The following is a 56878-nucleotide window of genomic DNA, read 5'->3' as shown; positions in this document are numbered from 1 at the left end:
TTGCGCTGTCTGGAGTGGCGGTGACGCCGGGGAAAGTGTTCAGTTCGTGCAGGCTCATAGGCCCTCCGTAACAATGGGGCGAGTGAATGGGCGCAATGATACGCATGCGGGGCGGCATCGCCAAACCGAATGCGCGGCTTGCTCTGTGGGCGGCCGGGCCTCAGACTTTGCTGCTCAATCTGCGAGTGCCTCTGGTAATGATCCGACCGTTCAAAGCGCTGTTCGTTTGCCTTTTCTCATCGCTGCTTGCCGTTCCGGCGCTGGCGGATCAGCCCAGTATCACCTGGCCTGCAGGCTGGGAAGTAGAGGCGCTGCCTGATCAAACCCCTCAGGTTTCGCGCCAGCGCGCGGTGAAAAACGATGCTGACGGCAATCAGGTGATGGTGATGGAGTTGACCATGAGCCAGGTTGAGGCAGGCCATCAGGTCAATGTGCAGGGTGTCCTGCTGGAAATGCGCAAATCTATTCAGAAAGACTTCTTCCAGGGTGGCTATCAAAGCGTTTGCAACAAGATACATCCGGCAAAACTCGCCGCTCTGGATGCACTGGAGACCACCTGCACGATCACCGAAAACGGCCGTCATGTGTTGTCGCAAACATTGGTTGCTGCGGTCGCGACGGATAAGGCTTATGTACTTTCTTACGCGGGTCAGGCTGAGGTTTATAAGGCGAGCGCCGAGGAAATAGTCGCAGTGAGAAACAGCTTGAAACTTTAAGCGTCTGTTTGCACCGCTACGGGTTTAGATACCCGAAGGAATTAAGCACAAAGTTTAGCGGTCGTTGCGGTTGCAACATCCCGGCGCAAAATGTTTAGCCTCACGGCTTGTGGGTGTTAAAGCAGATTGATAATTAGCGTGGCGGAAATCGTTGCTTTTGTTAGATATTGTCGAAAAAAAAGCCCTGCATAGAGCAGGGCTTGTTTGTTGACGCAAGATTAACCGCGCAACCAGGAATCGACGGTGGCAGCACCGTACTGTTCTTTCCAGGCTTTCAGGCCGCGGTGATTGCCGCCCTTGGTTTCGATCAGTTCACCGGTGTGCGGGTTCTGATAGACCTTGACCACGCGAGCGCGGCGGGTTTTCGGTGCGGCAGACACTTGCAGGCCGGACTTGGACGGGTTCGGATCGAGGATGGCGATGATGTCTTTCAGGCCTTTGCCGTAGGTTTTCATCAGCCCCTGGAGCTTTTCTTCGAATTCGATTTCTTTCTTGAGCCCGGCATCGTTCTTCAGCGATTCCAACTGCTTGAGCTGTTCCTGAAGGGCCTTTTCAGCTGCACGAAATTCAGCGAGTCTGGACAATATCTTTACTCCAATAGTGTGTTTGGCTGATACCAACCGCAAACAAAGCTATAAGCCAAGAGCCTTGAAGCGACTCGGTGATAATGGCTCACCTGCCAATCTTGCACAGGCTGAAAAAATTGTAGTAGTTAATGCGCCAAGAGTAAATCCTGATCTTGTCGTCATGTAACAACAGTGGTGTTTTGTATCAATTTGGTGCGCCCGGTCGCAGCGCCGGGCTTAATTTATTTTTAGTTAATGGTGACTTAATGCATCGATGAAGTCGGCGCCAGGCATGGGTTTTCCGAACAGATAGCCCTGCAGGAAGTTGACGTGGTGTGCGGTCAGATAGTCAGCCTGAGCCTGAGTTTCTACACCTTCGGCAACAATACCCAAATCGAGCTTGGCCGACAGTTCGATAATCGTGTCCAGAATATGCCGCGACAGCGCATCAATGCCGATCATCGCGACGAAACTCTGGTCGATCTTGAGAAAATCGACATTGAATGTTCGCAGGTAGCCCAGACTTGAATGGCCGGTACCGAAATCGTCGATGGCGATCATCACCCCCAGCGCGTGCAACTGCTCGAACAATAGGTGCGTGACATCGGTTGGCTCAATCAGCTCGCGCTCGGTCAGCTCCAGCACCAGGTTGATACTGCCGGGGGCAAAAGCAGCGAGAAACCCGCGACAGTCTTCGACCAGTTGCAGATCCTGGCAATGGCTGGCGGTGATGTTGATGCCGATGTGGAACGGTTTGTCGAACTCCGCCGACAACGGGCCGAGCAGGGCGGCTGTCTGCTGCATCAGCGAACGAGTCATGGGCACGATCAGGCCTGAATGTTCGGCAAACGGAATGAACAGATCCGGACGCACCAGACCCTCCTTGGGGTGATTCCAGCGCATCAGCACTTCAGCGCCGGACCATTTCCGGCTGTCGCCATGCACCACCGGCTGGAAGTAGGGAATGAATTCGCCAGCCTCCAGCGCGCGCAGCATCTCATGGCTGGGCGAAGTGGCGCGCCGTTGCAGGACATGGGCGATAGCGCCCGCGATCACCCCGAAAAATATCAGCAGACTGAACAGCGGCGGGTATTCGCCGGCCATGTAGCGCCACGTTTGCCCCTGCGGGAAGCCTGCACTGACACTGAAGGCATAGCGCGAAGACGCGAGCATACTCTGCGCCACCGGTAACGGCGGCAGGGCGCCTTGATGCACCTTGCCATCGACGGACAGCCAGTTATCGCCGACCTGCAACAACAGCAGCGTCTGCCGGCCGATCAGGCGCAGGATGTTGCTCAGGTGATAACCATCGAGGGTGGTCAGCGCGCCACCGCGACCTTCGCTGAGGCGATACACCAGCAGCGCGGTGTCGGGCGTGACGGGGTTGCCATTCATCAACCACAGTTTGCCCTGCGTATAGTCGCCCGGATTCACGGCCTCCTTGAACTCCCCGAACAGCGAGCTGCAATAGAGGTTGTTGTCCCACACCAGATTGGTCGAGCGTACAAAAGGTCGACGGGTCACCTGCTCACGCAAGGCCAGTTTGACGCTGTCGCAGGGCTGGCCGGCCAGGGGCAGCAGTTCGCTGGCGGCCTGGGCGGTGTTGTCGAGCATCAGTTCAAACTGGCGCAACGCCTCCTCGGCGGTATTTTGCGTGCTCTGTTGCAAGGTGCGTTCGGCTTGCAGATACAGAATCCCTGTGCCCAAAAGCACCGGCAGCAGGCCGCAAAGCAGGGTCACAATCATCCGCACGCTACGTTTGCGGCGGGGTTTGACAGTCAAGGGCATGGACGCATCCTGTTGCGATGGAGTGAAACTCTCGAATGCAGGCTGGCAACGGCGCGCCTGTGAAAAACAGCGGAGTCAAAACGCATGATAGATGGCCGTTGCCGCTTGTGCCGCTTACAGGCGATTGATCTGCGGGGCGAGTGCGATACAGGCTCAGCTTGTTTACGTGTGCAACAAACCCCTTGCACCGATGCGAAAAAGGCGGATTTTATAGAGAGGGCAGACAACCCTATTTACGCTGTGTAGAATCGGGTTACGCATACAATAATAAACCTCTTCTGGCAGCAGAAGCCTCGCCCGCAAGAGCCTTGGGTCGACAATGAAGATATTCGGGTTTCAACTGATCTACGGTGACTTCCTCGCCCGCAGTGTGCGAGGCATCTCCTGCGCACCTCCCGCCGGTCTCAGCATTACTGACAAATAACTCTGGTTAATTGATAAGAATGATGAGGCGCCACCATGGCAGATTTATACGAAAACCCAATGGGCCTGATGGGCTTTGAGTTCATCGAGTTCGCATCGCCGACTCCTGGCACCCTGGAGCCGATCTTCGAGATCATGGGCTTCACCAAAGTCGCGACCCACCGCTCCAAGAACGTGCACCTGTACCGTCAGGGCGCGATCAACCTGATCCTCAACAACGAACCCAATAGCGTCGCTTCGTACTTCGCGGCCGAGCATGGACCGTCGGTGTGCGGCATGGCGTTCCGCGTGAAGGATTCGCAAAAGGCCTACAGCCGCGCATTGGAACTCGGTGCTCAGCCGATCCACATCGAAACCGGCCCGATGGAGCTGAACCTGCCAGCGATAAAGGGCATCGGCGGCGCGCCGCTGTACCTGATCGACCGTTTCGGCGAAGGCAGTTCGATCTATGACATCGACTTCGTGTTCATCGAGGGCGTTGATCGCAACCCGGTCGGTGCCGGTCTGAAGATCATCGACCACCTGACCCACAACGTGTACCGCGGCCGCATGGCCTACTGGGCCAACTTCTACGAGAAGCTGTTCAACTTCCGCGAGATCCGCTATTTCGACATCAAGGGCGAATACACCGGCCTGACCTCGAAAGCGATGACCGCACCGGACGGCATGATCCGCATCCCGCTGAACGAAGAGTCGTCCAAGGGCGCCGGGCAGATCGAAGAGTTCCTGATGCAGTTCAATGGCGAGGGCATTCAGCACGTGGCGTTCCTCACCGACGACCTGGTCAAGACCTGGGATCAGTTGAAGAAGATCGGCATGCGCTTCATGACCGCACCGCCGGACACCTACTACGAAATGCTCGAAGGCCGCCTGCCGAACCACGGCGAGCCGGTGGATCAACTGCAATCGCGCGGCATCCTGCTCGACGGCTCGTCGAACCCGGACGACAAGCGCCTGCTGCTGCAGATCTTCTCGGAAACCCTGATGGGCCCGGTGTTCTTCGAATTCATCCAGCGTAAGGGCGATGATGGTTTCGGCGAGGGCAACTTCAAGGCCCTGTTCGAATCGATCGAGCGTGATCAGGTGCGTCGTGGTGTGCTCGCAACCGAGTAATCCGCCACCAGAATGAAAAAATCCCGGCTTGCAGTCATGCACAGCCGGGATTTTTTTTGCATCAGCAAAACTGTGGGAGCGGGCTTGCTCGCGAATTCGGTCTTTCGTTCAAGGTCTTTGTTGACTGAACTGACGCTTTCGCGAGCAAGCCCGCTCCCACAGTTGTTTGGCTGTTTTTAAGACCTGCGTTGTCGCATCAGGTGTTTGAAGCCTTCGAAGATCAGCACCACAACGGCGAGCCAGATCGGAATGTAGGTCAGCCACTCACCCGCCTTGATGCTTTCCCCCAGCAACAGCGCCACGCCGAGCAGTAACACCGGCTCGACGTAACTGAGCAAACCAAACAGGCTGAACGGCAGCAAGCGGCTGGCAATGATGTACACCACCAGCGCCGAAGCACTGATCAGACCGAGCAGCGGAATCAGCCAGAGCAAGCCCGGATACTGATCGAACACGGCGAAACCTTGCTCACCACCGCGCACGAACCAGTACGCCACCGGCAGCATCAAGGTCATGTCGACCCACAGACCGCCCAGGTTGTCGGTCTTCAGGCGTTTGCGCAGGACGAAATACAGCGGGTAACCGACCACGACCACCAGGGTCGCCCAGGAAAATCCGCCGACCCGATACAGCTCGTTCGCCACGCCGAGAACGGCAAAGAACACCGCGATTTTTTGCAGGTACGACAGGCTGTCGCCGTACACAATGCGCCCGGTCAGTACCATCGCCAGCGGCAACAGGAAATAACCCAGCGACACATCGAGGCTGTAGCCGTTGAGCGGCGCCCACATGAACAGCCACAACTGCACGCCGAGCAAACCCGACGAAACAATCAGACCGCCAATCAGCTTTGGATAGCCCGCCACCTTGCGCAGCAACTCCAGCACCCGCCGCCATTCACCCGACACCAGCATGAACACGGTCATGCACGGCACAGTCAGCAGCATCCGCCAGCCAAAGATTTCCACGCCGCTCAACGGAGTGAGCAGCGAGGTGTAGTAATACATGACGGCAAACAGCACCGAAGCTGAAACCGATAGAGCGATACCTTTAGACAAACTGTCCTCGCGGATGGGTGATCAAACAGGGCGCGCAGGATACGTGGTTTTTGTGCTGAATATTGGCCGGGGCGGTCAATATTTTCTACATGAACCCAAAAGCCCCTCACCCTAACCCTCTCCCACAGGGAGAGGGGACTGACCGTAGGGTCTCGCGACATTCAGCGATGTGAAAGTCCGAGTCGATTATGCATTCAACACAACAGCTTCAGGCAAAAGCGTAGCTTCAATATTCCCCGATCGGTTCCCTCTCCCCCGGGAGAGGGCTAGGGTGAGGGCGGGGGGCTCACGTCGAACGCGGTTTACGGCCCGACACAAAATGGCTCACATCGTTAAACTCCGGCGTCGAAGCATGCCCCGGCGTCACCAGCGAGTCGATAAACGCTTCATCCTCCGCCGTGATCTGCACCGCCTGCGCCTTGGTGTAAGCGTCCCACTGCTGTTCGGTACGCGGCCCGACAATCGCCGAGGTCACCGCGCTGTTGTTCAGCACCCAGGCAATCGCGAATTCGACAATCCCGACGCCACGGCTCTGGGTGTACTGCTGAATCTGCTGGGCGATGCGCAGCGATTCCACCCGCCATTCGGTTTCCAGAATGCGTTTGTCCTGACGCCCGGCGCGGCTGTTGGCGTCGGGAGTGGCATCGGGTGCGTACTTGCCGCTGAGCACGCCGCGAGCCAGCGGACTGTAAGGCACCACGCCGAGGCCATAGGTTTGCGCGGCGCTGATCTGCTCGGTCTCGGCCTGACGGTTGACGATGTTGTACAGCGGCTGACTGATCACCGGGCGGTCGATACCGAGCTTGTCAGCGATGCGAATCACCTCGGCGATGCGCCAGCCGCGATAGTTCGACAGGCCCCAGTAACGGATCTTGCCCTGACGAATCAGATCGCCGATCGCCGACACCGTGACTTCCAGCGGCGTGTTGTGGTCTTCGCGGTGCAGGTAATAGATGTCGAGATAGTCGGTGCCAAGACGGGTCAGGCTGGCCTCCAGACCATTGAAGATGTGCTTGCGGCTCAAGCCGCTGCGGTTCGGCACGCCGTCCATCGGGCCGAAACCGACCTTGGTCGCCAGCACCCATTCATGCCGATGGCGGGCAATCGCTTCACCGACGATCTCTTCCGAGCGGCCGCTGGTGTAGACGTCGGCGGTGTCGATGAAATTGATGCCCTGATCCCAGGCCTTGTCGATGATGCGCAGCGAGTCCTCGGCGCTGGTCTGCTCGCCAAACATCATCGTGCCGAGGGTGAGGGTGGACACCTGCAATCCCGAGTGCCCCAGTGTGCGATAGCTCATGCCGAAATCCTTTTATCGGTGGGAAAACTCCAATCAAATACCAGAAGCTTCCGATGGGGCAAAGTGAATTATCGGCTGAGCGCTGCGCAACGCGCCTGCAAAAACGCCTGCAACACCCGAACGCGTTCGGACACCTGCACCCGATGCGGGCACAGCAGATTGAACGGCACGCTCTCGCCATGCCAGTCATCGAACAGCGTCAGCAGGCGTCCGCCGCGCACATCCTCGGCGACGTCCAGCCAGGCTTTGTAGGCAATGCCATGCCCGGCCAGGGCCCAGCGTCGCGCGACTTCGCCGTCATCGCTGAAGTAATCGCCGTGGACTTCCACTTCCAGCGTTTCGTCCTCGCGACTGAAGCGCCAGGTGTTGTAGGGCCGACCATTGCGCAGGTAGAGCAGGGCGCTGTGTTCGCGCAGTTCGCCGGGATGTTGCGGTGTGCCATGGCGGGCGAGATAGTCCGGACTGGCGCAGGCAACACGGCGATGCGCCGGCAGAATTGGCAACGCGACCAGGGTCGAATCACTGGGCACACCAAAGCGCAGCGCGACATCCACGGTTTCGCGAAACAGATCGGCGTGCCGATCGTTGAGCAGCAGTTGCAGCTGAATATTCGGGTGTTCGCGTTTGAAATCGTCCAGCCACGGCAACAACACGTTGCGCCCGAAGTCCGAGGGCGCCGCCAGTTGCAGCACACCGCTGAGGCCTTCGCCGTGTTGCTTCAGTGCCTGCTCACCTTCGGCCAGGGCGGACAGGGCGATGCGCACGCTGTCGAGATAACGCCGACCTTCTTCGGTCAGGCGCATGCTGCGGGTGGAGCGCGCGAGCAGGCGGATACCGAGGCGGGTTTCCAGGCGCTTCAAGGCGATGCTTGCGGCGGCCGGCGTCAGTTCCAGCGCACGGGCAGCGGCGGAGATGCTGCCGGAGTCGGCCACGCGGACGAAGATCTCCAGATCGAGAATCGAGCTCATTGGTAAAAATCCTTTAAAGATCTGTGCGTTTTTGCGGGATTTTTCCGTGATTGGCAAGTCGGGGGCGTTGTAATCATTAAGCAAAAAAGACCGCAGCCTGCGGCAGCTCCTACAGGGAAACGCGTATTTCCATGTAGGCGCTGCCGCAGGCTGCGATCTTTTGATCTTGATGCGTGATGATTAAGCCCGCAGCGTCCGCGTCATGCGCAACGCCAGCAAGCTGCCGCCGACAATCACACCCGCCAGCAGATACAACGCCGCATCGGTCGAACCGGTGCTGTCCTTGACCCAACCCACCAGATACGGGCTGAGGAAACCGGCCATTTGCCCCATCGAGTTGATCAACGCCAGGCCACCGGCCGCCGCGCCCGCGCTCAACAGGGCAGTCGGCACTGGCCAGAACATCGGCAGGCCGGTTAGCGCGCCCATGGTCGCAATGGTCAGGCCGAGAATGGCGATGGCCGGGTTGGCGGCGAAGTTCACCGCGATCAGCAGACCGAGCGCGCCCATCAGCATCGGTACGACCAAGTGCCAGCGACGCTCTTTGCGCAAGTCCGCCGAACGCCCGACCAGCAGCATGAACACCGCCGCCAGCAGATAGGGGATCGCACTCAGCCAGCCGATCACCAGGTTGTCGCTGAAACCGAGGTTCTTGATGATCGACGGCAGCCAGAAGTTGATCGCGTACACGCCGCTCTGGATGCAGAAATAGATCAGGCCGAAGGCCCAGATTGCCGGGTTCTTGAACACCGCGAGCAGTGAGTCGGAAGTGGTTTTCGGTTTGTTCGCCAGGTCTTCGGCCTGATCGGCTTCAAGCACCGCGCGCTCGTGCGGGCTCAGCCACTTGGCATTGGCGAAGCTGTCGCTGAGCAGGAAATAGGCGAGGGCGCCGAGGATCACGGTCGGAATACCTTGCAGCAGGAACATCCACTGCCAGCCGGCCAGTCCACCTTGCCCGGCGGCGAAGTGATTGAGGATCCAGCCGGAGAACGGGCTGCCAAGCAGGCCCGAGACCGGAATTGCCGACATGAACAGCGCCATGATCCGTCCACGGCGGAACGTCGGGAACCACTGCGAGAGGTACAGCACCACACCCGGGAAGAACCCGGCTTCGGCCGCACCGGTGAACAGGCGCAGGGTGTAGAACTGGGTCGGGGTGGTGACGAACAACAGGCAGGTCGACAGCGTGCCCCAAGTGATCATCATCAGCGCGATCCAGCGTCGCGGGCCGAATCGGGTCAGCGCCAGGTTGCTCGGCACGCCGCACAGCACGTAGCCGATGAAGAAGATCCCGGCACCGAGGCCGTAAACGGTTTCACTGAACTTCAACGCGTCGAGCATCTGCAGTTTGGCGAAGCCGACGTTGACCCGGTCGAGGTAATTGAACAGGTAGCAGATGAAGATGAAGGGGATCAAACGCAGGGTGATGCGTTTGTAGACGGCGTTTTTACCGTCGTCGATGGTCTGGGTAGCTGCGGCGCTCTGCGACATAGCGGCTCTCTCTTTATTATGATTTTTTGCGATGCACAGGTTAACGTTGATCGCCCCGAGAGTCTCGGCCACCTGTGGCCGGATTGTCTTTGTGCCTGAGCACAGGGTTTGCCGCCAGACCCTGTGCGGGTGAACAACCGTCCGCCGCCGCTGCTTAAGGATTTTGCCGATCATGTTCGAACTCGATCACGACCTCGCTCAGGATATCGTCGACCGGGCCATGGCCATTTTGCCCTACAACGTCAACGTCATGGACAGCCAGGGCCTGATCCTTGGCAGCGGCGAGCTGGAGCGCATCAACACCCGTCACGAGGGTGCGCAACTGGTGCTGGCCAATGGGCGAGTAGTGGAGATCGACGCGCAAACCGCGGTGCACTTGAAGGGTGTGCAGCCGGGCATCAACCTGCCGCTGATGCTCGATCAACGCCTGATCGGCGTGCTCGGTATTACCGGCGAACCGGAGCAACTGCGCACCTACGCCGAACTGGTGCGCATGACCGCCGAAATGCTCGTCGGCCAGCGCAACCAGCAGGCCGAGCAGCAATGGCGGCGCCAGCGTTGCGATGACCTGTTGGCGTTGCTGTTGAGCGAAGCCGGCGACTCGCCGCGACTGATCGATGAGGCGCAGCAACTTGGGCTCAAGCCGCAGTTGACCCGGGTGCCGTATCTGTTCGAACTGGGTCTGGAGCATGGGCCGGGGCAGACCGTCGAGGCGCTGAGCGCGTGGTTGACCTCGCGCTATCCGGACAGCTGGTGCGTGAGTTCGGCCAAGTCGTCGCTGCTGTGGTGCCGACCCGCAAGTCAAACGGTTGAGCATGATCGCCTGCTGGAAAAACTCGATGGCCTCGGCTGGAACATTCTGCGCATCGCTGTGGGTGGGCAGGCGGATGGGCTGGCCGGGTTACGCCGCTGTTATCGGCGGGTTGGCGATCTGCTGGCTTATGGCCGGGAAGTGCTGCCGCAATTGCGACTGCTGACGCTCAATCGCTATCGCTTGCCGGTGATGCTCTGGCGCCATCGCAACGATGATGCGCTGGATGAATTGCTCAAACCGTTGCGCAAAGTCATCGCCAAGGACGGCAATGGCCAGTTGCTCGCGACCCTGCGCAGTTGGTGTGAACACGACGGGCAGAGTCAGGCCTGCGCCGATGCGCTGGGCATTCATCGCAACAGCTTGCGTTATCGGATGGAGCGGATTGCTGAGTTGAGCGGGGTTGATCCGCTGAAACTCGACGGGATGCTGGCGCTATATCTCGGGGTGCAATTGCTGCCGCACATTGATCCGGGCTGATCGGATGTTTTCACCGACGCCTTCGCGAGCAGGCTCACTCCTACAGGGGAACGCATTTCAAATGTAGGAGTGAGCCTGCTCGCGATAGGGCCACTACATTCATCCCCAAGGCTTTTGTAGAAATGAACAATAAACGCCCACCGCACTTGTGCAGCGGACCGGCGTCAATGCGCAGGCCGACTGGCAGCATGAACGGCATTGGAACTGGAGAATTCGCATGAAGATCGTCATCGCCCCCGATTCGTTCAAGGACAGCCTGAGTGCCCAAGGCGTTGCCGAAGCCATTGCTCTGGGGTTGGCGCAAGTCTGGCCGCAAGCAACACTGGTCAAATGCCCGATGGCCGACGGCGGCGAGGGCACGGTGGAATCGATTCTCGCCGCTTGCGAGGGTGAACTGCGCCGCACCCGAGTACGCGGGCCGCTGGGTGCGCCGGTCGACGCCGCGTGGGGCTGGTTGCCACACAATCACACCGCGATCATCGAAATGGCCGAGGCCAGTGGTTTGCAATTAGTGCCTACGGGGCAACGCGATGCATGCATCACCAGCACCTTCGGCACCGGCGAACTGATTCGCGCCGCGCTGGATGCCGGCGCGCAACGGGTGATTCTGGCGATTGGCGGCAGCGCCACTAACGATGGCGGTGCCGGTGCGATGCAGGCGCTCGGGGTGAAATTGCTCGATGCGCAGGGTCAGCCATTGGTGCCGGGCGGCTTGGCGCTGGCACAACTGGCGCGACTGGACTTGAGCGAGCTTGATCCGCGTCTGGCCCACGTGCGCTTCGACATCGCCGCCGACGTCAACAATCCGCTGTGCGGCCCACACGGCGCCTCGGCGATTTTCGGCCCGCAAAAAGGCGCATCACCGGCACAGGTGCAACAACTGGATCAGGCGCTGGGGCATTTCGCCGAGCTCTGCGCGCAAGCGTTGGGCAAGGACGTTCGCGATGAGCCGGGCAGTGGTGCGGCGGGGGGATTGGGTTTTGCGGCCAAGGCGTTTCTTGGCGCGCAATTTCAGGCCGGCGTGGAAGTGGTGGCCGAGTTGGTTGGGCTGGCCGAAGCGGTCAACGGCGCCGATCTGGTGATCACGGGAGAAGGGCGCTTCGACGCGCAAACCCTGCGCGGCAAGACCCCGTTCGGCGTGGCGCGGATTGCCAAGCAGCACGGCGTGCCGGTGATCGTCATCGCCGGCACCTTGGGTGAGGGTTATCAGGAACTCTACGAGCACGGCATCGACGCCGCATTCGCCGTCACCAGCGGCCCGATGACCTTGGAGCAAGCCTGCGCCGAAGCCCCACGCTTGTTGCGCGAACGGGCGACGGACATCGCCCGCGTCTGGCAGATGGCCAAACTCAATAACTGACTTCCTGAAGATGTTGTGGAGAGGGGATAAATCCCCTCTCCACAGGGGGTTAGTGTCAAGGTGTTTCAGCGCTGAAACACCTTGAAAAATATTTTCGCTTTACACGAAATCTTCCTAAAGCCCCGCCGATACAGAGATCAGGCGCACACAGATTCCCTCGAACAGTGACGCCTGACTGGTTCCGCCCCCAAGGGCCAGTGATGACGGCAAGGACGCTCGCAGTTACCTCTATCCGAGAGTCCAACCATGTCCTTGCGTAACCTGAATATCGCGCCCCGTGCCTTCCTCGGTTTTGCCTTTATCGCCTTGCTGGTGATTGTCCTTGGTGTGTTCGCCGTCAACCGCATGTCGACCATCCGCCAGGCTTCCATCGACATGGAGACCAATCAACTGCCCAGCGTCACCTACCTTGGCGTGGTCACGGAAAACGTTCTGCGCCTGCGGATTCTGTCGTTCCGGATTCTGGTCAACCGCGACCCGGCAGGCCTGCAAGAAGCGCAAACGCGAATCGGCGTGCTGGTGGAAAAGGTGCGCAGCGCTCAGGCCAGTTATGCCGCGTTGCCGGCAGAGAGTGAAGAGCGTGCGTTGTATCAGACGTTCGCGACCACGCTCGACAACTACCTGCAAGCGCAAAACCAGATGATGGAGCTGTCGCGTCAGGACAAGGTCGACGAGATGCGCACCTTGATCAACACGCGAATCAAGGACGGCACCGACCAGATGGGCGAGCAACTCAACAAGCTGATCGCGATCAATGCGGCGGGAGCGAAAGTCGCCTCCAATCAGGCCGGTGAACATTACGACAGCGCCATTACCGGCATCATCGTTGTTGCCGTGGTCGCCGCGCTCGCCACGGTACTGCTGGCCCTGTTGCTGACTCGCAGCATCGTCACCCCATTGAATCGTGCCGTACAGGCTGCGCAAACCATCGCCGGCGGCAACTTGACCCAGTCGATTGAAGTCGACGGCAAGGACGAAGCCACCCAACTGCTGCAAGCCCTGTCCACGATGCAGATCAACCTGCGCAAAACCATCGAACAGATCGCCGGTTCCGCGACTCAGTTGGGCGCGGCTGCCGAAGAGCTGAGCGCGGTCACCGAAGAGGCTTCCCGTGGCCTGCAACAGCAGAACAACGAGATCGAACAAGCCGCCACCGCCGTCAACGAAATGACCGCCGCTGTGGAAGAGGTGGCACGCAACGCGGTGTCGACGTCCGAAGCGTCGAACCAGTCGACCCAGGCCGCCCGCGAAGGTCGTGACCAAGTGGTGAAAACCGTCGACGCGATCCAGACCATGACCCATGACGTGCAGAGCACCGCGCAAATGATCGAAGGCCTCGCCGCGCAGGGTCGCGACATCGGCAAGGTGCTGGATGTGATCCGCGCCATCGCCGAACAGACCAACCTGCTGGCCCTCAACGCGGCGATCGAAGCAGCGCGTGCCGGTGAGGCCGGACGCGGTTTTGCGGTGGTAGCGGACGAAGTTCGCGCATTGGCGCATCGCACTGCGCAATCGACTCAGGAAATCGAAAAAATGGTCGCTGGCATCCAGAACGGTACCGGCGAAGCGGTGTCGTCGATGCAGCAAAGCAACCAGCGCACCCAGACCACTCTGGAAATGGCCCGCGCTGCGGGTGTGGCGCTGGAGCAAATCACCCAGTCGATCCACCAGATCAACGAACGCAACCTGGTGATCGCCAGTGCCTCGGAAGAACAGGCCCAGGTCTCGCGTGAGGTCGACCGCAACCTGGTCAACATCCGTGATCTGGCCACGCAGTCCGCCGCCGGCGCGAATCAAACCAGCGCCGCGACCCATGAGCTGTCGCGTCTGGCGGTGGATTTGAATGCCATGGTGGCGCGGTTTGTGATTTGAGAAATACGCAGTTGCCTGATGTGGGCCGAACCAGATGAGTGTTCGGCCCACCTCGAAGAGTCAGCGCTTCAAGACAGGTCCACTTTGACTTGCTTAAACGAAGACTGTTGCCCAAGGTTTCCTGCACGATCGCGCAGCCTGTAAAACGCGAACATCGTGCCGGAACCTATCTCACGGATAATCGCGCCACTCAGTTTGATAACGGTACGTGAAGTTGCGTCATGCACCGTTTCAATGATGACTGGCTCCGCCGCAAGTGAGCCAAAGTGAAATTCGATGCTGTCGCAGGCTCGCTGCTGCATATAGATGGCAATGGTTACCAGAACTTCATCATTGTGGGCGGCGAGATACTGCGGTGTGATCCCCTCACTGTCGATTTCTGGTGGAAATTGCGGAGGCTCTCCCGGATTGCCGAAGTTGGGAGCCGTTAGATCGACCGTAATCGGCGTGCTCGCGGCCATGTCTTCATTCCCGCCAATATCGAGGATGTATGAAACCTCATATACGCCTTCTTGTACCAGGTGTGCCTCAGGAATATGGGCCTCAAATGGGAAAAGCGCCGGGTCGATGGGTGTCGTAAAAGGATAGTCCGCCACCCTATTCCCGTTTAACAACAGCCTTAACAGTACGGGCACGCCTGGATCAGAAGGTGAACTATACCATTCTGGAATTAACACCTTTAGTGGAGATCCTAATGCACTCAATGGCAACAGGTTAACCTGACTGCCAGGGAAATTGGGCCGCGCATCCGGGATTTCCGGTGCGTCCAATAAGAGGATTTTTTCATTCAGATTCGTCATCGTTTCAACACTCCGTCGTTTCGATTAGAGGGGGCCGCAGTTGTTTCCTCATGTTGATTAAGCGAGCGTTTGTGAAGTGGGTCTACTGTCAACTCTGACAGGTAGTCAGTCGACCGCTAATCGACCACAGTACGAAGTTCTTCTTTAAATTCATCCAAAGGACAAAGCGGCTGGCGCGGTTTGTGATTTGACCTAGGGTGAAGGCTGGAGACCGCGCAATCAGGAGACGTGCATGCGCTATTCAGCCTTGACCCAACGCATCGCCGGGGAGGGAGCCGCTGCCTGGCAGATTCATGACCGAGCGCTGGAGCTGCGCGCCGAGGGCGTCGATATCCTGCTGCTGAGCGTGGGGGATCCGGATTTCGATACGCCGCTGCCGATCATTCATGGCGCCATCGACAGTCTGCTGGCCGGCGATACGCATTATTCCGAAGTGCGTGGTCGCTTGGCGCTGCGCAAATTGATCGCCGCCCGCCACCAGCGGCGCAGCGGTCAGGTGGTGGATGCCGAGCACGTGATCGTGCTGCCCGGCGCGCAATGCGCGGTGTATTCCGTCGCGCAATGCCTGCTGGATCCGGGTGACGAAGTGATCGTCGCCGAGCCGATGTACGTGACGTATGAGGGTGTGTTCGGCGCGTGCGGCGCGACAGTGGTGCCGGTGCCGGTCAGGCCGGAGAATGGCTTTCGCGTTGACCCCGCCGATGTCGCCGCGCGGATCACGCCGAAGACCCGCGCGATGTTGCTCAACAGTCCGAATAATCCTTCCGGCGCGAGCCTGTCGCTGCTGATCTGGCAAGAGCTGGCGGCGCTGTGCGTGCGCCACGATTTGTGGCTGATCAGCGACGAGGTCTACAGCGATCTGCTCTACGAGGGCGAACACATCAGCCCGGCGAGCCTGCCGGGCATGGCCGAACGCACGGCAACCATCAACAGCCTGTCGAAATCCCATGCCATGACCGGCTGGCGCATTGGCTGGTCGATCGGGCCGAAGGTGCTGGCCGAGCATCTGGTGAACCTGTCGTTGAGCATGCTTTTCGGCCTGCCGGATTTTGTGCAGAAAGCAGCGGAGGTCGCGTTGGCAAGCGATCTGCCGGAGGTGACGCAGATGCGCGACGAATACCGTTTGCGCCGCGATCTGGTGTGCGAGCGCTTGCGCGGTTGTCCGGGGTTGCAGCCGATTCGCCCGGATGGCGGGATGTTCGTGATGGTCGATGTGCGCCAGACCGGGTTTGGCGCGCAGGGGTTTGCCGAGCGCTTGCTGGAAGGTTATGGGGTCTCTGTGCTGGCTGGCGAAGCGTTCGGGCCGAGTGCGGCGGGGCATATTCGCATCGGGCTGGTGCTGGATCGGGTGCAGCTGGCGGATGCCTGTGCGCGGATTGCGTTGTGTGCGGTGCAGCTGTTGCAGGCGCGTAGTGCCTGACAGTGTTGTGTTGCCTGAACTGGCCTCTTCGCGAGCAAGCCCGCTCCCACAGTGGATGGGTGTGTACATAATGTTATCTGTACACACCGAACCCTGTGGGAGCGGGCTTGCTCGCGAATGCAATCCGCCATTCAGCGCATTTTTCAGCCCTGCCAAGCCGCCGGATTCACTAGATTCACCGGCTTCTCCCCAGCCAAAGCCGCCAGCAGATTGTCCACCGCACACCTGGCCATCGCCTCCCGCGTCTCATGCGTCGCCGAACCCATGTGCGGCGTTGCCACCACATTATTCAGCTGCAACAACGGCGAATCATGATTCAGCGGTTCACGCTCGAACACATCCAGCCCCGCTGCGCGAATCCGCTGATGGCGCAACGCGTCGATCAGCGCCGCTTCATCCACCACTTTGCCGCGCGAGATATTGATGAAGATGCTCTCGGGGCGCATCAACGCAAACTGCTCGGCGCCAATCAGGCCTTCGGTCTGCGCAGTCAGCGGCAGGGTTAGGCAGATGAAATCGGCCTCTTGCAGCAGCGCTTCCAGGCTGCGGTACTGCGCCGCAAAACGCGTCTCGACTGCCGGTTTGCGCGACTGGCTGTGATAGAGCACCGGCATGCCAAAACCGAAATGCCCGCGCTGCGCGAGCGCTTCGCCGATACGGCCCATGCCGATGATGCCCAGGGTCTTGCCATGCACATCGGTGCCGAAATGCGCCGGGCCGATGTTGCGATGCCATTGGCCGCTGCGCACCATGTTCGCCAGCTCGACCACGCGTCGGGCCGTGGCGAGGATCAGGGCAAAACCGGTGTCGGCGGTGGTTTCGGTGAGCACGTCCGGGGTGTTGCTAAGGAGGATCTTGCGCCGGGTCAGGTAGTCGATGTCGTAGTTGTCGACACCCACTGAGACACTGGCGATGGCCTCAAGCTGCGGCGCCAGATCGAGCAGCGCGGCGTCGAGTTTCAGGCTGGCGCCGAGTAAACCGTGGGCGCCGGGCAGGGCGTCGCGCAGTTTCATCAAGCCGTCGGCGTCGAGGCTTTCGATCAGCGTCACTTCGCAGTTTTGTTGCAGGCGCGTCATCAGCGCCGGCGAGAGTTTCTTGTACAGCACGACTTGCTTTTTCATGGGCAAAAATCTCTTCAGGAATGCGCCGGCACGGGACGCGTGACTACGGCTTTGGCCACGACACGATCACTGGCGCCAGGCTTGAGAAAAATCGTCAGCACCACCGACAGCAGCAACGCGCCGCTCATCAGCAGGTACGAAGCACCGGGCGAACCGGTGGAGCTGTTCAGGTAGCCGACCAGGTACGAGCCGCCGAACGAACCGAGCGCGCCCATGCTGTTGATCAGCGCCATGGCACCGCCGGCGACGTTGGCCGGGAGGATCTCCGGAACGATGGCGAAGAACGGCCCGTACGGCGCGTACATGCAGGCGCCGGCGACCACCAGCAGCGTGTACGACCACCAGAAATGTTCCGCGCCCAAGGCGTAGGAACCGTAGAACGCAATGGAGGCGATCAGCAGTGGCGGCCATACGAAGCGTTTGCGCTTCTGCAGTTTGTCCGAGCCCCACGACACCGCGAGCATGCCGATCACTGCAGCCAGGTACGGCAGCGCCGACAGCCAGCCGGCCTCGATCATGTCCATTTGCGCGCCGGCCTTGAGGATCGACGGCAGCCACAGCACGAAGCCGTAGACGCCGATGCTCCAGCAGAAAAACTGCAGCGCCAGAATGATCACCTTCGGCGAGCGGAACGCTTCGGCGTAGTTCTTCACCGCTTTGATCCCGACCTGTTCGGCGGCGAGAGCGCTTTCCAGGTCGTGCTTTTCCTGTTCGCTCAGCCACTTGGCCTGAGCAGGACGATCATCGGCCAGCTTCCACCAGATAAACGCCCAGATCACCGCCGGCAAACCTTCGATGATGAACATCCAGCGCCAGCTGAAGTGCTGCACCAGATAGCCCGAAACCACCGACATCCACAGCATCGTTACCGGGTTGCCGAGGATCAGAAAGGTGTTGGCCCGCGAGCGTTCGGCGCGAGTGAACCAGTGGCACAGGTAAACCAGCATCGCCGGCATCACCGCGGCTTCGACCACGCCGAGCATGAAGCGAATCACGATCAGCCAGTAGGCGTTGGACACGACGCCGGTCAGGGTGGCGAGGCCGCCCCAGAAAATCAGGCTGAAGAAAATCAGCTTTTTCACGCTGTGCTTCTGCGCGTAGATCGCTCCCGGTACCTGGAAGAAAAAGTAACCGAGGAAGAACAGCGCGCCGAGCAATGAAGACAGGCCCGGGGTGATCATCAGGTCGGCGGCCATGCCGGAGGCGGCGGCAAAGCCATAGTTGGCGCGGTCGAGATACGCCAGGCTGTAGGTGATGAACACGATCGGCATGATGTACCACCAGCGGCGGGCGGCGAGGGATGCGGTTTTCATGGTGTTGCTCCTGAGCTTGTTGTTTTTGTCGCAGCAGGTTCAATTAATGGGTTGTCTGAGCGGGCCTCATCGCGAGCAGGCTCACTCCTACAAGGGTTATGTGTTTGCCGCTGCAGCTGTGACTGGCGGAGATCCACTGTAGGAGTGAGCCTGCTCGCGATCAGCGGCTTCGAATTCAGCGGAGAGCTCGGGCCGGGTCGGCAACCCCTCCATGTCCCCGCGACTCTGCACCGCCCGACTGCCAATCCAGTTCGCGCGTTGCACCGCCTCGGCAAAACTCTGATGCTCCAGCAGGGCACTGATCATGCCAACCGCAAAGCCATCACCCGCACCCACGGTGTCGACCACGTTGGCCACCGGCACCCCGGCGACAAAACCCTGATCCAGATGCGTGCGGTAATAGGCACCTTGCGGCCCAAGCTTGATCGCCACGGCTTCGGCGCCCTGATCGAGATAAAACGCCGCGATGTCCGCCGGGTCTTCGAAGCCGGTCAGCAAGCGACCTTCGCTCAAGCCCGGCAAGACCCAGTGGGCGAGGGCGGCGAGGCGGTTGATCTCGCGGATCATCTCTTGCTCAGAGGCCCACAGACTCGGGCGCAGATTGGGGTCGAACGACACGCTGCGCCCGGCATGACGCATGCGTGTCATCAGCTCAAGCGACATTTCCCGCGCACTGGCCGATAGCGCTGGTGGAATTCCGGTGGCGTGCAGATGGCGGGCGCTGAGCAAAGTGTCGCTGATCGACTGTACGGACAGATGACTGGCCGCCGAGCCACGGCGGAAATACTCGACCTGCGGATCGCTGCCGTCGTCGTTACGCGACTTGAACTGGAAACCGGTCGGGTGCTGGTGATCGACCGCGACGTGACTGCAATCCAGACCTTCCTTGATCAAGGTCTCGACTACAAAACGTCCGAGGGAATCGGCGCCGACCCGGCTCAGCCACGCCACATTGAAGCCCAGCCGCGACAGACCGATCGCCACATTGCTGTCGGCGCCGGCAATGCGTTTGTGAAAATGCTCGACCGCAGCCAGATCTCCGGTCTGCTCGGCGACCAGCATCGCCATGGTTTCGCCGAACGACAGAATATCGATGTCAGACATGGGCAGGCTCCAGACGCGATTGACCAAGGCGGGCGAGGGCGGCGACGTGCTCGGTGGTCAGTGCCACCAGGTCATCGCCCTGCAACGGGTATTCGGCGGCACGCATAACGCCTTGGGCCATGTGCCGCAGCAGTTGTTCCCACAAATGCAGGTCGCTGACGGCGGGCGGCACGGCGACCAGTTTGCCGTCGGCGCGGCGGGCCACGGCTTTGCAGTGCACGTAGCCGACGTGGCGTCCGAGCAGACGTGCGGCGTTGGCGGCGGACTGGTCTTGCCACTGCCAGTTGCCGATATCGAAGGTCATCTTGATCGGCAAATCATGCTGCTCCACCGCCGCGAAAAAACGCTGGAACGGCTCGATGCGGCCGCCCTGCAAGGTCTGGTCGTTTTCCACCAGCAGTTGCACCGGGCTGGCGCCGAGCAGCTGTTTCAGCGCCTGCAAATCACAGTTGTCGGTGAAGTAACCGAGCGAGACTTTCAACCATTTCGAGCCGAATGCTTCTGCATGTTGCAGGGCGTTGATCAGCTCGGGATTGGGCCGCGCCTGACCGGCGAGCCACAGTTCGCTCGGCGACGAATAGATGCTTTGCAGTCCCTGCGCCCGAGTGGCGGCTTGCAGTTGCTCGGGCACTTCGCGGGTAAGCAGCTCTTCGCGCCATTCGATGCGATCAGCGCCAGCGGCGGCCAGCACATCGATGAAGAAGTCCTGCCCGCGTTGGCGCACAAGCTCGGCGCCGTAGCTGGAAAGGCTGATGGAAACGGCAGGTTTATTCATTGTTATCTACCTCTGAAACCGGTTTCATTTTTGTTCAAAAAAATCTGATTGATCTTCGTCGGGCGTTCGGGCGCCATCGCGAGCAGGCTCACTCCTACATTTGGAATGCGCTCCCCCTGTAGGAGTGAGCCTGCTCGCGATGGCGCCATAACATTCACCGCAAAGATCCTCGGGTAGACCCGCGCTCAATCAGCACCGGCGCAAAATCCACTCTGCGCGCTACCTCGACATCCCCCCGCAAACGCTTGAGCAAACACTCAAACGCCCGCGCGCCAATCTCGGCTGTGGGCTGGGCGAGGGCGGTTATTCCGCTGCCGACCAACGGGTACCAATCCAGATCATCCAGGGCAATCAGCCCGACATCCTCGAACAATCGGCAACCGATTTCACGCAAGGCCAGGGTACAGGTCAGCGCTGCCACACCGTTGGCGCAGAACAGTGCTTTCGGCCCGGTCGCCGGTGTGTCCAAAAAGATTTGAAGATGAGTAGCGAGTGCGTCGCCGGTTTCCAGCACCGCCCCGGTCAACCCGGAGCGCTGGGCGATCTGCGTCCGAAAACTACTGACCCGCTCGATCCGCGAACTGGTGCCGTCATAAGGCTCAGTCACCAGCAACACATCGCGATAGCCGCGCTGTTCCAGGTGCTTCAGCGCCATCTCAACAGCTTGCGGATTGTTCAGCCCGACCATGTCGCTGTCGAGGCCATCGACCTTGCGGTCCACCAGCACCAAGGGCATTTCCCGGTGCAACTCGTGGAGTTCGTCACGGTGATGGCCTAGGGTGTTCACGATCAGCCCCTCGATGTTGTACGAGCGCAACAGCGCCAGATGCTGGCGCTCCTGCTCGTCGTCGCGGTCGGTGTTGCACACCACCAGGCTGTAGCCGTGCGCACGGCAGGCGGTTTCCACCCCGTGCATCACGGCAATCGAATAAGGGTTGCGGATATCGGCCACCAGCATGCCGATCAGGCGCGTGCGCCCGCGTTTCAGACCACGGGCCATCTGGTTCGGGCGATAACCCAGCTCACTGATCGCCTGCTCGATTCGCAAGGCGATGGCATCGGAGAGCAGGGCGCGGTCGTCGCCGATGAAGCGCGAGACGCTGGCCTTGGATACGCCGGCGCGTTCGGCAACATCAAGCATGGTCACGCGGCTGCGCTGGGCGGCGGAGAAGTCGTTCACGGTCTGAAACCTATTATTGGATTTATTCGTTTCATGCGCCGCGATGGCGATGAAACCGGTTTCAGGAAACACCAGATGCTGACACTCCGTCAAGTAAATGCGCGTGGTACTTCAACTTGGCGCCGACGGGCGGTGCTCAGCGTTATTGAAGTATCTGCGCAATGCTCAGCCAAACAGGCCGGCAGCAATATTGATCGAAAAGCCCAGAATCGCGGTGTTGAACACAAAACCGATCAATGATTGCGCCAGGACGATCTTGCGAATATCGCGGGTAGCCACGCCGACATCGGCAGTCTGCACCGCCACGCCGATGGTGAAGGAGAAATACAGGAAGTCCCAATAATTGGGCGTGGTCAGGCCTTCAGCGAAACGCAGGGCCGGTTCCTTGCCATCCCAGGTGTAAAACAGGCGCGCGTAGTGCACACAGAAGATCACCCCGATCACCAGCCAGGAACCTACGACGGTGACGGCGGTGAACGCGTAATGCAGAAGTTTGTGATGGGTATCCAGATCCTTGGTGCCGGCCAGTTCCAGGGTGATGGCGGCCAGGCTGGCCAATGCTGCGATACACACCACGAACAGCACCAGTCCGGCATTCTCGTCTTCGACGACGGCGATGCGTTTGACGTCCGGTGCCTTGGCCCGGGTGGCGAGCCAGAACATCAGGATCAGGTAAGTCCAGACGCCGGCGTTCCAGCCGATGAGGATTTTGCTGACGACGGAGTCGGCAGGGACCAGCAGGCCGGTGGCAAGGCCGACCAAAGCGGCGGCGGACAGGCGAGGGTGGGTGCGGGCGAGAAAGCGCATGGGGACTCGATGGGCCAGGATGTTTTTACACCTTAGCCCAGCGACGTCTCGGATGACCACTGACTTGACTGTTCGAATGACTTTGTGGGATCGGGCTTGCTCGCGAAAGCGCTGCGTCAGCCAGATGAATACTGACTGACACGACGCCTTCGCGAGCAAGCCCGCTCCCACAGGGTTCAGTGGTGTTTAGTGAAGCGTTGAACGAGCTTCATCACTACCACAAAGAACAACGGCACGAAAATCACCGGATGACCACTGACGTGACTGTTCGATGACCTTGTGGGAGCGGGCTTGCTCGCGAAAGCGGTGTGTCAGCTACATGAATACTGACTGACACGAAGCCTTCGCGAGCAAGCCCGCTCCCACAGGGTTCAGTGGTGTTTGGTAAAGCGTTGTACGAGCTTCATGACCACCACGAAGAACAACGGCACGAAAATCACGGCCAATGTCGCCGTGATCATCCCGCCGATCACCCCGGTACCGATCGCCTGCTGGCTCGCCGAACTGGCGCCAGTGGCGATGGCCAACGGCACCACGCCGAGGATGAACGCCAGCGAAGTCATGACGATCGGGCGCAGACGCAGGCGCGCGGCTTGCAACGTCGCGTCGATCAGGTCGTGACCTTCGTCGTACAGGCTCTTGGCGAACTCGATGATCAGGATCGCGTTCTTCGCCGAAAGACCGATGATGGTAATCAGCCCGACCTTGAAGAACACATCGTTGGGCATGCCGCGCAAGGTCACCGCCAGCACTGCGCCGAGCACACCCAGCGGCACCACCAGCAGCACCGAAGTCGGAATCGACCAGCTCTCGTACAGCGCCGCCAGGCACAGGAACACGATCAGCAACGACAGACCGAGCAGGATCGGCGCTTGACTGCCGGACAAACGTTCCTGCAACGACAGCCCGGTCCATTCCTGACCCAGACCTTTCGGCCCTTGGGCGACCAGCCGTTCGATCTCCGCCATGGCCTCGCCGGTGCTGTGCCCGGGCGATGGCTCGCCGGAAATCGCAATCGCCGGGTAGCCGTTATAGCGGGTCAATTGCGCCGGGCCTTGGGTCCATTTCGCCTGGACGAACGCCGACAGCGGCACCATGTGCCCGGCATTGTTGCGCACGTGCATTTTCAGCAGATCATCGACCTGACTGCGCTGATTGCCTTCGGCCTGCACCACCACCCGCTGCATGCGCCCCTGATTGGGGAAGTCGTTGATGTAGGAAGAACCCACGGCGGTGGACAACATGCTGCCGATGTCTGCGAACGACACGCCCAGCGCATTGGCCTGCTTGCGGTCTACCTCCAGTTGTACCTGCGGCGCTTCGGCCAGCGCGCTTTCGCGCACGTTCATCAGCACCGGGCTTTTCTCGGCGGCGGCGAGCAGTTCAGTGCGCGCCTGCATCAATGTCGCATGACCGAGACCGCCGCGATCCTGCAGACGGAATTCGAAACCGCTCGACGTGCCGAGGCCGTCTACGGGCGGTGGCAATACCGAGAACGCCATGGCGTCCTTGATCTGGCTCAGGGCGATGTTGGCACGGTCGGCAATCGAGCTTGCCGCATCATCGCTGCTGCGCTGCGACCAATCCTTCAGCGTGGAAAAGGCCAGCGCCGCGTTCTGCCCGCTACCAGAGAAGCTGAATCCGAGAATCACCACACTGTCACTGATACCGGGCTCGCCAGCGTTATGCGCTTCAAGCTGCTCGGCGACTTGCACCGTACGGTTCTTGGTGGCCCCGGGTGGCAGTTGAATATCGGTGATGGTGTAACCCTGATCCTCAACCGGCAGGAACGAGGAGGGCAGACGCGCAAAGCACAACCCCATGCCGATCAGCAGCACGCCGTAGATCAGCAGATAACGCCCGCTGCGCTTCAGCGCGTAGCCGACCCAGCCTTGATAGCGATCGGTCAGTTGCTCGAAGCGGCGGTTGAACCAGCCGAAGAATCCGCTTTTCTCGTGGTGCTCGCCCTTGGCAATTGGCTTGAGCAGCGTGGCGCACAGTGCAGGCGTCAGCGTCAGGGCCAAAAACGCCGAGAACAGAATCGAGGTCGCCATCGACAGCGAGAACTGTCGGTAAATCACGCCCACCGAACCCTGCATGAATGCCATCGGGATGAACACCGCCACCAGCACCAGGGTAATGCCGATGATCGCCCCGGTAATCTGCTTCATCGCCTTGCGCGTCGCTTCTTTCGGCGACAGGCCTTCAGTGGCCATGATGCGCTCGACGTTTTCCACCACGACAATAGCATCGTCCACCAGAATGCCGATCGCCAGGACCATGCCGAACATGGTCAGTACGTTGATCGAGAAACCCAGCGCGAGCATGGTGGCGAAGGTGCCCATCAGGGCCACCGGCACCACCAGCGTCGGGATCAGCGTGTATCGGATGTTCTGCAGGAACAGGAACATCACCGCAAACACCAGCAGCATCGCTTCGCCCAAGGTGTAAACCACTTTGGTGATCGAGACTTTGACGAACGGCGAGGTGTCGTACGGAATCTTGTATTCGACGCCGGCCGGGAAGTAGCGCGACAGTTCGTCCATCTTCGCCCGGATCAATGTGGCGGTCGCCAAGGCATTGGCCCCCGGCGCCAGTTGCACGCCGACGGCGGTGGACGGCTTGCCGTTCAGGCGCGTGCCGAACTGGTATTCCTGACTGCCGACTTCGACCCGTGCCACATCGCCGATGCGCACGGTGGAGCCGTCTGGGTTGGCCTTGAGCACGATGTCGGCGAACTCTTCCGGCGTCGACAACTGCCCCTTGATCAGAATCGTCGCGGTGATTTCCTGCGAGGACGGATTGGGCAAGTCACCAATGCTGCCCGCCGAGACCTGGGCGTTCTGCGCAACGATGGCGGCGTTGACGTCGGCCGGGGTCAGGTTGAAACCGATCAGCTTCTGCGGATCGATCCAGATCCGCATCGCCCGTTCGGCGCCATACAGCTGCGCCTTGCCGACGCCGTCGATGCGCTTGATTTCGTTCATCACGTTACGCGCCAGATAATCACTGAGCGCTACGTCATCAAGCTTGCCGTCGCTGGAGGTCAGGGTGATCAGCAACAGGAAACCGGCAGAGACTTTCTCCACCTGCAGGCCTTGCTGATTGACTGCCTGCGGCAGGCGCGACTCGACCACTTTGAGGCGGTTCTGCACATCGACCTGCGCCAGTTCCGGGTTAGTGCCCGGCTGGAACGTCGCTTTGATCGTCGCGCTGCCGAGGCTGCTCTGCGATTCGAAGTACAGCAGGTGATCGGCGCCGTTGAGTTCTTCTTCGATCAGGCTGACCACGCTTTCATCGACGGTCTGCGCCGAGGCGCCAGGGTACACCGCGTAGATTTCGATCTGTGGCGGCGCGACATCGGGGTACTGCGCCACCGGCAATTGCGGAATGGCCAGCGCACCGGCCAACAGGATGAACAGGGCGACAACCCAGGCGAACACCGGGCGATCGATAAAGAACTGCGGCATATGAAAGCGTCCTGCTTACTGACCAGAGGTCTGGGCAAGTGGAAGAGGGGTGTCGTCGATCTGCACTTTTTCGCCTGGACGGGCGTGTTGCAGGCCTTCGATGACAATGCGGTCGCCGGGCTTGAGGCCGCCGGTGACGATCCAGCGGTCGTTCTGCACCGCGCCCAGTTGCACCGGCTGCTGGGCGACGCGCATCTGCTCGTCGACGGTCAGCACCTGGGCGATACCCGCGCTGTCACGCTGCACCGCACGTTGCGGCACGGTGATGCCGTTCTGTACGGTGGCTTGTTGCAGACGTACACGGATGAAGCTGCCCGGCAGCAGGTCGAGATCGGGATTGGGGAACTCGCTGCGCAGAATGATCTGGCCGGTGCCCGGATCGACGCTGATGTCGCTGAACAGCAATTTACCCGGCAACGGATAGAGGCTGCCGTCATCCTGAATCAGCGTGGCCTTGACCTGATCCTGACCGACTGCCTGCAACTGCCCGGAACGGAGCGCGCGACGCAGTTCGTTGAGTTCACGGGTCGACTGAGTAAGGTCGGCGTAGATCGGGTTGAGCTGCTGAATCAGCGCCAGCGGCGTGGTTTCGTTCTGCCCGACCAGCGCACCTTCAGTGACCAATGCACGGCCGACCCGCCCGGAAATCGGCGCGGTGACGGTGGCGTAGCCGAGGTTCAGCTTCGCGCGTTCCACTGCAGCTTTATTGGCCGCCACATCGGCGGCGGTTTGCCGGGAATTGGCGCGGGCGTTGTCGTAATCCTGAGCGCTGATGGCCTTGTCGTCGATCAACTGCGCGTAGCGTTGTTCCTGCAGCCTGGCCTGGAAGGCATTGGCCTCGGCCTTGCGCAACGCGGCTTCGGCGCTATCTAGATCAGCCTTGAACGGTGCCGGGTCAATGCGAAACAGCACGTCACCCTTTTTCACGTCGCTGCCTTCACGGAAGGTCCGTTGCAGCACCACCCCGGCCACTCGGGCACGCACTTCAGCGATGCGCGGGGCGGCGATACGCCCGCTCAGTTCGCTGCTGATCGACAGGGGGCGGGCCTCGATGGTCTCGATGCGCACGGTAGCTGGCGGCGCTTCTTCTTCGGCCTTCGAGGACGAATCACAGGCGCTCAGCAACAGCGCAGCGGCGATCAGGCCGAGCCCGGCCAGAAGATTTTTTGACATGTACCACCCCCAATATTGAAGCCCGCATCCTAAGGCCAGACGCCGAGGGTAGCGGTGAAGCTTTGTAGGTGCTGTGTGAAATTGTGTAAGGGTTTTACTCAGGGACGGGCGAGGGCGTATATCCTTTACGCCTTGAAATTTATTGCGACAGATAAACCGCCATCGCGAGCAGGCTCACTCCTACAAGGTTCGTGTCTGACACAGTTCCAATGTAGGAGTGAGCCTGCTCGCGATGAGGCCCAAACAGTCGCCACAGCACTTTCCTGGAACACCCCATGCCCAACATCCTCCTGGTCGAAGACGACACCGCCCTCGCCGAACTGATTTCCAGCTACCTGGAGCGCAACGGCTATTCCGTCAGCGTGATCGGCCGTGGTGACCACGTGCGTGAGCGAGCACGGATCAATCCGCCGGATCTGGTGATCCTCGACCTGATGCTGCCGGGCCTTGACGGCTTGCAAGTCTGCCGCCTGCTGCGGGCCGATTCGGCGACGCTGCCGATCCTGATGTTGACCGCTCGCGACGACAGTCACGATCAGGTGCTGGGCCTGGAAATGGGCGCCGACGATTACGTCACCAAACCCTGCGAGCCACGGGTTCTGCTGGCCCGGGTGCGTACTTTGCTACGGCGCAGCAGCCTCGGTGAACCGATGACGGTCAATGACCGGATTGTGATGGGCAATCTCTGCATCGACCTGTCCGAGCGCACCGTGACCTGGCGCGAGCAACCGGTCGAGCTGTCCAGCGGCGAATACAATTTGCTGGTGGTGCTGGCCCGGCATGCCGGGGAAGTGCTGAGCCGCGATCAAATCCTGCAACGCCTGCGCGGCATCGAGTTCAACGGCACCGACCGTTCGGTAGACGTGGCGATTTCCAAGCTGCGGCGCAAGTTCGACGACCACGCCGGCGAGGCGCGCAAGATCAAGACGGTATGGGGCAAGGGCTACCTGTTCAGCCGCTCCGAGTGGGAATGCTGAGCTGATGTTCAGAATCCTCTTTCGCCTGTATCTGGTGACGATCGTCTCCTACAGCGCGGCGATCTATCTGGTGCCGGATCTGGTGATCATGGCGTTCCGCGAGCGCTTCATCACCTACAACCTCGACTACTCGCGCGGCCTGCAATCGCTGATCACCCGGCAGTTTCACGCGGTGCCGCAGGATCAGTGGCCGGCACTCGCGCAATCAATGGACAAGGATTTCCAGCCGCTGCACATCGCTCTGGCGCGCATCGACGACGCCGGGTTCACCGCCCCCGAGCAAGTGCGCTTGCGCGCTGGGGAAAACGTGGTGCGCATTGGCGATTGGGGATGGCGCACCTTGGCGGTCACGCCGCTGAACGAAGACGTCGCTGTGCAAATGGTGGTACCGCCGGATCCGCTGGACGTCAATCTGTTGTACTGGAGCATCAACGTGCTGATCGGTGCGAGCATGCTCGCCTGCCTGCTGCTGTGGATTCGCCCGCACTGGCGCGATCTGGAGCGCCTCAAGGGCGCTGCCGAACGCTTCGGCAAGGGCCACCTGAACGAGCGCACGCAGATCCCCGCCAGCTCCAACATCGGCAGCCTGGCCAACGTGTTCGACACCATGGCCGGCGATATCGAAAATCTGCTCAACCAGCAGCGCGACCTGCTGAATGCGGTGTCCCACGAATTGCGCACGCCGCTGACCCGTCTGGACTTCGGTCTGGCCTTGGCGCTGTCCGATGATTTGCCGGCGACCAGTCGCGAGCGCCTGCAAGGACTGGTCGCACACATTCGGGAACTGGATGAGCTGGTGCTGGAACTGCTGTCTTACAGCCGCCTGCAGAACCCGGCGCAGTTGCCGGAGCAGGTCGAGGTTTCGCTGGATGAGTTCATCGACAGCATTCTGGGCAGTGTCGATGAAGAACTGGACTCGCCGGACATCGTCATCGACGTGCTGCTGCACGGTCAGCTCGAACGTTTCACGCTGGATCCGCGCCTGACCGCCCGGGCGATCCAGAACCTGCTGCGCAATGCCATGCGCTATTGCGAAAAACGCATTCAGATTGGCGTGCAGGTCAGCCCCGATGGTTGCGAGATCTGGGTCGACGACGATGGCATTGGCATCCCGGATGACGAGCGTGAGCGGATTTTCGAACCGTTTTATCGACTTGATCGCAGTCGTGATCGGGCTACCGGCGGCTTTGGTCTGGGCCTGGCCATCAGCCGTCGGGCGCTGGAGGCGCAGGGCGGGACCTTGACGGTTGAAAGTTCGCCGCTGGGTGGGGCGCGGTTCAGGTTGTGGTTGCCTGACATGACTTGACCCGAAACCCGTGGGAGCGGGCTTGCTCGCGAAGGCGGAGTGTCAGTCGACATAAATTAATCTGACACACCGCCTTCGCGAGCAAGCCCGCTCCCACAGGGGGTTTGTGTTGCTCAGATCAGTTGGTTCGACTGAATCAAGCCAACCCCGGCCGTCTGCATCCGCTCCATCGCCGCTGCCAGTGACCCATCCCTGTCAATGGCACGACAGGCATCCAGCACCACGAACGCGTTGAACCCCGCCGCCCGGGCATCCAGTGCAGAAAACATCACACAGAAATCCAGCGCCAGACCGACCATGTACACCGTGTCGATACCGCGCTCCTTCAGATAACCGGCCAGACCGGTGGTGGTGCGCCGGTCCGCCTCGAGAAACGCCGAATAGCTGTCGATGTCCGGATTACAGCCCTTGCGGATGATCAGTTGCGCGTGCGGCAGGTTCAGCTCGGGGTGAAACTCGGCGCCGGCAGTGCCTTGCACACAATGCTCCGGCCAGAGTACCTGCTCGCCGTAGGGCAACTGAATTACCTCGTAAGGCTGGTGTCCGGGGTGGCTTGAGGCAAAGGACGCGTGGCCGCTCGGGTGCCAGTCCTGGGCAATCACCACCTGTTTGAACAGGCCACCGAGGCGATTGATCAGCGGCACGATCTGATCGCCTTCGGGCACGGCCAACTGGCCGCCGGGGATGAAGTCGTTCTGCACGTCAATGACCAGCAGGGCGGTGCGGGGTGAAATCTGCATCGGGGCTTCCTCCTTGGATAATCACCCGCTCAGCATAGTGGAGCGGCACTCACGCGCCCAGCTTGTCGACCAGGTGTTTTGCCAGGTCTTCCAGCGCCGGCGCCGGGTTGTGCCCGATCAACATCCACGCATGCTCACCTTCGGTCCAGTACACCACGTTCATTTCGTGGCGCCGTTCGTGCGCCAAAGGCTGGCTGCCACTGTTGGAGCGAGTCACGCACAAGGCCAGCGGCCCGTGTTTCGCATCGAGATAGGTCAGTTGCGCAATCGGCACACCGTCGTACTCGAGCATTTGTGCACGTTTGAGTTCGGCGCCCGGTAACCTCACCAGTGCCGGCGACAGACTCAGCCCCAATCGTGCATCCACCGCACGCAGTTGCGCGCGCTGGCTGGCTTCGTCACTGGGCAGGTGATCGAGGGTTTGCGGCACATACAGTGCCATGTAGTCGCCCACCAGGGCGCGCCAGTTATGCGTTTGCTGCGTTTGCCAGGCGAGAAACAGGCGATCGGCCAACACGCCGCCCGCCAGCAGACTCGCGGCGGCCGCACCGATGAACCAGCGTCGATTCAAGCCAGGCCGCTGGGGGGCGGGGATGGCATCGAGGCGCGCCTGCAAACGTTCCAGCGGTGCCTGTTGCGCCAGTTCGTCATAGGCATCCTTGTACGGCAGGCTGCTGCGTTCGAACCATTGCACGCGCAGGCTGAGCAACGGATCGTCGGCAATCGCGCTGTCGAGCTGGCTGCGATAGGCGGGGTCCAGCTCGTCATCGAGGTAGGCCACCAGTTGTTCGTCGGAGGGCTTGTTCATGGGCGGTCACCTCCGGTGGTTTTCGGCACGGCTTGCAGGGGCGGGTATTCGGCCAGTTTCAGGCGCGCGGTGGCCAGACGGCTCATCACCGTGCCGATCGGCACCTGCAGGATCTCGGCGACTTCACGGTAGGACAGGCCTTCGACATAAGCCAGATACACGGTTTCGCGCTGGGTTTCCGGCAACGCATCGACCCGGCGGATCACCTGCGCCGCCATTACATGAGTCTGCGCGGCGTATTCGCCATCGAAGGCCAGTTGCCCGTCGGCATCGACCTGACCGGCGCCCTGACGCACCCGGCGGGCGCGCACTTCGTTGAGCCAGATCGAATGCAGGATGCTCAGCAACCAGCGATCCATGCGCGTGCCGGCGACATATTGGCCGGCACGCTCCAGCGCCCGCACGCACGTGGCCTGCACCAGATCCTCGGCCACGTGCCGATTGCGCGACAGCAGCAGGCCGTAGCGCCACAGCCGCGCCAGATGCTGTCCGAGTTCCGCTCTGAATGCCTGATCGCTGACGATGATGGCGTTCCTTTATCTATGTCAGGTTTTCGATGAATCGTTGATGGCTTCAGCCAGGTCCTGGTATTCCTCGCAGGCGGTGCCGCAAATCGATTTGATCTGCTGCAATTGCTCCTGCGCCAGGTCGACGCGGCCTTTGATCACATAGGCTTCGCCGAGGTATTCACGCACTTGCGCGTACTGCGGATCGAGTTTCACCGATTGCAGGTAATAGCCGATGCCTTCATCGGTACGCCCCAGTTTTCGTGTGGCGTAACCGCGATAGTTGAGGGCTTTGGCGGTGTTCGGTTGTTGCAGGGTGTCGAGCAGAGCCAGGGCCTCTTCGTAGCGACCGTCCTTGGCCAATCGGTAGGCATAGTCGGTGCGATCGACATCCCGTACGGCGCCGCTGGTCTGCAGCACACATTTCTGTGATTTGCTGTCCCAGACCTGGCCTTTGGGGCAGTTGGGCTTCTGCACGGGCGCGCTTTCATCACCGTTGGCAAACGCCATCGATGCGGACAACACGGTGACCAGCAGCAACGGGGCGGCGAACATAACGGAACGGATAGTCATGGGCAAGGCTCCACAGAGGGTTATGTTTCACTTTGAACACCACAGCCCGGCATTTTATTCATTGCTTTGTCAGGCTCTGTTCAAGGTACGCGCAAATCGCGGCGTTATGCTCGGCTACGCCTGCCGTCCATCCAGCGCTTTGCCATGCCCCGGCGCTGACACACGAGGAACTGCCATGAAAGATCAGGTCCATCATTCCGCTGCTGCCGGCTACAAGACTGCCGCTGACACCTACATCAAGGGCCGCCCGGACTATCCGCCGCAGGTCAGTCAGTGGCTGACCCAGACGTTGGGTCTGGACAATCACAAGACTGTCATCGATCTGGGTGCCGGCACCGGCAAGTTCACCGGACGGCTGGTGGCGACCGATGCACAGGTGATCGCCGTGGAACCGGTGGCGCAGATGCTGGAAAAACTTTCCGCTGCCTGGCCGCAGGTGCTGGCGGTGAGCGGCACCGCCACGGATCTGCCATTGCCCGACGCGTCGGTGGATGCGGTGGTCTGCGCGCAGGCGTTTCACTGGTTCGCCACCCCGGAAGCCCTGACGGAAATCGCCCGCGTGCTCAAGCCTGGCGGCAGACTCGGGCTGATCTGGAACCTGCGCGATACACAGGTCAGCTGGGTGCCGAAACTCGACGCTATCGTGAATGCGCTGGAGGGGGACACGCCGCGTTACTACACCGGCCAATGGCGTCAGGCGTTTCCGCATCCGGCGTTCGGGCCGTTGCAGTTGCAGCAGTTTCATCATGGGCACACCGGCTCGCCCGAGGACGTGATCTTCAATCGGGTGCGCTCCACCAGTTTCATTGCGGCCTTGCCGCAGGCGCAGCGCGACAAGGTTGATGAGCAGATTCGCGCGTTGATTGCCTCGGAGCCGGCGTTGCGTGGGCGGCATGTGCTGACGGTGCCTTATGAGACGGCGGCTTATGTGGCGGTGAAGGTTAGTTAGATCGGCGGTGAGCCTATCGCGGGCAAGCCACGCTCCAACAGGTCTTGGGTGGATCACAACGTCTGTGATCAAACCTGACCCTGTGGGAGCGGGCTTGCTCGCGAAGAGGCCAGCCCTGACACTGCATCTCTCGACCCAGTCCCGCATTTGGCCGAACCGCCATCGTCATGCCTTGTTATAGTTCGGGCCTCATTTTCAGCCCGGTAAAGGATCACTGCCATGACTCAATACACCGCCTTCAGCGTCGAACTGGCCGACAACATCGCGCATGTGCAGATCAATCGCCCGGAAAAGATCAACTCGATGAACCCCGCGTTCTGGAGCGAGATCGTCGAGATTTTCCAGTGGATCGATGACACCGACGAAGTGCGGGTGGTGGTACTGAGTGGCAACGGCAAACACTTTTCCTCGGGTATCGACCTGATGATGCTCGCCGGCGTCGCCAATGAACTGGGCAAGGACGTCGGCCGTAACGCGCGCCTGCTGCGGCGCAAGATTCTCACCCTGCAAGCCTCGTTCAATGCTGTCGACAACTGCCGCAAACCGGTACTGGCGGCGATTCAGGGCTACTGCCTCGGCGGTGCGATTGACCTGATTGCTGCGTGCGATATGCGCTACGCCGCCGAAGACGCGCAGTTCTCGATCAAGGAAATCGATATCGGTATGGCTGCCGATGTTGGCACTTTGCAACGGTTGCCACGGATCATCGGGGACGGCATGCTGCGTGAACTGGCTTACACCGGGCGCACTTTCGGCGCAGATGAAGCGCGCAGCATCGGTCTGGTCAATCGTGTTTACGCTGACAAGGAGCTGCTGCTCGACGGCGTGATGGACATTGCTCGCGAGATCGCCAGCAAATCGCCAATCGCGGTCACCGGCACCAAGGAAATGATCAGCTACATGCGCGACCATCGCATCGACGACGGCCTCGAATACGTTGCCACCTGGAACGCCGCCATGTTGCAATCCACCGACTTGCGCGTGGCCATGGCCGCCCATATGAGTAAACAGAAACCCGAATTTCTGGATTGAGAAACCATGACAGCTCGCTGGACCACTGCAGTACTGGACACCGATCAACCCGGCGGCTGGGCCGTGGCGCGCAGCCCCGATGGCTTTCTGTTCGATGACAACGGAGCGCTGTTCCCCCGGGAATGGCTCAAGCGTCAGGACTTGTCGATCCTCGCCGAACACGGCATCGGCCATCTCGATGGCGAGCCGGTGTATCTGCTGGAGCTGCGCAGTTCCAGCGACGTGCCGGGCTGCAACTGGAAAGGTCTGCGGGCGTTCATGCTCGATGGCGATCACACCGTTTACAAAGTGCTGGGTTATGCCGCGCAGATCGGTACCTGGGCCCGCGAGCATCGCTTTTGCGGCAACTGTGGGCAGGCGATGACCCAGGTGCCAGGCGAGCGAGCGATGTATTGCCAGCCGTGCGACCTGCGCAGTTATCCGCGCATTTCGCCGAGCATGATCGTGCTGGTGACCCGTGGCGACGAGATCCTGCTGGCGCGCTCACCGCGTTTCGTCACCGGGGTCTACAGCACGCTGGCCGGGTTCGCCGAGCCGGGCGAGTCGGCGGAGGACTGCCTGATTCGCGAGGTGCGCGAAGAAGTCAGTATCGAAGTGAAGAACATCCAGTACATGGGCAGCCAGTGCTGGCCGTTCCCGCATTCGATGATGCTCGGCTTCCATGCCGAATACGCCGGGGGCGAGATCGTCTGCCAGGAAGACGAGATTGAAGACGCTCAATGGTTCAACGTGCACGACCTGCCGCCGTTGCCGGCGTCAAAATCGATTGCCCGTTATCTGATCGACGTCTACGTGGCCCGCCGCTTAGGCCACGCTGAACCAGTGTTGCCAGGCTAGGCGCACGGTCAAACCCAATACCACGGTGATGAACACCGGACGAATGAACTTGGCGCCGCCGCTGATCGCGGTGCGCGCCCCGAAGAATGCGCCGACCATCACCGACAGGCCCATGCTCAGGCCGATGATCCAGTCCACTTGCCCGGAAAACACGAACACCGACAGCGCCGCGATGTTGCTGACGAAGTTCATGCTGCGCGCCACACCGCTGGCCTTGACCAGGTCGATCGGGTAGAGCAGCAGGCTGCTGACCGTCCAGAACGCACCCGTGCCAGGGCCGGCCACGCCGTCGTAGAAACCTAGGCTGAAGCCTTGGGTCGATTGCCATTTCTTCTTGATCGGCGCGTCGCTGTCCAGCGGCGCTTTTGGCGTGCCGCCGAACAACAGATACAGGCCACAGGCGAAGACGATCACCGGCAGCATCTTGTTCAGCCATTCCGCCGGCAGATAGTGCGCGACGATGGCACCGGTGAGCGCACCGACCAGGGTGCCGACGATCGCGTGCATCCACTGCCGGGGGTGGAACAGTTTGCGTCGGTAGAAGGTGAAACTGGCGGTGGCCGAGCCGAACGTCGAACTCAGTTTGTTGGTGCCCAGCACCAGGTGCGGCGGCAGGCCGGCAGTGAGCAGCGCCGGGGTGGTCAACAGACCGCCGCCGCCAGCAATGGCGTCGATGAAACCGGCAATGAAAGCGACAAGGGCCAGAACGGCCAGGGTGGTGAGGTCAACGCTGAGTTCGAAAGGCATGGAATCGGCTTATTCGGCAGGGCGCAGAAGGGCTGCGGGAGGTCGGTCATGTTACCTGTATCCGGCTTTTGCGGCGACCCGTCGGACGCCTTCGCGAGCAAGCCCGCTCCCACATTCTGGAATGCATTCAACCTGTGGGAGCGGGCTTGCTCGCGAAGAGGTCGGCTCAGGCACCGCCTATTCAACTGTTGCCCACCCAACACCTCGACAACAAATCACCCTCCAACAATGCAACTCCATCAGCCTCAAGCCCAATAAAACCGGCCCTCTGGACGCTGGCACGCTTGCTGCTCTGTCCCATTGACCTTCCCAATGTCCCGAGGACACGCCAATGAGCAAGCAAGCCGTGAAATTCGCCTACTGGGTGCCGAACGTCAGTGGCGGCCTGGTGGTCAGCAAAATCGAGCAGCGCACCGACTGGGGCATCGACTACAACCGCAAACTCGCGCAACTCGCCGAAGCGGCCGGGTTCGAGTACGCCTTGACGCAGATCCGCTTTACCGCCGGTTACGGTGCCGAGTTCCAGCATGAGTCGGTGGCGTTCAGTCATGCGCTGCTGGCGGCTACCACCAGGCTCAAGGTGATCGCGGCGATTCTGCCGGGGCCATGGCAGCCGGCGCTGGCAGCCAAGCAACTGGCGACCATCGATCAACTCACCAACGGCCGGATTGCGGTGAACATCGTCAGCGGTTGGTTCAAGGGCGAATTCCAGGCCATCGGCGAACATTGGCTGGAACACGACGAGCGCTACCGGCGTTCCGAGGAATTCATCCGCTCGCTGCGCGGGATCTGGAGCCAGGATAACTTCAGCTTTCGCGGCGACTTCTACCGCTTCGACAATTACAGCCTCAAACCGAAACCGCTGGGCCGCCCGGAGATCTTTCAGGGCGGTAGTTCCCGTGCGGCTAGGGACATGGCGGCGCGGGTCTCGGACTGGTATTTCACCAACGGCAACAGCGTCGAAGGGATCAAGGCGCAGGTCGATGACATCCGGGCCAAAGCGGCAGCCAACAATCACTCGGTGAAGATCGGCGTCAACGCCTTCGTGATTGCTCGCGACACTGAAGAAGAAGCGCGTGCGGTACTGGCGCAGATCATCGACCAGGCTGACCCGGACGCGGTCAACGCTTTCGGTGACGCCGCGAAGCAGGCGGGCAGGGCGTCGCCGGAGGGTGAGGGTAACTGGGCGAAATCGACGTTCGAGGATCTGGTGCAATACAACGATGGCTTCAAGACCAACCTGATCGGCACGCCACAGCAGATTGCCGAGCGGATTGTGGCGCTGAAAGCGGTGGGGGTGGATCTGGTGTTGGCGGGGTTTCTGCACTTTCAGGAGGAGGTGGAGTATTTCGGCAAACGTGTGTTGCCGTTAGTGCGGGAACTGGAGGCTGAAAAGACTGCCGCAGTAGCCTGAAACACCACAAAAACCTGTAGGAGTGAGCCTGCTCGCGACTGCGTATGAACAGTCAATATTCAGGCTGACTGACACACCGCTATCGCGAGCAGGCTCACTCCTACAATTGGAACTATGTGGACTTAGAGGCCTAGATCGGAGAGCCCCGGATGATCATCCGGACGCCGACCCAGCGGCCAGTGGAACTTGCGCTCGCTTTCCTTGATCGGCATGTCGTTGATGCAGGCATAGCGCTGGTACATCAGCCCGTGCACATCGAATTCCCAGTTTTCGTTGCCGTAGGAGCGGAACCAGTTGCCCGAATCGTCATGCCATTCATAGGCGTAACGCACGGCAATGCGTGTGTCGGAGTAAGCCCAGAGTTCCTTGATCAGGCGGTAATCGAGTTCCTTGGCCCATTTACGGGTCAGGAACGCCTTGGCTTCTTCGCGGTTGTTGGCGAACTCGGCGCGGTTGCGCCATTTTGTGTCGAGGGTGTAGGCCAACGACACCTTCTCGGGATCGCGGGAGTTCCAGCCATCTTCGGCCAGACGTACTTTTTCGATAGCCGATTCACGGTTGAACGGCGGTAAAGGCGGACGCACTTGGGCAGCAGTCGACATTTTCAGTCTCCCGATCTAATTAACGATTAAACAACGGTTGAGGCTTATTTAAGGCGTTACAGGTCCAATAACTTACGCGCCATGCATTGCGCATTATCAGCGGCACTGTGATCACCCATCACAAGCGCTACGGTAATGGCGCCGTCAATCAGGATCAGCAATTGTCTGGCCAGACGTTGCGGATCTTCGACGCCATGTTCGGCACACAGCTCGCACAGGTAGTCGAGCAGCTTCTGTTTGTGGTCTTTGGCGACCTGGCGCACCGGGTCTTCGGGGTCACCGGTCTCGCCACTGGTATTGATGAAGGCACAGCCACGGAAACCTTCCGAAGCGAACCAGCTTTTGAGCACGGTAAACAGGTTGAGCAGGCGGTCGGCCGGGGTTTCGGCCTGATCGACAGCACTTCTGTACCAATGCATCCAGCGCACGTCGCGGTGTTGCAGGGCGGCTACGGTCAGCTCCTCCTTGTTGGCGAAGTAGCGGTAGATGCTTTTTCTGGAGACGCCGGCGGTTTTCACCAGAAGATCCATGCCGGTGGCGGCGATGCCACTTTTGTAGATCAACTTTTCGGTGACATCCAGAATGATGTCGCGGGTCGAGGTGTCAGTGATTTCGTTCATGTGGCGAACAGTAGAACGATCGTTCTCCTTGGTCAAGCAGTTATTTTTGTGTCTGCGATACCGCTTTCGCGAGCAAGCCCGCTCCCACATTTGAAATGCGATCCACTGTGGGAGCGAGCCTGCTCGCGAAGGGGGCATTACAGACAGTAACAAGACCCGAACCGGTTGATGGTGTAAGCTCTCGGGTTCTTCGGATTCGACCCATTGCGAGCCCTATGCCGTTGCTTTTCAAACGCTCTTTGCTGCCCAAACTGCGCAGCTTTCCGCTGACTGCCGAGGCCGTGACCATTCTGTCCGGCGCCGCCGAGTTCCGTCGTTGCCTGCTGGAGAAAATCGCTGAGGCGACCCGGCGCATCTACATCGTTGCGCTGTATCTGCAGCACGACGAGGCCGGTCAGGAAATCCTCGATGCCTTGCACGCCGCCAAGCTCAAGCGCCCGGAGCTGGAGATCGTCGTGGTGGTTGACTGGCTGCGCGCCCAGCGCGGGTTGATCGGTGCCGGCAAACAGCCGGGCAACTCGGCGTGGTACCAGGAAATGACCCGCACCCATCAGAGCGAAGTGCCGGTCTACGGCGTGCCGGTGCAGACCCGCGAACTGTTCGGCGTCCTGCATCTGAAAGGCTTCGTGATCGACGATTGCGTGGTTTACAGCGGTGCGAGCCTGAACAACGTCTACCTGCACAAGTTCGAAAAGTACCGTTTCGACCGCTACCACGTGCTGCACAGCCGCGAACTGGCGGATTCAATGCATCACCTGGTCAAGCACGGCCTGATCGAATCCAAGGCTGTGCATCGCCTCGACCTGCCCAACCTGCCGACCACCCGCAGCCTGCGCAACGACATCGGCGATCTGCGCAGTCGTCTCAAATATGCGGCGTACGACACCAGTGCCGGCAGCACCGCGCATACCGGCCTGTCGGTCAGTCCGTTGCTGGGCGTGGGCAAGAACAACCCGTTGAACCGGGTGATTGTCGAGCTGATCGCCAGTGCGCAACAGCAACTGACCATCTGCACGCCGTACTTCAACCTGCCGCTGCCGATCATCCGCGAGGTCAACCGTGCGCTGGCCCGTGGGGTGAAGATCGACATCGTGGTCGGCGACAAGACGGCCAACGATTTCTACATTCCGCCGAGCGAGCCGTTCAAGGTGATTGCGGCGCTGCCGTATCTGTACGAAATCAGCCTGCGGCGTTTTGCCAAGCGGCATCAGCGCAACATCGACAGCGGCCAGTTGAACCTGCATCTGTGGCGTGACGGCGACAACAGCTATCACCTCAAGGGCATGTGGGTCGACCAGCGCTATACGCTGCTGACCGGCAACAACCTCAATCCACGGGCGTTCCGTCTCGACCTGGAAAACGCTCTTTTGATCGATGATCCGCAAGGTGAGTGGCTTGAGCCACGGGCGAAGGAGCAGCAAGAGATCTTCCGCAACACCACGCGGATCGCCAGCTTCCAGAACCTGGAAACCTTGCCGGAGTACCCGGCGGGGGTGGCGAAGTTTTTGAAGCGTGTGAGTCGGGTGCGGATCGAGCGGTTGCTCTACCGGATTTTGTAACCCTTCAGATTATTCGGTGCGGTTAAACCGCTATCGCGAGCAGGCTCACTCCTACAGGGGAATGCATTCCAACTGTAGGAGTGAGCCTGCTCGCGATGGGGCACTTAAGGCCTCTACATCAATCAGTTCAGACCGAGCTTGCCACGCAATGTGGACAGGTCTTCCGCCAAGGTATTGACCGGCCCGACCAGTGCTTTGCGGTCGTTATCCTTCACCTTGTCATAAGTCTCGAAACCACCGTCCTTGGTCTTGTACTTGGCAAGGATCTTGTCCACGGTGGCGAAGTTCTTGTCGACTTTGGCAACGAACGCCTTGTCCTGCTTCTCGATCTGCGGTCGGAACAGGTCGACGATCTTCTTCGCGCCGTCGATGTTGCCCTGGAAGTCATACAGGTCAGTGTGACTGTAACGGTCTTCTTCACCGGAGATCTTGGTCGCGGCGACTTCTTCCAGCAGCGCGGCCGCACCACCGACGACTTTTTCGGGCGGGAAGGTCAGTCCAGCGACGCGGGTTTGCAGGTCTTTCACATCGCTGTCGAGCTTGTCCGCCAAGTCGGTCAGGCCTTCAGTGGTTTTCTCCGAGAACAGCGAATATTCAATGCGGTGAAAACCGGTGAAGTCTTCAGCCTTCACGCCTTTTTCGTGGTCGTCGACGCGCGAGTCGATGGACGCATCGAGATCACTGAACAGCTCGGCAATCGGTTCGATCGACTCGTAGTAGACGCGGGTCGGCGCGTAGAGCTTTTGCGCGGTGGCCAGGTCACCTTTTTTCACCGCATCGGTGAATTGTTTGGTGTGGCTGCCCAGTTCATCCAGTTGCTCGGTGACGTAGATCTTGTAGTCCGACACCGGGCCGACCAGATCCAGTGGCGCCGTCGCGGCGAACGCCGACAGCGGGGTGTTGAGCAAACCGAGGGTCAGCAGTAACGCGAGTGGCGACTTTTTCATGGAGCGGCTCCGATGGTTTTTATGGTTAGGCAGCTGTTTTGGGTTGGGTGGCGTTGAGCAGCGAGCGACCGATGAAATCCTTGTCGCCGGTGACACCCGGAAGGGTGAAGAAGTAACCGCCGCCGACCGGTTTGAGGTATTCCTCAAGCGGCTCGCCGTTGAGCCGGGTCTGCACGGTGATGAAGCCTTTTTCCAGATCGGCCTGGTAACAGATGAACAGCAGGCCCATGTCGAGCTGGCCGTTCTTGTTCACGCCGTTGGAGTAGTTGAACGGCCGGCGCAGGATCAGGTTGGCCTGGCTCGCGGCGGTGCGCGGGTTGGCCAGGCGAATGTGCGCGTCGAGCTTGGTCAGTTTGCCTTCCGGGTCTTTGCTGTAATCCGGGATTTCGGTTTCGTGATTCGCGCCCATCGGTGCGCCCGTGGTCTTGACCCGGCCGATGATGCTTTCCTGTTCCTGCAACGGTGTACGGTCCCAACGCTCGACGAAGTTGCGGATGATCCGCACCGCTTGATAGCTGCCGTGGGCCGCCCACGCCGGCTCATCGCTGCCCGGTTGCACCCAGACAATCTTGTCCATCGCTTTGGCATCGTTGGAATCGGGGTTGGCCGAGCCGTCGCGGAAACCGAGGAAGTTACGCGCCGATTGCGCCGGCACACCCGGTTTCGCCGGAGCTTGCGGCGGCACGCTGCCTTCCTGTTTCCAGCGCACCAGCAGCAGGTCCGGCAGGTTCTTGACGATGTCGCGCAAGGCGTGAATGTTGGTGTCGGCAGTGTTCGAGCAGAACTGCAAGCTCAAGTCGCCGTGGCAGCAATCGGCTTCCAGCGCATCGTTGGGGAAACCGACCATGCGTTGCAGGCGCTTGGGTTTGGCGGCGGCCAGACCGAAGCGCTCGTCGAATAACGATTCGCCTACGGAGACGGTGATGGTCAGGTTGTCCGGGGTCACCACCGGCCCGAGAATGCCGGAGTCCGGCGGCGGCAGTTTCGGGTCGATCTGCGCCACCGGGCCGCCCTTCATCAGGAACGCGATGCGTTCGTTGAGGGTGCGGAACAGCCGCTCCAGGTCTTCGCGATCACTGGCCAGTACGTCGAACGAAACGAACATGCCGGCCGCCGGCCGCGGGGTGACGATGCCGGTCTGGTGCACGCCGTGGAAGTCGTGGCGATCTTCGGTCTTGTCGCTGCTCGGCGCTTCGGTCACTTGTGCCGGGGCCGCGGCCATCGCCGGACAGCTCAGGGCCGAACCGGCCAGGGCGACGCCAGCGACGCCCATGCCCATCAGCAGGCGGCGACGTTGCAGATCGAGGTTTTGCAAATCTTTCATCGGTATTCGTCTTCTGCTTACAGGCCGGAGAGGCCGAGGGCGGGATCGATGCCATCCAGAGCGTCAGCCAGGGCCTGAGCCTTGTCAGCGATCTGTTTGCGTTGTTCGCCACTGACCGTGTCGTAAGTGGCGTAGCCGTCCTTGACCTTGAAGCTCTTCAATACGTTGTCGAAATCGCTCAGCGCTGCGTCGATTTTCGGCAGCAGATCCGGCGCTGACTTGGTCAGCATCGGCCGCAGCAGCTCGACCACTTTGTGCGCGGTTTCCAGGTTGCCGGCAAAACCGTTGAGGTCGCCGTGGCTGTAGCGTTCCTCTTCACCGCTGGCGGCGCGCACGTCGGCCAGGGTGTTGAGGTTGCGCACCACGATGCTCACCAGTTGCTCCGGCGGCAGCGATTGCGCCAACAGTTGCTGTTTGAGGGTGGTGACGTCGGCCAGCAGACGCTCGGCCACCGGGTTCAAGCCGTCGAGGTTGCGTTGCTGAAACAGCGCGTATTCGATCCGGTGGAAACCGACGAACGCTGGATCCTGTTCGCGTTTTTCGAAGTAATCGGCGCGGGCATTGATGCTGTTGTCCAGTTCCGCCAGGCGTTGCGCGGCAGGTGCCAGACGCTGGTAAGCGGCACGGGCCGGCAGGTACAGCGCCTGTGCCTGGGCCAGGTCGCCGCTGGTAATCGCCTGATTCAGCGCGGTCACGGCTTTGATCAACGCGCTGCCCTGAGTGGCCAGATACACGCGGAACTCCGACAGCGGCCCGACGAAAGCGACCATCGATGGCTTGGCCTTGGCGGCAGCATCGGAAGCCGCAGTCGGCGTTACGTGCAGTACGCCACGTGGATTGCTCAGCAGACCGCAAGTGATCGCATAGTCGCCGGGTTGCAGATTGGCGTTGATCACCTGGCTCAGGCCGGGGGCGATGTTCTCGCGCTCTTCGATCACCAGCACGCCGTCGAGGATTTCCCATTCCACCGCCCGGTCGGAGCGGTTGACGATGCGGAAACTGGCGCGACCGGCGGGAACCGTCAGCTCGTTCGGATCGCAGCTGTGCGCGTTGATGTTCACCACCACTTCATCATGGTTATGCTGCCGCTTGGCCGCGGCCATTTTCGAGGCGTAGTAGAACAGGCCACCGGCGGCGATCATCACGACCACCGAACCGGCCACCGCCCAGCGCAAGGCGCGGGGAGGCGAGGCCTGAGGAGTATTAGGCTTTGACATGGAGGCCCTTATTGGCTGGAAACGGAAGACGATTTGCCGGCGGCGTCAGCGCTGGAGGCCGGCGCGGCTGGGTAGAAAAACATCACCAGCGCCAGCACCAGATAGATCAGGTACGCACCGAGAGTGCTGACGGTCGGCGCATCCTGATACCCGAACATGCCGGCCAGCACCGAACCCAGCGGGCCGTCCATCGGCAGCGTCGCGCTGAAGTCGAACAGCACGGTTTGTAGGTGGTTCCACACGCCGGCTTCATGCAGAGCTTGCACCGAATTGGCGAGGATCCCGGCGGCGACCACCAGAATGAACAACCCGGTCCATTTGAAGAACGCCGACAGGTTCAGGCGCATGCTGCCGCTGTAGATCAGGAAACCGACGACAATCGCCAGCACCAGGCCGAGCAGGGCACCGATCGGCGCGCCCGGGCCTTCGCTCTGCTGAAATACGGCGAGCAGGAAGAACACGGTTTCCAGCCCTTCGCGAGCCACGGCGAAGAACACCATGGCGATCAGCGCGATTACCTGGTGCTTTGACGAAGTCAGAGCGTGATCGAGCGAGGCTTGCAGCGAATGCTTGATCGAGCGCGCAACCTTGCGCATCCAGAACACCATCGAACTGAGAATGCCCACCGCGACGAGTCCGACAATGCCTTCAAACAACTCCTGCTGTTTCTGTGGGAATTCGGCGCTGACCAGTTCCAGCCCACCGCCGACCAGCAGCGCCAGCGCAGCGGCGAGGAAGACGCCGATCCACACTGCCGGCATCCACTGGCCACGACCGGTCTGTTGCAGGTAGCTGGCGATGATGCCAACGATCAGCGCGGCTTCAATGCCTTCGCGCAGCATGATCAGAAAGGGAACGAGCATTCGGTGTCCACTAAGTCATTCGAAGAAGTTACAAGTTGTAACATAATGACAACCATTCTCACATGACAATGATTGACATAAACCTGAACGCAAGCTGAACAACCTGTTTTTTGCCACGCACAAATCCCGGTGGGAGCGGGCTTGCTCGCGAAGGCGGCGTGTCAGTCGATAAGGATGTTGCTGACACATCGCCTTCGCGAGCAAGCCCGCTCCCACAGGGGATTCGTGTTGAATTCGCATCCTGCGTTAAGATGCCGGTCACTCGAAAACAACAAGGTCTGCCTCGCTCCATGTCGGAAAAAGACACCATTGCCGTTCAACTGGTGCGTGAAGCGCTGCTGCAAAGTTGTGCCCCGGGCGCGGCCACGGATGAAGTCTTGAACAAGGTCGGGATTGCTCCGGCGCTGCTGCATAGCGAGCAAGGCCGGGTGCCGGCCTCGCAATACGCGAAACTCTGGCGCTTGCTGGCCCGGCGTGGCGATGACGAGTTCTTCGGCATGGATCCACGCAAGCTCAAGTCCGGCAGCCTTGAGTTCCTTTGTCGAAGCGCCATGGCGCAACCGACCCTGGCCGTCGGCCTGAGCATGGGCCTGAATTTCCTCTCCTTGATGCTGGAAAAAATGCCCGCGCAATTGGCGCATCAGCAGAGCCTGGCGGAAATCGTCCTGCTCGAAGACGATCCCGAGCCGCGCCGGGCGTTTACCTATTTCACCTACTGGATGATCGTCCACGGCGTGGCCTGTTGGCTGGCGGGGCGGCGGATTCCGATTCTGGCGATCGAACTGCGCTGCGCCGAGCCGGATTTCTGCGACGACTACCGGGTAATGTTCTCGGAAAACCTACGCTTCGACCGTCCGCGCACGCGGATGATCTTCGCTGCTGACTGCCTCGACCTGCCGATCAAGCGTACGGCCGAAGAGCTGAAACGCTTTCTGGCCCATGCGCCGGCGAACATTCTGGTGAAATACCGCGACCCCGAAAGCCTCGCCAGCCGGATCAAACAGGACCTGCGGCAGCTACCCGCCGAACAGTGGCCGGAGACCGAGGCGCTGGCGCAACAACTGTGCATGTCCGCCTCGACCCTGCGCCGACGTTTGTCCGAGGAAGGGCAGACCTATCAGGGGCTGAAGGACAGCGTGCGCAAGGAACTGGCAATTACCTGGCTGGCCGAACCGTCGATCAGCTTCGTCGAAATCGCGACGCGGCTGGGGTTTGCCGATGCGAGTTCGTTCTACAAGGCTTTTCGCAAGTGGTCCGGGTCGAATCCGGGGCATTACCGCACGCTGATCCTCAACGAAGCCGTCTGATCCGGATTGTCAGTCGCCTGATCGGGCCTCTTCGGGAGCAAGCCCCCTCCCACATTTGAAATGCATTCTTTCTGTGATTGCAGCCTTCCTGGTTTTCACAGGTGGAGCATTCTTTGAAATGCAATCTTCTGTGATTGCAGCTTTCACAGTGATCCCCCCTTTGCAATGCAATTCCCTTGTGGGAGGGGGCTTGCTCCCGAAGGCGCCAGTCCAGGCGGCACATCTCTGGAATCTTGGCCAAACCAATCAGCCAGATTGACAGCTTTGACCATTGCCGCCTCCGCGCCGCAGCGCGACTATCCCTGTGTTGTTTACGGTTCCCAGCCTAATAAAAACACCGAGGGATTCTGGCAATGCGCGATTACTTGTCTGCCACCGAACAGTTCAACTATCAGCACACCGTGGCCGCTGCGCTCAGCGGCACGCTGGAGGCGCTCAACGCCTGCGTCGAATGTTGCGACCGCCACGCCTTGCCGGGGCGCATTGCGTTGTTCTGGGAGGGCCGCGATGGCGCGAGTGCCACGTACACCTTCAGCGAGCTGCAAGACCAAGCCGCGCGTTTCGCCAATTTCCTTCGCGAACAAGGCGTGCAGAAGGGCGACAAGGTCGCCGGCCTACTGCCACGCAACATCGAATTGCTCATCACCGTGTTCGCCACCTGGCGCATCGGCGCGGTGTATCAGCCGCTGTTCACCGCGTTCGGCCCTAAGGCCATCGAGCATCGCCTGAACAGTTCCGGCGCCAAAGTGGTGGTCACCGACGCGGTCAACCGGCCGAAGCTCGCTGAAGTTAGCGATTGCCCGACCATCGTCACCGTCGGCGGCGCCAAGGGCCAGGGCATCGTCCGTGGCGATTTCAGTTTCTGGGCCGAGCTGGCCAACTATTCCAATCTCTGCGAGCCGGTGCTGCTGAGCGGCGAAGATCCGTTCCTGCTGATGTTCACCTCGGGCACCACCGGCCCGTCGAAAGCACTGTCGGTGCCGCTCAAGGCGATCGTCGCGTTCCAGAGCTACACCCGCGACGCGGTGGATCTGCGTCCCGAAGATTCGTTCTGGAACGTCGCCGATCCGGGCTGGGCCTACGGCATCTATTTCGGCGTCACCGGCCCTATGTCGATGGGGCACCCGATCACCTTTTACGATGGCCCGTTCACCCTCGAAAGCACCTGCCGGGTGATCAACAAATACGCCATCACCAACCTCACCGGTTCGCCGACCGCGTACCGCTTGTTGATTGCCGGCGGCAACGAGTTCGCCAAGTCGATCAAGGGCAAGTTGCGGATCGTCAGCAGCGCCGGCGAGCCGCTCAACCCGGAAGTGATCCGCTGGTTCGCCGACAATCTCGGCGTAGTCATTCACGACCATTACGGCCAGACCGAACTGGGCATGGTCCTGTGCAACCACCACGGCCTGGAACACCCGATTCACCTCGGTGCCGCCGGTTTCGCCTCGCCGGGCCATCGCATCGTGGTGCTCGACGAGCACTACAACGAGCTCGGTGTCGGTCAGCCGGGCATTCTCGCCATCGACCGCACCCAGTCGCCGATGTGCTGGTTCGGCGGCTACGAGGGCGTGCCGACCAAAGCCTTCGTCGGCGATTACTACCTCAGCGGCGACACGGTGGAATGGAACCCGGACGGCAGCATCAGCTTCGTTGGGCGTAGTGATGACGTGATCACCACTTCCGGCTACCGCGTCGGCCCGTTCGACGTCGAAAGCGCGCTGATCGAACACCCGGCGGTGGTCGAAGCCGCCGTGGTCGGCAAGCCGGATCCGGAGCGCACCGAACTGGTCAAGGCGTTCGTCGTGCTCAACCCGCAATACCGCGCCGAACCGGCGCTGGCCGAAGAGTTGCGGCAACACGTGCGCAAACGCTTGGCCGCGCATTCGTACCCGCGGGAAATCGAATTTGTCAGCGAATTGCCGAAAACCTCAAGCGGCAAATTGCAGCGCTTTATCTTGCGCAACCAGGAAATCGCCAAGGCTCAAGAGGCCGCGGCGCACAACGTTTCAGCTTGAATCAGGAAGTCAGTCATGCAGATCGAGAACAAGGTTTTTATCGTCACCGGCGGCGCCTCCGGCCTGGGTGCGGCCAGCGCTGAATTGCTGGTCAGCGCCGGCGCCAAAGTGATGCTGGTGGACATGAACGCCGAAGCCGTTGCCGCTCAGGCCCAGCGCCTCGGCGCGCAAAGCGTCGTCGCCGACATCAGCAATGAAGCCGCTGCCGAAGCCGCCGTACAGGCGACGCTCAAAGCCTTTGGCAGCCTCAACGGTCTGGTCAACTGCGCCGGTATCGTCCGTGGCGAAAAGATCCTCGGCAAGAACGGCCCGCATGCGCTGTCGAGTTTTGCCCAGGTGATCAACGTCAATCTGATCGGCAGCTTCAACATGTTGCGTCTGGCCGCAGCGGCCATCGCCGAGAGCGAAGCCAATGCCGATGGCGAGCGCGGGGTAATCATCAACACCGCCTCGGTCGCTGCGTTCGACGGCCAGATCGGTCAGGCCGCGTATTCCGCCTCCAAAGGCGCGATCGCCAGCCTGACCCTGCCGGCCGCCCGCGAACTGGCGCGCTTCGGCATCCGCGTGATGACCATCGCCCCGGGCATTTTCGAAACGCCGATGATGGCCGGCATGACCCCGGAAGTGCGCGAGTCGCTGGCCGCCGGCGTACCTTTTCCGCCGCGCCTCGGGAAACCTGCCGAGTACGCCGCGCTGGTTCGGCATATTATCGAAAACAGCATGCTCAATGGTGAGGTGATCCGTCTCGACGGCGCCTTGCGCATGGCCGCCAAGTAAGGAGGATTTGTCATGACTAGTTCCAACGATCCGATTGTTATCGTCAGCGCTGTCCGCACCCCGATGGGCGGTTTTCAGGGCGAACTGAAAAGCCTCACCGCGCCGCAACTCGGTGCTGCCGCGATCAAGGCAGCGGTTGAACGCGCCGGGGTTGCCAGCGATGCGGTTGATGAAGTGTTGTTCGGTTGCGTATTGCCGGCCGGCCTCGGTCAGGCGCCGGCGCGGCAGGCGGCACTGGGTGCCGGGCTGGATAAATCGACACGCTGCACCACCGTCAACAAAATGTGCGGCTCGGGCATGGAAACCACCATTCTCGCCCACGACATGCTGCTGGCCGGCAGCGCCGATGTGGTGATCGCCGGCGGTATGGAAAGCATGTCCAACTCGCCATACTTGCTCGACCGTGCTCGCGCCGGTTACCGCATGGGCCATGGCCGGGTGCTCGATTCGATGTTCCTCGACGGCCTCGAAGACGCCTACGACAAGGGCCGTCTGATGGGCACCTTTGCCGAAGACTGCGCCGAAACCAACGACTTCAGCCGCGAAGCCCAGGATGCGTTTGCCATCGCTTCGACCACCCGTGCCCAACAGGCGATCAACGACGGCAGCTTCAAAGCCGAGATCGTGCCGCTGACCGTGACCGTCGGCAAAGAACAGGTGCTGATCAGCAACGACGAGCAGCCGCCGAAAGCCAAACTGGACAAGGTTGCCTCGCTGAAACCGGCATTCCGCGACGGCGGCACGGTAACCGCGGCCAACTCCAGCTCGATCTCCGATGGCGCGGCGGCGCTGGTGCTGATGCGCCAGTCGCAAGCGCAGAAACTCGGACTGAAACCGCTGGCGGTGATTCACGGTCATGCGGCGTTTGCCGACACGCCGGGCCTGTTCCCGGTGGCACCGATTGGCGCGATCAAGAAGCTGGTGAAGAAGACTGGTTGGGCGTTGAACGAGGTCGATCTGTTCGAAATCAACGAAGCGTTCGCCGTGGTGGCGATGGCGGCGATGACCCACCTGGAAATCCCCCACGACAAGCTCAACGTGCACGGCGGCGCCTGCGCGCTGGGCCATCCGATCGGTGCCTCGGGCGCGCGGATTCTGGTGACCTTGCTCTCGGCCCTGCGCCAGAAAAACCTGAAACGCGGGATCGCGGCGATCTGCATCGGCGGCGGCGAAGCCACGGCAATGGCCGTGGAATGCATCTACTGAGGCCAACGCCCTTTCTCCCTGTGGGAGGGGGCTTGCTCCCGAAGGCGGTGTGTCATTCAGAAATTGTCTGACTGACACGGCCAATTCGGGAGCAAGCCCCCTCCCACAATGAATAGGCGGTGCGACTTGAATTTAAGGATTCACCATGATTCCCAACGAAGACCAAACCCAGATCCGCGACATGGCTCGGCAGTTCGCCGAGGAACGGCTGAAACCGTTCGCCGCCGAGTGGGATCGCGAGCATCGTTTCCCCAAGGAAGCCATCGGCGAAATGGCCGAACTGGGCTTCTTCGGCATGCTTGTGCCGGAGCAGTGGGGCGGCTGTGACACCGGCTACCTGGCGTACGCCATGGCCCTGGAAGAAATCGCCGCCGGCGACGGCGCCTGCTCGACCATCATGAGCGTGCACAACTCGGTGGGCTGCGTGCCGATCCTCAAGTTCGGCAACGACGACCAGCGCGAGCGCTTCCTCAAACCGCTGGCCAGCGGCGCCATGCTCGGCGCCTTCGCCTTGACCGAACCGCAGGCAGGCTCCGACGCCAGCAGCCTGAAAACCCGGGCACGGCTGGAAGGCGATCACTACGTACTCAACGGCTGCAAACAGTTCATCACTTCCGGGCAGAACGCCGGGATCGTGATCGTGTTTGCGGTGACCGATCCGAGTGCCGGCAAACGCGGGATCACAGCGTTCATCGTGCCCACCGATTCGCCCGGCTACAAAGTCGCGCGGGTCGAAGACAAGCTCGGCCAGCACGCGTCGGACACCTGCCAGATTCTGTTTGAAGACGTCAAAGTGCCGGTCGCCAATCGCTTGGGCGAAGAGGGCGAAGGCTACAAGATCGCCCTGGCCAACCTAGAAGGCGGACGTGTCGGCATCGCCTCGCAAGCGGTGGGCATGGCCCGTGCCGCGTTCGAAGCGGCTCGCGACTATGCACGTGAGCGCGATACTTTCGGCAAGCCGATCATCGAGCACCAGGCTGTGGCCTTCCGCCTCGCCGATATGGCCACGCAGATCGCCGTCGCCCGGCAGATGGTGCATTACGCCGCGGCCCTGCGCGATAGCGGTCAGCCGGCGCTGGTCGAGGCTTCGATGGCGAAACTGTTCGCCTCGGAAATGGCCGAGAAAGTCTGCTCGATGGCGTTGCAGACGCTGGGCGGTTACGGTTACCTCAACGACTTCCCGCTGGAGCGCATCTACCGCGACGTGCGCGTGTGCCAGATCTACGAAGGCACCAGCGACATTCAGCGCATGGTTATTTCGCGCAATCTCTGACAAGGAATCTTGCCCATGACTTACGAAACGATTCTGCTGGAAAACCACGGCCGCGTCGGCCTGATCACCCTCAACCGCCCACAGGCGCTGAACGCCCTGAACGCGCAACTGGTCAGCGAAGTGAACCATGCCCTCGATGGTCTGGAAGCGGATGCGAACATCGGTTGCATCGTCATCACCGGTTCGAAGAAGGCCTTCGCCGCCGGCGCCGACATCAAGGAAATGGCCGAGCTGACCTACCCGCAGATTTACATGGATGACCTGTTCAGCGACAGCGACCGTGTGGCCAACCGCCGTAAGCCAATCATTGCTGCGGTCAACGGTTTCGCCCTCGGTGGCGGCTGCGAACTGGCGCTGATGTGCGACTTCATCCTGGCCGGTGACAACGCCAAATTCGGTCAGCCGGAAATCAACCTCGGCGTGCTCCCGGGCATGGGCGGCACCCAGCGCCTGACCCGCGCCGTGGGCAAAGCCAAGGCCATGGAAATGTGCCTCAGCGGGCGGATGATCGATGCGGTGGAAGCCGAACGCTGCGGCATCGTTGCGCGGATCGTGCCGAGCGATGAACTGCTCGACGAGGCGCTGAAAGTCGCCGCGGTGATCGCCAGCAAGTCGTTGCCGATTGCGATGATGATCAAGGAAAGCGTCAACCGCGCCTTTGAGGTCAACCTGACCGAAGGCGTGCGCTTCGAGCGCCGGGTGTTCCATGCGGCGTTTGCCACGCAGGATCAGAAGGAAGGCATGGCGGCGTTTGTGGCCAAGCGGACGCCGGAGTTTCAGGGTAAATAATGCGCTGAGCTGACTGACGCCTTTTCGAGCAAGCCCGCTCCCACACTGGATTTGCGTACGACGCAGATCCCATGTGGGAGCGGGCTTGCTCGCGAAGCTTTTGGCGTTACAACTGATAGTTCTTCAGCTCCCGAGCAATCACCATCCGCTGAATCTCGCTCGACCCCTCGTAGATCTGGGTAATCCGCGCATCGCGGTAGTACTTCTCGACCGGATAGTCTTCCAGATACCCATACCCGCCATGAATCTGAATCGCCGAGGAGCAGACCTTTTCGGCCATTTCCGAGGCGAACAGTTTGGCCTGTGAGGCCTCCGACAGGCACGGTTTGCCCGCCGTGCGCAGGCGCGCCGCGTGCAGGATCATCAAGCGCGCCGCGTTGATTTGCATGTGCATGTCGGCCAGCAGGTTGGCGATGCTCTGGTGTTCGTTGATCGGCTTGCCGAACTGGATGCGATCGCGGGAATACACCAGCGCCGCCTCAAACGCGGCCCGGGCGATGCCCAAGGCTTGCGCAGCAATGCCGATGCGGCCGCCTTCGAGGTTGGACAGGGCAATCGCCAGACCCTTGCCGCGCTCGCCGAGCAGATTGGCCTCGGGAATGCTGCAGTTGTTCAGGGTCACCGCGCAGGTGTCGGAGGCGCGAATCCCCATTTTGTGTTCGGTGCGATCGACGATGAAACCCGGGGTATCGGTCGGTACGAGGAACGCGGAAATGCCTTTCTTGCCCAGATCCGGATCCGTCACCGCAAACACGATTGCCAGTTTCGCCCGTTTGCCATTGCTGACGAATTGTTTGGCGCCGTTGATCACCCACTGGCCGTCGCGCAGTTCGGCGCGGGTGCGCAGGTTATGCGCTTCGGAACCGGCCTGCGGTTCGGTCAGGCAGAAGCAACCGATCACCTGACCGCTGGCAAGGTCGGCCAGCCAGGTGCGTTTTTGCTCTTCGCTGCCGTAGTTCATGACCGGGCCGCAGCCCACCGAGTTGTGGATGCTCATGAACGCGCCGGTCGCGCCATCGCCGGCAGAGATTTCTTCCACCGCCAAGGCATAGGCCACGTAATCGACGTAAGTGCCGCCCCATTCCTCGGGCACCACCATGCCGAGCAAACCGAGTTCGCCCATCTTCGCCACCAGTGTGTCGTCGATCCAGCCGGCCTTTTCCCAGGCTTGCGCATGCGGCGCGATTTCGCCACGGGCGAAGTCTCGGGCCATGTCGCGGATCATCACTTGTTCTTCAGTCAGTTCGAGATCGTGCATGGCTCAGCTCCCGCTCTCAGTAAAGCCGTGGAAGAAACTCGCGACATGCCCGGCGTCCAGCGCAGCGAGGGTCGGCGGGTTCCAGCGTGGTGTCTTGTCTTTGTCGATCAGCAGGGCGCGCACGCCCTCGATCAGGTCGCCGCGTGCGAACCACTGGCGATCCAGATGCAGTTCGAGGGCGAAACAGTGTTCCAGGCTCAACTGACGACCGCGACGGAGCATTTCCAGGGTCACGGCCATCGCCAGTGGCGAGCGGGTCTGCAGCAGGTCAGCGGTGCTCGTCGCCCACTCGTGGCTGTCGGCGACGGTGACTGCGCGCAGTTGCTCGACGATGCTCGGTACGTCGGGCAGGGCGAAGAAATGGTCGATGGCCGGGCGCAGTTTCTCCAGCGGCGCATCGGCGAGGGTTTGCACGCCGTTTTTCGCCAGCAGGCCCTGCAGATCCTTGAGCGGAGTGTCGCGCCATTCCAGGTGATCGAGTTGTTCGTCGAGGCTCGCCAGTTTGCTGCTGTCGACAAACCAGTCGGCCAGCCCGCAGTACAACGCATCGGCCGCGCGAATCTGCACGCCGCTGACGCCTAGATAGATCCCCAGTTCACCGGTTATCCGTGAGAGGAAATAGCTGCCGCCGACATCGGGGAAATACCCGATCGCCACTTCCGGCATCGCCAGCCGGCTCTTTTCGGTGACCACCCGCAGATCGGCACCTTGCACCAGGCCCATGCCTCCGCCGAGGACAAAACCGTCCATCAAGGCCAGCACCGGTTTGCGGTAGTGATGTAGCGTCAGGTCGAGGGCGTATTCCTCGACGAAGAAATCTTCGTGCAGCGTGTCGCCGCTTTTGAAGCTGTCGTACAGCGAACGGATATCGCCACCGGCGCAGAACGCCTTCTCACCGGCACCGCGCAGCACCACCGCATGCACACTGGCATCAGCGGCCCAGGCATCGAGTTGCTGCTGCAACTGGCGAACCATGTCGAGGGTGATGGCGTTGAGACCGGCGGGGCGGTTGAGGGTCAGGTGACCGATGTGATTGCGAACCTCGGCCAGCACTTCGTTTTGCGTGGCATCCATGGACGGCGTCCGCGGGGATGAAGCCTGAGCAGTCATCACTAACTCCCTGCTTTTATTGTCTTTATTCGAGAAGCTCGCGCGCGAGCGTTGACGGATCGTAACAGTGCAAATTTGCCGTGTACAACCGGGATATGTGCAGGGGGAGTTTGCGTTTTTGCAGCAGGTTGAGGATTGCCTTTGTGGCGAGGGAGCTTGCTCCCGCCGGGTTGCGAAGCGGCCCGACACCGCGGGTTTACGACTGCTGCGCAGCCGAGCGGGAGCAAGCTCCCTCGCCACAATGATGCAGGTGGTTATCGGGTGAAGACTTCGCCGATGCTGCGCCGTTTGGCGTGCAGTTCGCTGGCGTGGATCAGTTGTTCGAGGTCTTCGGGAGTGACGTCGATGAACGCTTCCATGTCGGCCAGTGCCAGTTTCAAATCCTCGGCGGTAATTGCCTGGCTATCGACTGGCACCAGTGCCGGCGCTGGCTCGGCCGGGCGCTTGGGATAGCGGATGCGCGTCAGGTTGTTGTAGGCCAGCGCGCTGAGCAGCATGCAGGCGGCGGCGAGCATCACCGGTTCCATGGCTTTCCAGTCCATGGCGATGGTGGCCGGATCGGCCAGTACCAGCGTCAGCGCCAGTGCGCCGGCCGGCGGATGCAGGCAACGCAGCCAGCACATCAGGATCAGCGCCATGCCCGCCGCCAGGCAGGCGCTCCCCAAGGTGCGACCGAGGACGTGGGCCACCAACAGCGCGACCACGCTGGCGCACAGGTAGCCGCCGATGATCGACCAGGGTTGCGCGAGTGCGCCGGAAGACACGGCGAACAGCAACACGGCCGAGGCGCCCAACGGCCCGATCAGGTGGTACGCGACCTCGATGCCGAACACCTGACTGCACGCCCAGACGCTGAACAAGGTGCCCAGCGCCATGCCGATCGCGGCGCGGCTCCATTCGGTGGGGCGAGTGTTGATGGCGGCGGGCAACCAGCGAGCGAGCATGTGAATCGGGTCCTTGCAGTAAATTCGGGGCAAAAAAAAGGACTTGTCCGTTTCGGAAAGTCCTCGAAGCGTTCCAACTATTGGGGGAGGAACGCGCACAGTGTGCCGTGCAAAGTCGATGCTGACAAATTCATATAAATGCTGCTTCAGTGCATTATTTTTGAATTGTCGCCACACGGCGTCCACTGACAAAACACAGATACCCACCCAGCGCAGCCAGGGCGCTCAAGGCGTAGAACATGCTTGGCGCCGGCGTGTGCATCAACAGGAACCCGCACATCACCGGACTCACGGCGCCGCCCAGTGCCGCGAGATTCTGTGCGCCGTAATAACTGCCACGCAGTTCTTCCGGGGCCAGGGTGTCGACGAAGAGGAAATCCGCCGGGTAAATGATCATCTCGCCGAGGGTGAAGATGAACATCGCCACGCACCAGCCGACCAGACTGTCGGCCAGGCTGAAGCCGATCAGACCGACGATGAACAACGCGGTGCCGCCGGCAATCCAGTAGCGCAGATGCTCACGTTTGAGGAATCGCCCGATCTGGTACTGCAGCAGGATCACCGTGATCGCGTTGCAGGCGAGCAGGGCGGCCATGGTGTCGAGTGTCTGATCCTGCGTGTGGGTCACCAGCAGGTACTGCGACAGGTACAGGGTGAATCGCCCGTGAACCAGGGTGCTGAGCAGGCAACCGAGAGTGAACAGGATCATCGTGCGGTCGTTTTTCAGGATGATCAGGGTGTTCAGGAAACTCTGCGGCTGGCTCGCCTGCGACAGCGGGCTGACCTCGCGAGAGACGCCCAGCAGCAGGAAAACGCTGCCAGCGGCAATCAGCCCCGCGACGATAAATGGCGCTGAAGGCTGAACCCCTGCAAACACCACGCCGATCATCGGGCCGACGGCGTAGCCAATGTTGGTCAGCGTGTAGTTCAGCGAAAACGCCTTGACCCGCTGGCTGACCGGCAGGTTTTCACTGAGCATCGCTTTGGAACAGATCAGGAACAGCGCCGACGCCGTTTCACTGATGATCAGCACCAGCGTGACCAGGTACAGATTCTGCGCGAAGGTCAGCAGCATCAGGCCGACACCGCTGGAGAGCATGGTCAGAATCAATAGTTGGCGCTTGTCGAGGCGATCGATGATGTAGCCGCCGTACAGCGACAGCAGCGTGGCACTGAACACGGCGATGCCCAACAGCAGACCGACGTCCTGCGGGTTGAGGGCCAGTTTGTTGCTGAGGAACAGGGTCAGCAGCGGGCTGATCAGGGCACGGCTGATGACGATGCTCAGCGAGGTGATCATCAGTCGGCGGATCAGGCGGGAGTAGGTGGCCACGAGGAGATCAATGTCCTTATTTCAGAATGCGCGGGTTAGCCTTGCCATCCTCACCGGGTCCCGCTCGGCGGTCAACCTGACACACCGCAAATCCGTGTGGGAGCGGGCTTGCTCGCGAAGGGGCCGGCACATCCAGCATCGTTATCAGCGGGCACACCGCCTTCGCGAGCAAGCCCGCTCCCACAGAGGGGATTGGCGGTGTTATCAATAGAGGGGCAGGAGCATGGCGCAGCGTCGCTCGGCGGCAAAACCATGCTCGACTTCTTTCTGCAAAGCGTCGAGCAAATGCGCTTCATGCTCACCGGACGCGACTTCCACAAACCCCATCCGCTGATAAAACGGCGCATTCCACGGCACGTCGCGAAACGTGGTCAGGGTCACGGCGCGCATTTGCTCATGGCGGGCATGTTCGATCGCAGTCAACACCAGTTGCCGGCCCACGCCCTGACCCTGAAACTCGAGGCTGACCGACAGTTCTTCAATGTGCAGCAAGTTGTCGAAATCCAGCGCGCGGATAAACCCTGCGAGTTGCGCCGAGGTGGTTTCGGCGACCCAGACGTGGGCATTGTCGATGGCTTGGCGGTGTTGCGCGGCGCTGGCCACGTCGGTGTCGGCAAGCCAGGCGAGGGTTGGATCTGTGCGAAACAGCTCGGCGGCCGAGCGTTCGATGGCGGGGAGGGCGGCGGCATCATTCAGCCGCGCCCGGCGTACAACAAAACTCATGGTAAACAGT

51 protein-coding genes (1 of these 51 only partly in view) are annotated in these 56878 nt (G+C 60.8%); 19 read left to right on the top strand and 32 right to left on the bottom strand.

The window, feature by feature from the left end:
* A protein-coding gene (gene gloA, locus KCG87_RS08715) for a lactoylglutathione lyase (protein ID WP_007963339.1) crosses the window boundary here: on the bottom strand, positions 1–58 show its 5' portion. The gene continues 464 nt to the left of window position 1, outside the view; only the first 58 of its 522 coding nucleotides appear in the window; the start codon lies at positions 56–58; the stop codon falls past the left edge of the window.
* Between the two features lie 139 nt (positions 59–197).
* Here gloA and KCG87_RS08710 point away from each other — a divergent pair, with 139 nt between their 5' ends.
* Positions 198–716: a DUF4946 domain-containing protein gene (locus tag KCG87_RS08710; RefSeq protein ID WP_098968409.1), complete on the top strand. Its 519-nt coding sequence runs from the start codon at positions 198–200 to the stop codon at positions 714–716.
* A 218-nt stretch (positions 717–934) separates the two neighbouring features.
* On the opposite strand, the gene KCG87_RS08705 is transcribed toward KCG87_RS08710, so the two are convergent.
* Positions 935–1300 carry a histone-like nucleoid-structuring protein, MvaT/MvaU family gene (locus KCG87_RS08705; RefSeq protein WP_003224630.1) on the bottom strand — a complete coding sequence of 122 codons (366 nt, stop codon included), beginning with the start codon at positions 1298–1300 and terminating at the stop codon, positions 935–937.
* A gap of 234 nt (positions 1301–1534) precedes the next feature.
* The gene (locus KCG87_RS08700; RefSeq protein WP_210557045.1) at positions 1535–3070 is read right to left on the bottom strand and encodes an EAL domain-containing protein; all 1536 of its coding nucleotides are present in this window, start codon (positions 3068–3070) and stop codon (positions 1535–1537) included.
* A 459-nt stretch (positions 3071–3529) separates the two neighbouring features.
* Here KCG87_RS08700 and hppD point away from each other — a divergent pair, with 459 nt between their 5' ends.
* A complete protein-coding gene (gene hppD / locus KCG87_RS08695) occupies positions 3530–4606 on the top strand; it encodes a 4-hydroxyphenylpyruvate dioxygenase (protein ID WP_210557047.1) in 1077 nt (358 codons plus the stop codon).
* 176 nt (positions 4607–4782) lie between these two features.
* Here hppD and rarD read toward each other — a convergent pair whose 3' ends face one another.
* The 4 genes from rarD to KCG87_RS08675 all read right to left on the bottom strand — a co-directional run bounded on the left by rarD (position 4783) and on the right by KCG87_RS08675 (position 9423).
* Positions 4783–5664, bottom strand: coding sequence for an EamA family transporter RarD (gene rarD, locus KCG87_RS08690; RefSeq protein WP_027611999.1), 882 nt, complete (start codon positions 5662–5664; stop codon positions 4783–4785).
* Positions 5665–5950: 286 nt separating this feature from the next.
* Positions 5951–6964: an aldo/keto reductase gene (locus tag KCG87_RS08685; RefSeq protein ID WP_210557048.1), complete on the bottom strand. Its 1014-nt coding sequence runs from the start codon at positions 6962–6964 to the stop codon at positions 5951–5953.
* Positions 6965–7032: 68 nt separating this feature from the next.
* A complete protein-coding gene (locus tag KCG87_RS08680) occupies positions 7033–7932 on the bottom strand; it encodes a LysR family transcriptional regulator (RefSeq protein ID WP_210557049.1) in 900 nt (299 codons plus the stop codon).
* A 180-nt stretch (positions 7933–8112) separates the two neighbouring features.
* Positions 8113–9423, bottom strand: a complete 1311-nt coding sequence (locus tag KCG87_RS08675) for an MFS transporter (RefSeq protein WP_027611996.1) — start codon at positions 9421–9423, stop codon at positions 8113–8115.
* Between the two features lie 172 nt (positions 9424–9595).
* Here KCG87_RS08675 and KCG87_RS08670 point away from each other — a divergent pair, with 172 nt between their 5' ends.
* From KCG87_RS08670 to KCG87_RS08660, 3 genes are all read left to right on the top strand, one after another.
* Positions 9596–10714, top strand: a complete 1119-nt coding sequence (locus KCG87_RS08670) for a sugar diacid recognition domain-containing protein (protein ID WP_210557050.1) — start codon at positions 9596–9598, stop codon at positions 10712–10714.
* A 217-nt stretch (positions 10715–10931) separates the two neighbouring features.
* Complete coding sequence (locus tag KCG87_RS08665) at positions 10932–12074, top strand: glycerate kinase (protein ID WP_210557051.1); 1143 nt, start codon at positions 10932–10934, stop codon at positions 12072–12074.
* 246 nt (positions 12075–12320) lie between these two features.
* On the top strand, positions 12321–13946 hold the full coding sequence (locus KCG87_RS08660) for a methyl-accepting chemotaxis protein (RefSeq protein WP_210557052.1): 1626 nt from the start codon (positions 12321–12323) through the stop codon (positions 13944–13946).
* A 68-nt stretch (positions 13947–14014) separates the two neighbouring features.
* On the opposite strand, the gene KCG87_RS08655 is transcribed toward KCG87_RS08660, so the two are convergent.
* Entirely contained in the window at positions 14015–14746 is a 732-nt protein-coding gene (locus KCG87_RS08655) for a hypothetical protein (protein ID WP_210557054.1), read from the bottom strand.
* A gap of 232 nt (positions 14747–14978) precedes the next feature.
* Here KCG87_RS08655 and KCG87_RS08650 point away from each other — a divergent pair, with 232 nt between their 5' ends.
* A complete protein-coding gene (locus tag KCG87_RS08650) occupies positions 14979–16166 on the top strand; it encodes an aminotransferase class I/II-fold pyridoxal phosphate-dependent enzyme (RefSeq protein WP_210557056.1) in 1188 nt (395 codons plus the stop codon).
* Positions 16167–16309: 143 nt separating this feature from the next.
* Here KCG87_RS08650 and KCG87_RS08645 read toward each other — a convergent pair whose 3' ends face one another.
* From KCG87_RS08645 to KCG87_RS08610, 8 genes are all read right to left on the bottom strand, one after another.
* On the bottom strand, positions 16310–17287 hold the full coding sequence (locus KCG87_RS08645) for a D-glycerate dehydrogenase (RefSeq protein ID WP_210557058.1): 978 nt from the start codon (positions 17285–17287) through the stop codon (positions 16310–16312).
* A 14-nt stretch (positions 17288–17301) separates the two neighbouring features.
* Positions 17302–18600, bottom strand: a complete 1299-nt coding sequence (locus KCG87_RS08640) for an MFS transporter (protein ID WP_210557060.1) — start codon at positions 18598–18600, stop codon at positions 17302–17304.
* Positions 18601–18696: 96 nt separating this feature from the next.
* A complete protein-coding gene (locus tag KCG87_RS08635; protein WP_210557062.1) occupies positions 18697–19704 on the bottom strand; it encodes a sugar kinase in 1008 nt (335 codons plus the stop codon).
* On the bottom strand, positions 19697–20479 hold the full coding sequence (locus tag KCG87_RS08630) for an AP endonuclease (protein WP_098963967.1): 783 nt from the start codon (positions 20477–20479) through the stop codon (positions 19697–19699). Before KCG87_RS08630 ends, KCG87_RS08635 begins: the two co-directional genes overlap by 8 nt.
* 154 nt (positions 20480–20633) lie before the next feature.
* Positions 20634–21659 (bottom strand): LacI family DNA-binding transcriptional regulator, encoded by a 1026-nt coding sequence (locus KCG87_RS08625; protein WP_348983737.1) that lies wholly within the window; start codon positions 21657–21659, stop codon positions 20634–20636.
* A gap of 165 nt (positions 21660–21824) precedes the next feature.
* On the bottom strand, positions 21825–22466 hold the full coding sequence (locus KCG87_RS08620) for a DUF1345 domain-containing protein (RefSeq protein WP_027611985.1): 642 nt from the start codon (positions 22464–22466) through the stop codon (positions 21825–21827).
* 371 nt (positions 22467–22837) lie between these two features.
* The gene (locus KCG87_RS08615; RefSeq protein ID WP_210557064.1) at positions 22838–25936 is read right to left on the bottom strand and encodes an efflux RND transporter permease subunit; all 3099 of its coding nucleotides are present in this window, start codon (positions 25934–25936) and stop codon (positions 22838–22840) included.
* 15 nt (positions 25937–25951) lie between these two features.
* Positions 25952–27109: an efflux RND transporter periplasmic adaptor subunit gene (locus KCG87_RS08610; protein WP_210557066.1), complete on the bottom strand. Its 1158-nt coding sequence runs from the start codon at positions 27107–27109 to the stop codon at positions 25952–25954.
* Positions 27110–27384: 275 nt separating this feature from the next.
* On the opposite strand from KCG87_RS08610, the gene KCG87_RS08605 reads away from it, so the two are divergent.
* Together KCG87_RS08605 and KCG87_RS08600 are read left to right on the top strand one after the other, a co-directional pair.
* On the top strand, positions 27385–28086 hold the full coding sequence (locus KCG87_RS08605) for a response regulator transcription factor (RefSeq protein WP_003224662.1): 702 nt from the start codon (positions 27385–27387) through the stop codon (positions 28084–28086).
* 4 nt (positions 28087–28090) lie between these two features.
* Complete coding sequence (locus KCG87_RS08600; protein WP_210557068.1) at positions 28091–29392, top strand: ATP-binding protein; 1302 nt, start codon at positions 28091–28093, stop codon at positions 29390–29392.
* 113 nt (positions 29393–29505) lie between these two features.
* On the opposite strand, the gene pncA is transcribed toward KCG87_RS08600, so the two are convergent.
* The 4 genes from pncA to KCG87_RS08580 form a co-directional block, all read right to left on the bottom strand.
* Positions 29506–30132: a bifunctional nicotinamidase/pyrazinamidase gene (gene pncA / locus KCG87_RS08595; protein ID WP_098963969.1), complete on the bottom strand. Its 627-nt coding sequence runs from the start codon at positions 30130–30132 to the stop codon at positions 29506–29508.
* A 49-nt stretch (positions 30133–30181) separates the two neighbouring features.
* The gene (locus KCG87_RS08590; RefSeq protein ID WP_210557069.1) at positions 30182–30940 is read right to left on the bottom strand and encodes a transcriptional regulator; all 759 of its coding nucleotides are present in this window, start codon (positions 30938–30940) and stop codon (positions 30182–30184) included.
* Positions 30937–31395: a sigma-70 family RNA polymerase sigma factor gene (locus KCG87_RS08585; RefSeq protein WP_230679381.1), complete on the bottom strand. Its 459-nt coding sequence runs from the start codon at positions 31393–31395 to the stop codon at positions 30937–30939. The genes KCG87_RS08590 and KCG87_RS08585 overlap by 4 nt, the downstream gene beginning before the upstream one ends.
* Positions 31396–31485: 90 nt before the next feature.
* Positions 31486–32019, bottom strand: coding sequence for a tetratricopeptide repeat protein (locus KCG87_RS08580; protein ID WP_210557070.1), 534 nt, complete (start codon positions 32017–32019; stop codon positions 31486–31488).
* Between the two features lie 175 nt (positions 32020–32194).
* On the opposite strand from KCG87_RS08580, the gene KCG87_RS08575 reads away from it, so the two are divergent.
* The 3 genes from KCG87_RS08575 to nudC all read left to right on the top strand — a co-directional run bounded on the left by KCG87_RS08575 (position 32195) and on the right by nudC (position 34837).
* Positions 32195–32968 (top strand): class I SAM-dependent methyltransferase, encoded by a 774-nt coding sequence (locus KCG87_RS08575; RefSeq protein WP_210557071.1) that lies wholly within the window; start codon positions 32195–32197, stop codon positions 32966–32968.
* 219 nt (positions 32969–33187) lie between these two features.
* The gene (locus tag KCG87_RS08570) at positions 33188–34000 is read left to right on the top strand and encodes a crotonase/enoyl-CoA hydratase family protein (RefSeq protein WP_210557072.1); all 813 of its coding nucleotides are present in this window, start codon (positions 33188–33190) and stop codon (positions 33998–34000) included.
* Between the two features lie 6 nt (positions 34001–34006).
* Complete coding sequence (gene nudC, locus KCG87_RS08565; RefSeq protein ID WP_210557074.1) at positions 34007–34837, top strand: NAD(+) diphosphatase; 831 nt, start codon at positions 34007–34009, stop codon at positions 34835–34837.
* Here nudC and KCG87_RS08560 read toward each other — a convergent pair.
* Positions 34805–35584, bottom strand: a complete 780-nt coding sequence (locus tag KCG87_RS08560; RefSeq protein ID WP_027611974.1) for a TSUP family transporter — start codon at positions 35582–35584, stop codon at positions 34805–34807. The two genes, nudC and KCG87_RS08560, sit on opposite strands and share 33 nt — an antisense overlap.
* Before the next feature lie 331 nt (positions 35585–35915).
* Between KCG87_RS08560 and sfnG the strand changes: the two genes are divergently transcribed.
* Positions 35916–36998 carry a dimethylsulfone monooxygenase SfnG gene (gene sfnG / locus KCG87_RS08555; protein ID WP_135295762.1) on the top strand — a complete coding sequence of 361 codons (1083 nt, stop codon included), beginning with the start codon at positions 35916–35918 and terminating at the stop codon, positions 36996–36998.
* A gap of 122 nt (positions 36999–37120) precedes the next feature.
* Here the strand turns inward: sfnG and KCG87_RS08550 are convergent, their stop codons facing one another.
* Positions 37121–37600 carry a nuclear transport factor 2 family protein gene (locus KCG87_RS08550; RefSeq protein ID WP_210557075.1) on the bottom strand — a complete coding sequence of 160 codons (480 nt, stop codon included), beginning with the start codon at positions 37598–37600 and terminating at the stop codon, positions 37121–37123.
* Positions 37601–37656: 56 nt separating this feature from the next.
* Entirely contained in the window at positions 37657–38220 is a 564-nt protein-coding gene (locus KCG87_RS08545) for a TetR family transcriptional regulator (RefSeq protein ID WP_210557076.1), read from the bottom strand.
* A 215-nt stretch (positions 38221–38435) separates the two neighbouring features.
* On the opposite strand from KCG87_RS08545, the gene pssA reads away from it, so the two are divergent.
* The gene (gene pssA / locus KCG87_RS08540; protein WP_210557078.1) at positions 38436–39779 is read left to right on the top strand and encodes a CDP-diacylglycerol--serine O-phosphatidyltransferase; all 1344 of its coding nucleotides are present in this window, start codon (positions 38436–38438) and stop codon (positions 39777–39779) included.
* A 122-nt stretch (positions 39780–39901) separates the two neighbouring features.
* On the opposite strand, the gene efeO (KCG87_RS08535) is transcribed toward pssA, so the two are convergent.
* From efeO (KCG87_RS08535) to efeU, 4 genes are read right to left on the bottom strand one after another with little or no spacing between them, the layout of a single operon-like run.
* A complete protein-coding gene (gene efeO / locus KCG87_RS08535) occupies positions 39902–40726 on the bottom strand; it encodes an iron uptake system protein EfeO (protein WP_210557079.1) in 825 nt (274 codons plus the stop codon).
* A gap of 25 nt (positions 40727–40751) precedes the next feature.
* Positions 40752–42050 (bottom strand): iron uptake transporter deferrochelatase/peroxidase subunit, encoded by a 1299-nt coding sequence (efeB, locus tag KCG87_RS08530; RefSeq protein WP_210557080.1) that lies wholly within the window; start codon positions 42048–42050, stop codon positions 40752–40754.
* Positions 42051–42067: 17 nt separating this feature from the next.
* On the bottom strand, positions 42068–43267 hold the full coding sequence (gene efeO, locus KCG87_RS08525; RefSeq protein ID WP_210557081.1) for an iron uptake system protein EfeO: 1200 nt from the start codon (positions 43265–43267) through the stop codon (positions 42068–42070).
* An 8-nt stretch (positions 43268–43275) separates the two neighbouring features.
* Positions 43276–44130, bottom strand: coding sequence for an iron uptake transporter permease EfeU (gene efeU / locus KCG87_RS08520; RefSeq protein ID WP_027611967.1), 855 nt, complete (start codon positions 44128–44130; stop codon positions 43276–43278).
* A gap of 290 nt (positions 44131–44420) precedes the next feature.
* On the opposite strand from efeU, the gene KCG87_RS08515 reads away from it, so the two are divergent.
* The 6 genes from KCG87_RS08515 to KCG87_RS08490 all read left to right on the top strand — a co-directional run bounded on the left by KCG87_RS08515 (position 44421) and on the right by KCG87_RS08490 (position 51500).
* Positions 44421–45437, top strand: coding sequence for an AraC family transcriptional regulator (locus KCG87_RS08515; protein ID WP_210557082.1), 1017 nt, complete (start codon positions 44421–44423; stop codon positions 45435–45437).
* Between the two features lie 353 nt (positions 45438–45790).
* Complete coding sequence (locus tag KCG87_RS08510; protein WP_210557083.1) at positions 45791–47455, top strand: AMP-binding protein; 1665 nt, start codon at positions 45791–45793, stop codon at positions 47453–47455.
* Positions 47456–47470: 15 nt separating this feature from the next.
* Positions 47471–48232 carry an SDR family NAD(P)-dependent oxidoreductase gene (locus KCG87_RS08505; RefSeq protein WP_097089713.1) on the top strand — a complete coding sequence of 254 codons (762 nt, stop codon included), beginning with the start codon at positions 47471–47473 and terminating at the stop codon, positions 48230–48232.
* Between the two features lie 12 nt (positions 48233–48244).
* Positions 48245–49438, top strand: coding sequence for an acetyl-CoA C-acyltransferase (locus KCG87_RS08500; protein ID WP_210557085.1), 1194 nt, complete (start codon positions 48245–48247; stop codon positions 49436–49438).
* Between the two features lie 145 nt (positions 49439–49583).
* Entirely contained in the window at positions 49584–50711 is a 1128-nt protein-coding gene (locus KCG87_RS08495) for an acyl-CoA dehydrogenase (protein ID WP_027611962.1), read from the top strand.
* Between the two features lie 15 nt (positions 50712–50726).
* Positions 50727–51500 (top strand): enoyl-CoA hydratase, encoded by a 774-nt coding sequence (locus KCG87_RS08490; protein WP_098963986.1) that lies wholly within the window; start codon positions 50727–50729, stop codon positions 51498–51500.
* A 106-nt stretch (positions 51501–51606) separates the two neighbouring features.
* On the opposite strand, the gene KCG87_RS08485 is transcribed toward KCG87_RS08490, so the two are convergent.
* The 5 genes from KCG87_RS08485 to KCG87_RS08465 form a co-directional block, all read right to left on the bottom strand.
* Positions 51607–52758 carry an acyl-CoA dehydrogenase family protein gene (locus KCG87_RS08485; RefSeq protein WP_210557087.1) on the bottom strand — a complete coding sequence of 384 codons (1152 nt, stop codon included), beginning with the start codon at positions 52756–52758 and terminating at the stop codon, positions 51607–51609.
* Positions 52759–52761: 3 nt separating this feature from the next.
* A complete protein-coding gene (locus KCG87_RS08480; RefSeq protein WP_210557088.1) occupies positions 52762–53868 on the bottom strand; it encodes an enoyl-CoA hydratase/isomerase family protein in 1107 nt (368 codons plus the stop codon).
* Between the two features lie 254 nt (positions 53869–54122).
* A complete protein-coding gene (locus tag KCG87_RS08475; protein ID WP_135295776.1) occupies positions 54123–54812 on the bottom strand; it encodes an HPP family protein in 690 nt (229 codons plus the stop codon).
* A gap of 154 nt (positions 54813–54966) precedes the next feature.
* Positions 54967–56145: an MFS transporter gene (locus KCG87_RS08470; protein ID WP_210557090.1), complete on the bottom strand. Its 1179-nt coding sequence runs from the start codon at positions 56143–56145 to the stop codon at positions 54967–54969.
* Positions 56146–56349: 204 nt separating this feature from the next.
* Positions 56350–56868, bottom strand: a complete 519-nt coding sequence (locus KCG87_RS08465; RefSeq protein WP_210557092.1) for a GNAT family N-acetyltransferase — start codon at positions 56866–56868, stop codon at positions 56350–56352.
* Positions 56869–56878: the final 10 nt, after the last annotated feature.

Source organism: Pseudomonas sp. MWU347 (assembly GCF_017947305.1).
Lineage (GTDB): Bacteria > Pseudomonadota > Gammaproteobacteria > Pseudomonadales > Pseudomonadaceae > Aquipseudomonas > Aquipseudomonas putida_A.
This window is presented reverse-complemented; position numbering and strand designations above follow the sequence as displayed.

What these genes read in the sequence shown, in the direction of transcription:
- KCG87_RS08630 (WP_098963967.1), bottom strand. Translation starts at nt 20,479, where the DNA reads ATGAATAAACCTGCCGTTTCCATCAGCCTTTCCAGCTACGGCGCCGAG.
- KCG87_RS08600 (WP_210557068.1), top strand. Translation starts at nt 28,091, where the DNA reads ATGTTCAGAATCCTCTTTCGCCTGTATCTGGTGACGATCGTCTCCTAC.
- KCG87_RS08640 (WP_210557060.1), bottom strand. Translation starts at nt 18,600, where the DNA reads ATGAAAACCGCATCCCTCGCCGCCCGCCGCTGGTGGTACATCATGCCG.
- efeU (WP_027611967.1), bottom strand. Translation starts at nt 44,130, where the DNA reads ATGCTCGTTCCCTTTCTGATCATGCTGCGCGAAGGCATTGAAGCCGCG.
- KCG87_RS08500 (WP_210557085.1), top strand. Translation starts at nt 48,245, where the DNA reads ATGACTAGTTCCAACGATCCGATTGTTATCGTCAGCGCTGTCCGCACC.
- sfnG (WP_135295762.1), top strand. Translation starts at nt 35,916, where the DNA reads ATGAGCAAGCAAGCCGTGAAATTCGCCTACTGGGTGCCGAACGTCAGT.
- KCG87_RS08665 (WP_210557051.1), top strand. Translation starts at nt 10,932, where the DNA reads ATGAAGATCGTCATCGCCCCCGATTCGTTCAAGGACAGCCTGAGTGCC.
- KCG87_RS08550 (WP_210557075.1), bottom strand. Translation starts at nt 37,600, where the DNA reads ATGTCGACTGCTGCCCAAGTGCGTCCGCCTTTACCGCCGTTCAACCGT.
- KCG87_RS08685 (WP_210557048.1), bottom strand. Translation starts at nt 6,964, where the DNA reads ATGAGCTATCGCACACTGGGGCACTCGGGATTGCAGGTGTCCACCCTC.
- KCG87_RS08635 (WP_210557062.1), bottom strand. Translation starts at nt 19,704, where the DNA reads ATGTCTGACATCGATATTCTGTCGTTCGGCGAAACCATGGCGATGCTG.
- KCG87_RS08660 (WP_210557052.1), top strand. Translation starts at nt 12,321, where the DNA reads ATGTCCTTGCGTAACCTGAATATCGCGCCCCGTGCCTTCCTCGGTTTT.
- KCG87_RS08510 (WP_210557083.1), top strand. Translation starts at nt 45,791, where the DNA reads ATGCGCGATTACTTGTCTGCCACCGAACAGTTCAACTATCAGCACACC.
- KCG87_RS08655 (WP_210557054.1), bottom strand. Translation starts at nt 14,746, where the DNA reads ATGACGAATCTGAATGAAAAAATCCTCTTATTGGACGCACCGGAAATC.
- KCG87_RS08465 (WP_210557092.1), bottom strand. Translation starts at nt 56,868, where the DNA reads ATGAGTTTTGTTGTACGCCGGGCGCGGCTGAATGATGCCGCCGCCCTC.
- KCG87_RS08560 (WP_027611974.1), bottom strand. Translation starts at nt 35,584, where the DNA reads ATGCCTTTCGAACTCAGCGTTGACCTCACCACCCTGGCCGTTCTGGCC.
- efeB (WP_210557080.1), bottom strand. Translation starts at nt 42,050, where the DNA reads ATGAAAGATTTGCAAAACCTCGATCTGCAACGTCGCCGCCTGCTGATG.
- KCG87_RS08495 (WP_027611962.1), top strand. Translation starts at nt 49,584, where the DNA reads ATGATTCCCAACGAAGACCAAACCCAGATCCGCGACATGGCTCGGCAG.
- KCG87_RS08475 (WP_135295776.1), bottom strand. Translation starts at nt 54,812, where the DNA reads ATGCTCGCTCGCTGGTTGCCCGCCGCCATCAACACTCGCCCCACCGAA.
- efeO (WP_210557079.1), bottom strand. Translation starts at nt 40,726, where the DNA reads ATGAAAAAGTCGCCACTCGCGTTACTGCTGACCCTCGGTTTGCTCAAC.
- KCG87_RS08610 (WP_210557066.1), bottom strand. Translation starts at nt 27,109, where the DNA reads ATGTCAAAAAATCTTCTGGCCGGGCTCGGCCTGATCGCCGCTGCGCTG.
- KCG87_RS08710 (WP_098968409.1), top strand. Translation starts at nt 198, where the DNA reads ATGATCCGACCGTTCAAAGCGCTGTTCGTTTGCCTTTTCTCATCGCTG.
- KCG87_RS08700 (WP_210557045.1), bottom strand. Translation starts at nt 3,070, where the DNA reads ATGCCCTTGACTGTCAAACCCCGCCGCAAACGTAGCGTGCGGATGATT.
- pssA (WP_210557078.1), top strand. Translation starts at nt 38,436, where the DNA reads ATGCCGTTGCTTTTCAAACGCTCTTTGCTGCCCAAACTGCGCAGCTTT.
- KCG87_RS08490 (WP_098963986.1), top strand. Translation starts at nt 50,727, where the DNA reads ATGACTTACGAAACGATTCTGCTGGAAAACCACGGCCGCGTCGGCCTG.
- KCG87_RS08485 (WP_210557087.1), bottom strand. Translation starts at nt 52,758, where the DNA reads ATGCACGATCTCGAACTGACTGAAGAACAAGTGATGATCCGCGACATG.
- KCG87_RS08615 (WP_210557064.1), bottom strand. Translation starts at nt 25,936, where the DNA reads ATGCCGCAGTTCTTTATCGATCGCCCGGTGTTCGCCTGGGTTGTCGCC.
- KCG87_RS08670 (WP_210557050.1), top strand. Translation starts at nt 9,596, where the DNA reads ATGTTCGAACTCGATCACGACCTCGCTCAGGATATCGTCGACCGGGCC.
- efeO (WP_210557081.1), bottom strand. Translation starts at nt 43,267, where the DNA reads ATGTCAAAGCCTAATACTCCTCAGGCCTCGCCTCCCCGCGCCTTGCGC.
- KCG87_RS08505 (WP_097089713.1), top strand. Translation starts at nt 47,471, where the DNA reads ATGCAGATCGAGAACAAGGTTTTTATCGTCACCGGCGGCGCCTCCGGC.
- KCG87_RS08580 (WP_210557070.1), bottom strand. Translation starts at nt 32,019, where the DNA reads ATGACTATCCGTTCCGTTATGTTCGCCGCCCCGTTGCTGCTGGTCACC.
- KCG87_RS08590 (WP_210557069.1), bottom strand. Translation starts at nt 30,940, where the DNA reads ATGAACAAGCCCTCCGACGAACAACTGGTGGCCTACCTCGATGACGAG.
- KCG87_RS08620 (WP_027611985.1), bottom strand. Translation starts at nt 22,466, where the DNA reads ATGCGCTTTCTCGCCCGCACCCACCCTCGCCTGTCCGCCGCCGCTTTG.
- KCG87_RS08570 (WP_210557072.1), top strand. Translation starts at nt 33,188, where the DNA reads ATGACTCAATACACCGCCTTCAGCGTCGAACTGGCCGACAACATCGCG.
- KCG87_RS08575 (WP_210557071.1), top strand. Translation starts at nt 32,195, where the DNA reads ATGAAAGATCAGGTCCATCATTCCGCTGCTGCCGGCTACAAGACTGCC.
- KCG87_RS08680 (WP_210557049.1), bottom strand. Translation starts at nt 7,932, where the DNA reads ATGAGCTCGATTCTCGATCTGGAGATCTTCGTCCGCGTGGCCGACTCC.
- KCG87_RS08645 (WP_210557058.1), bottom strand. Translation starts at nt 17,287, where the DNA reads ATGAAAAAGCAAGTCGTGCTGTACAAGAAACTCTCGCCGGCGCTGATG.
- hppD (WP_210557047.1), top strand. Translation starts at nt 3,530, where the DNA reads ATGGCAGATTTATACGAAAACCCAATGGGCCTGATGGGCTTTGAGTTC.
- KCG87_RS08515 (WP_210557082.1), top strand. Translation starts at nt 44,421, where the DNA reads ATGTCGGAAAAAGACACCATTGCCGTTCAACTGGTGCGTGAAGCGCTG.
- KCG87_RS08675 (WP_027611996.1), bottom strand. Translation starts at nt 9,423, where the DNA reads ATGTCGCAGAGCGCCGCAGCTACCCAGACCATCGACGACGGTAAAAAC.
- nudC (WP_210557074.1), top strand. Translation starts at nt 34,007, where the DNA reads ATGACAGCTCGCTGGACCACTGCAGTACTGGACACCGATCAACCCGGC.
- pncA (WP_098963969.1), bottom strand. Translation starts at nt 30,132, where the DNA reads ATGCAGATTTCACCCCGCACCGCCCTGCTGGTCATTGACGTGCAGAAC.
- KCG87_RS08480 (WP_210557088.1), bottom strand. Translation starts at nt 53,868, where the DNA reads ATGACTGCTCAGGCTTCATCCCCGCGGACGCCGTCCATGGATGCCACG.
- KCG87_RS08605 (WP_003224662.1), top strand. Translation starts at nt 27,385, where the DNA reads ATGCCCAACATCCTCCTGGTCGAAGACGACACCGCCCTCGCCGAACTG.
- KCG87_RS08545 (WP_210557076.1), bottom strand. Translation starts at nt 38,220, where the DNA reads ATGAACGAAATCACTGACACCTCGACCCGCGACATCATTCTGGATGTC.
- KCG87_RS08650 (WP_210557056.1), top strand. Translation starts at nt 14,979, where the DNA reads ATGCGCTATTCAGCCTTGACCCAACGCATCGCCGGGGAGGGAGCCGCT.